Here is a 57,671-nt window from a genome sequence, read left to right on the forward strand (position 1 = left end):
AGCACGTCGAGTCCTCGATCGCCGAGCGCCGGAGCAGCGAGGAGCGGATGCGCTGTTTCCTCGCCGACGCCAGCCACGAACTGCGGACGCCGCTCGCGTCCATCGCCGGATACGCGGAGCTGATGAACCGCGGCACCGACCCGATCGAGCCGGTGGTGGCCTGGCGCCGGGTCTCGGCGGAGTCGGCGAGGATGACGGGCCTGGTGGAGGATCTGCTCCTGCTGGCCCGGCTCGACGAGGGCAGGCCTCTGCAGGTTGCCGAGGTCGACCTCGCGGCGCTGGTCGCCGAGGAGGTGTGGGACGCGCGAGCCGCGGACGACGGCGGCCATGACTGGCGGCTGGAGCTGTCCCTGGACGCGTCCGCGCTGGTCGCCGGTGACGAGGCGCGGCTGCGCCAGGTAGTGGCCAAGCTGTTGGGCAACGCGCGTGTGCACACGGCTGCTGACACGACGGTGGTGACCTCCGTCGAGGCCACGGACGCCCGGTGCGTCATCCGCGTCCGCGACGACGGGCCCGGCATCCCGCCCGCCCTCCTGCCCACCGTCTTCGAACGCTTCACCCGCGCCGACACCTCCCGATCCCGCACGGACGCGCGAGCGGGCGGCTCCGGCCTGGGCCTCGCCATCGCGGCGGCGATCACGACGGCCCACGGCGGCCGGATCGACGTGCACAGCGTCCCGGGACACACCGAGTTCACCCTGTGCCTTCCGGTGGTGGGGGCGGACGACCCGGCCGGAACGCGGGCGGCGGTCCGGAGCAGGCCGGCGTCGGTGTAGGGCGAGTCCGCGTCACCGGCCCACGGCAGGCACCGGTCGGATGCCGCGGCCGCCTCCTCGCGCCCGACCGCGACACCGGCGCCGAGCGGAGGACCACGAACCAGATCGACGATCCCGGGGACCCGGCGGAGAACACGATCTCGAGCCTGCCGCCGGTGAAGGACGCGATCGTGACCGTCGCCGACGACTCGGCCTTCTCCGACGACACGGCCGTTGCCGACAACACGGCCTACTCCCGCGACACGGCCGTCGTCGAGGCTTGGCCCGCCCCGCGGCTGAGGCGGCGTGTCCGGCGCCTCGGCCGTCGCCGATCCCGCACCGTCCCACGACCGACGCGTCACCGACCGCCGACCCGAACTGACCCCGTCGCCGAAACCGCTGCTGCCCAACTCCCGCCCGTTTCCCTACCCTTGCGGCGTGAAGCCCCCCGATCTCCTCCACCGAGCCCTCCACGACCCAGGCCCCGGAGACCCGCCCCTGCGTCCCCTCCCGGACGACGTGGCCCGTCTCCTGCGCGACCTCGACGCCCCGCCCCGACTCGCGGCCCATCTCCGGGCCGTGCACGACGTCGCGCACCGACTCGTCGACCGGGTGGCGCGGCAGCACCCGACCTTGACTCTCGACCGTGCCGCCGTACTCTTCGGCGCGGCCACCCACGACATCGGCAAGACGGCCCACGTCGGTGAACTCTCCGGTCCGGGCTCGGCACACGAGGAGGCGGGGCGCGCGCTGCTGCTGGCCCGGGGCGTCAGCCCCGAACGGGCCCGCTTCGCGGGCACACACGCCACCTGGAACGTGCCGGGACTCACCGTCGAGGACCTGCTCGTGAGCGTGGCCGACAAGATCTGGAAGAACAGACGGGTCCGGGAACTGGAGGACCTGGTCGTGGGACGGCTGGCCATGGTCAGTGGCCGCCCGGTCTGGGAGGAGTTCCTGGCCTTCGACGACCTCCTCACGGCGATCGGCGAGGGAGCCGAGGGGCGGCTGGCCTTCCAGGCGTCGTATCCGACTTGACCCCCTCAGGTCAGAGTCAGCGCCGGCACCTCCTGACGTCCCCGCACCACCACTGAGGCACGGCAGACACCCAGAGCCGCACCCACTCGGGTGCGGCCCTTGTGCGCCATGCGTTTACAAGTCGGCCACTCGGCGCTAGCTTCCCAAACAGGTGGGGTGGGAGCGCTCCCATGCGGGTGGACCGGAACCCGCCCCCGTGGCCGCCCCCACCCCCCGGCTTCCGCACAGACAACGGCACACGCGCACACGCGCATTCACACGCGCATTCACGCACGCATCCGCACACGCACCCACACGGCCCGTACCTCAAGGAACGGACTGATCTGTCATGATCATGACAAAATCAACGACCGAGTTCCCGCACTCCCCACGCCGATCAACGTTCCCCACCCGCGCCAGAGCCCTGTTCCTCGTCCTCGTGGCCCTGTTCGCGACGATCCCGGCGCTCAGCCTGGTCGTCACGGCCGGCGGCGAGGCGGAGGCCCACGGCACTCCGATGAAGCCCGGCAGCCGTACCTTCCTGTGCTGGCAGGACGGCCTCACGGACACCGGCGAGATCAAGCCGGTCAACCCGGCCTGCAAGAACGCCCAACAGGTCAGCGGCACCACGCCGTTCTACAACTGGTTCTCGGTGCTGCGTTCGGACGGCGCCGGCCGCACCCGCGGCTTCGTGCCGGACGGCGAGCTGTGCAGCGGTGGCAACACCAACTTCACGGGCTTCAACGCGGCCCGCGACGACTGGCCGCTCACCCACCTCACCTCGGGTGCGACCGTCGACTTCTCGTACAATGCCTGGGCCGCGCACCCGGGTTGGTTCTACGTCTACGTCACCAAGGACGGCTTCGACCCGAAGCGGACCCTCACCTGGGACGACATGGAGGCCCAGCCCTTCCTCTCCGTCGACCACCCGCCGCTCAACGGCAGCCCGGGCAACGTCGAGGCCAACTACTCCTGGAACGGCAAGCTCCCCGACGGCAAGTCGGGACGGCACATCATCTACATGGTCTGGCAGCGCTCGGACAGCGCCGAGACCTTCTACTCCTGCTCCGACGTCGTCTTCGACGGCGGCAACGGCGAGGTCACCGGTATCCACGAGCCGGGCAACCCGACCGAACCGGTCCCGGGCACCTGCACGGCAACCCGGAAGACCACGGGCAGCTGGAACGGCGGCTACCAGTCCGAGGTGACCGTCACCAACTCCGGCGACGTGCCGATGCTGGGCTGGATGGTCGACTGGACGCTGCCGGGTGGCCAGAAGGTCGAAAGCCTGTGGAGCGGCAACGCGACGTACAACGGCCAGGCGGTGATGGTCCACAACGCCAACTGGAACGGCTCGCTGGATCCGGGGAAGGGTACGACGTTCGGCTACGTCGTCTCCGGCTCCGGCGGTGACCCGGCCACGACCCTTCCCTGCCGAGTGGGCTGAGCTCCGGGCCGGTCCGCGCTCACCTGAATCGCTGTACTGAACCATCTGAACCATCTGAACCATCTGAACCGCCTGAACCCCTCGCCCGGAGCGGGCCCGGTGGCGCTGTGCCGCCGGGCCCGTGAGTCGCCCGGGCGGGGGCACCCGCGCCGGCGGCGGCACCGGCACGGTCGGACTCGCCCTCCGTGCCGGCCTGCTCCCCAGTCCCGTACGGGCACTGAACGGCCCGCCTGATGCCGGCGCCCGGCATCAACGCACGGGACGCCGTCGCTCCGTCGCCCCGAACGTCCGCGCGACGGGGTCGCCGTAGCCCCGTCGCCTCGTACGTCCCCGCGACGAAGCCGTTCACCGCATCGGAGGGACGGAAGGTCCGCTGCGGCTTCCTGCCGTCGTAGACCCGGCGCGACAGGAGCGTCGCGGGCGTGAAGTCGCGCCCGAACCAGGCGGACCTGCACGTGTTCACGCCGGCCCGTGACCGAACGTGCCCGCCAGCCAGGCGAGTTGGCGCCTCACGTGCACGGCGTCGCCGCCTTCGTGGCCGTTGTAGGGATAGGCGTGGATCTCCTTGCCGGGATCCGTGCCGGTCAACTCCCCGTAGCGGTTGAAGGCGGCGTACGCCCCGCTCGGCGGGCACACCGTGTCGCGCAGGCCCACCCCGAAGTGCGCCGGGGCCTGCGCGCGCCGCGCGAAGGAGATCCCCTCCAGGTAGGACAGGGTGCGGTACGCGGCCTGTTCGGCTCCCCGGTGCACGGACAGGTACGCGGTGATCTCGCCGTAGGGGGCGGCGTCGGTGAGGTCGAGGGCGCGCCGGATGCCACACAGGAAGGGGGCGGTGACCAGGGCCGCCGCCAGATCCGGCACCAGCCCCGCGACGGCCAGGGCGAGGCCGCCGCCCTGGCTGTTGCCGACGACCGCGACGCGCCCCCCGTCGACCCCGGGCAGCTCCCGCACCGCGGCGACCGCGCGCACCGCGTCCGTGATCAGGCGTCGGTAGTGGTGGTCCCGCGCGGCGAGCAGGCCGCGTACCGCGGGGCCGGGGCCGCCGGGCGCGCCCGCGTGCGGGTCGGGGGTGTCGCCGCCGCAGCCGTACTGGTCGCCCTGGCCCCGGTTGTCCATGAGCAGGTGGGCGTACCCGGCGTTCACCCAGGTCAGCCGCTCGTGCGGGAGGCCGCGCCCACGGCCGTACCCGGCGTACTCGACGACCGCCGGCAGGGGCTCGCGCACCCCCGCGGGCCTGCTGTACCAGGCGCGGACCGGGTCACCGGCGAAGCCGCGGAAGGTCACGTCCCAGGTCTGCGTCAGCCGCAGGCCGCTGTCCACGGGCCGGGCCGAGACCACCGGGTCGCTCTGTCCGGCCTCCTTGAGGGTGCCGAGCCAGAACTCGTCGAAGTCGGCGGGCTCTTCGGGATACGGCCGGTACTGCTCGAGCTCTCTCCAGGGCAGGTCGAACGCGGGCACGGCTGCACCTCACAGACTCCAACGACGCGGCTCGGTCCGATCGTTGCGGTCCTGCGGCAGAAAGTTCCGACGTGGCCGCGCCGATCCCTTCATCTCTTCCACCCTCACCACGAGGTGAATCCCGTGCGACGCGGTCGCCTCGCGACCCAACATCCCCGTGTGCAGCCCCCATTGACAGCGCTTTCTGCTGCCCCTAAGTTGCCGCGAAGTTACCGGTAAGAGCTCGAAAGTTTCGGTTCCCCGTCCCCTGCCCCGGGAGGCCCGAGCATGAGCACGTCCACCACGTCGGCCCCACCGCCGGGCACCCAGGACCCGCCTCCGGCCAGGGCCGCACCCCGTCGTCGTCCGCGCGGACCCGCGCGCCCCGGATGGCGGCGGTCCCTGCGCCGGGACTGGCAGCTGTACTCGCTGGCGGTCCTGCCGCTGCTGTTCTTCCTGGTCTTCCGCTATCTGCCGATGATCGGCAACGTCATCGCCTTCCGGCGCTTCGAGCCCGGCGGCTCGATCTTCGGCGAGCAGTGGGTGGGGTTGCGCTACGTGCGGATGTTCCTCACCGATCCCACCTTCTGGCAGGTGTTCCGCAACACCCTCTGGCTCGGCGGGCTCACGCTGGTCTTCTGCTTCCCGATCCCGATCGTGCTCGCCCTGCTGCTCAACGAGGTGCGCAGACGGTCGCTGAAGCGGTTCGTGCAGTCGGTGTCGTACCTTCCGCACTTCCTGTCGATCGTGATCGTCGCGGGCATCACGATGCAGATGCTCGCCACGGACGGCCCGGTCAACCACGCGCTCGGCTGGTTCGGGCACGAGCCGATCCGGTTCATCCAGGAACCGGACTGGTTCCGCACGATCTACGTCGGCTCGGAGATCTGGCAGACCGCCGGCTGGGGCACGATCCTCTACCTCGCCGCGCTCACCACGATCGACGAGGAACTGTACGAGGCCGCCCGCATCGACGGCGCCAACCGCTGGCAGCAGATCTGGCACGTCACCCTGCCCGGCATCCGGCCCACGATGATCACGCTGCTGATCCTGAACATCGGCACGTTCATGGCGGTCGGCTTCGAGAAGGTCCTGCTGCTCTACAACCCGCTGACGTATCCGAAGGCCGACGTGATCTCCACGTACCTCTACCGGACCGGTGTCGAGTCCAACAGCTTCAGTTACGCCGCCGCCATCGGCCTGTTCGAGGCGATCATCGGCCTGGTGCTGATCACCTCCGCCAACCAGCTCTCGCGCCGCACGGTGGGGACGAGCCTGTGGTGAGCGTCCATCGGCCCACGCGTGGCTACCGCGTCTTCCAGAGCGTCAACGGAGTGATCCTCACCCTGGTCGTGGTCGTGACCCTGTACCCGTTCGTCAACATCGTCGCCCGGTCCTTCAGCGGGGAACGCCAGATCCGGGCCGGTGAGGTGACGTTGTGGCCCAGGGGCTTCAACCTCACCACGTACAAGATCGTCTTTCAGGACGCGATGTTCTGGCGGAACTACGGCAACACCGTGCTCTACACGGTCGTGTCCACCGTCGTCGCCATGGTCCTGACGACCTGTTACGCCTACGTCCTGTCCAAGAAGCACCTGCGTGGGCGGGGCCTGCTCGTCGGCATCGCCGTCTTCACCATGTTCTTCACCGGCGGACTGATCCCCAACTACGTGCTGATCAGCAGCCTCGGCATGAAGAACACCATCTGGGCGCTGGCGCTCCCGAACGCGATCAGCGTCTTCAACCTCCTGGTGATGAAGGCCTTCTTCGAGAGCCTGCCGACCGACCTGGAGGAGGCCGCGCAGATCGACGGACTGAGCACGTACGGCATCCTGCTGCGCATCGTGCTGCCGCTGTCCAAGGCGGTCGTCGCGACGATGATCCTCTTCTACTCGGTGGCGTTCTGGAACTCCTGGTTCGCGGCGTTCCTGTACATGGACAGCACCGAGCTGATGCCGGCCACCGTCTATCTGCGCAACCTCATCTCGGGCGCCACCGGCGGCGGCAACGCGGGCGCCGCCACCGAGCAGCTCAGCCAGGTCGGGGCGAACATCCAGTCGGTCACCATCGTGCTCACCGCGCTGCCGATCCTGTGCGTGTACCCGTTCGTCCAGCGCTACTTCGTCTCGGGCGTGATGCTCGGGGCGGTCAAGGGCTGACAGCACCTCGACTCACCTACGGAACACATCACCTACGGAACAAAGGAGTATCCGTGACGAACGCAGGCGAGCTGTCCCGGCGTCAGATCCTGTCCGCCGCCGGCTTCATAGGCCTCGCCACCCTCACCGGCTGCGGCAGCGGTGACGACGGTGGGGACTCCAAGGACCTCTCCAAGAAGCAGAACGGCGCGATGAAGGACTACCGCGCCGGCCAGCAGTTCAAGGCCGCAGAGCCGCTGTCGTTCTCGGTCCTGCACAACAACAACCCGGTCTATCCGATGAAGGACAGCTGGCTGTTCTGGAAGGAGGTCACCAAGCGCACCGGTGTCACCCTGAAGCCCGTCGACGTCCCCCTGGCCGACTACGAGAAGAAGCGCAGCGTCCTCATCGGCGCGGGCGACGCCCCGTTCCTGATCCCCAAGACGTACCACCCGGCGGAGGTCGCCTTCGTGTCCTCCGGCGCGATCCTGCCGGTCAGTGACTACGTGCACCTGATGCCCAACTTCCGGGCGAAGGTGAAGAAGTGGCGTCTGGAACCCGAGCTCGACTCCATCCGCCAGTCCGACGGCAAGTACTACCTGCTGCCCGGCCTGCACGAGAAGGCCAAGTCCGGCTACTCGCTGTCCTTCCGCACGGACGTCCTCGACAAGCTCGGTCTGAGCCTGCCCACCAGCTGGGACGAGGTGTACGACGTCTTCAAGGCGCTCAAGGCGGAGTACCCCGACCGCTACCCCTTCACGGACCGCTGGAGCACCAACACGCCGTACCCCGTCGCGGCCCTGCTCAGCTATCTCGGCCAGGCCTACGGCGTCCGGGCCGGCTGGACGTACGACAACATCAGCTTCGACTCCAAGGCACAGAAGTTCGTGTTCACCGGCGCGCAGGACGGCTACCGCCGGATGGTCGAGTTCGTGAGAAAACTGGTCGCCGAGAAGCTGATGGACCCCGAGAGCTTCACCCAGACCGACGACGCCGCCGTGCAGAAACTGCTGGGCGAGAAGTCGTTCGCGATCAGCGCCAACCCGCAGGAGCTGGTGCAGAACTACCGCTACAACCTGGAGAAGCAGGTCAAGGGCGCGAAGATCGAGATGGTGCCGGTGCCGCTCGGCCCGGCGGGGCCGGTCCTCATCGGCGGCAGCCGCCTGGAGAACGGCGTCATGATCGCCGGCAAGGCGCTCAAGAGCGACAGCTTCGTCGCCATGATGCAGTTCGTGGACTGGCTGTGGTACTCGGACGAGGGCCAGAGGTTCTGCAAGTGGGGCGTCCAGGACGTCACTTACACCGCGTCCGGCGACCAGTACGAGCTGAAGCCCGGCATCAGCCTCATGGGCTCCGACCCGGACGCCCCGAAGGACCTGCAGAAGGACTACGGCTTCTTCAACGGCGTCTTCACCTACGGCGGCAGCTGGGCCCTGGTCTCCTCCTCGTTCAGCCCGGACGAGAAGAGGTTCCAGGAAGCCATGGCCCAGCGCACCCAGCTGCCCGTCGACCCGGCGCACCCGCTGCAGTCCGTCGAGCAGGAGCAGGCGACGCTCTGGGACACCCCGCTGCGCGACCACGTCACACAGAACACGCTCAAGTTCGCCCTCGGCAAGCGCCCGCTGTCCGAATGGGACGACTTCGTCAGCGAGTTGAAGGCCAAGAACATGGACCAACTGGTCGACGTGCACAACAAGGCGTACGACCGCTACCAGAAGGAGAACGGGTGATCCGGGTGCCCGCCGAGCCGGCCGGCCGGTTTCCCGAGGTCATGCCCGCCGAGGTGCCGCCCGTCGGGGACGAGGCACCGCCGTGGCCGGACGAGCGGCGGCTGCCCGGAAGGGAGCCGCAGTGAGCACGAGCACGTCCGTCACCTTCGGGCAGGGCTCGCTCTCCCGCGCCGCCGCCCTGATCCACACCCTCGTCACCGTCGAGGCACTGCTGCTCCTCGCCGCCGCGCCCGGGCTGGCCGGACTGCTGCTGGTCGGCCCCGACTCCGCCAACCTCCCCCTGGCCGCCCTGTGCCTCCTGCCGCTGGGCCCGGCCCTGTCCGCCGCCCTGTACGCCCTTCACCACCGCGACCGCGACCTCATCGACCTGCACCCGGCCCGCACCTACTGGCGGGGCTGGCGGCTCAACGCGCTCCCGGCCCTGAAGCTGTGGACGCCGCTGCTCGCCTGGCTGACCGTCGTCGCCTTCACCCTCACCCACTTCGCCGCCACCGGCCTGCCCGGCTGGTGGGCGGTGCTCCTCGCGGCCATCGGCGCCGGCTCCCTCCTGTGGGGCGCGCACGCACTCGTCCTGACCTCGCTCTTCGCGTTCCGGGCCCGCGACACGGCCCGCCTCGCCGCGTACTTCCTGGTCCGGCACGGCCGGGCCACCCTCGGCGCCGCCTCGCTGCTCGTGCTGGCCGCCGGACTGACCGCCCTGCTGACCGAGGCCCTGCCCGCGCTGCTCGCCGCCCCACTCCTGCTGTCCCTGCTGCACAGCGGCCGACCGGTGATCGCCGAGACCCAGGAGGACTTCACCGCATGACCGTGCCCGGTACCCCCAAGATCGCGTACGGCGGCGACTACAACCCCGAGCAGTGGCCGGAGCCGGTCTGGGACGAGGACCACCGGCTGTTCACCCGGGCCGGCATCGACACCCTCACCGTCGGCGTCTTCTCCTGGTCGCTCACCCAACCCGCGGAGGACACCCACGACTTCACGGCCCTCGACCGCATCCTCGACCGGGCCGCCGCCGAGGGCCGCCAGGTCTGCCTCGCCACCGGCACCGCCGCCCTCCCGCCCTGGCTGGCGAAGAAGTACCCCGAGGTCAACCGCACCGACTTCGAGGGCCGCCGGCACCGCTACGGCCAGCGCCACAACTTCTGCCCCAGCTCACCGGCGTACCGCCGTCAGGCCACGGCCATGGCGGCCCGGCTCGCCGAACGGTACGCAGGACACCCGGCGTTGCTCGCCTGGCACATCAACAACGAGTACGGCGGCGTCTGTTACTGCGATTTGTGCGCCGACGCCTTCAGGGACTGGCTGCGCGAGAAGTACGCCACCCTGGACGCCCTCAACGACGCCTGGTGCACGGCCTTCTGGTCGCACCGCTACACCGACTGGGCCGAGATCGAGCCCCCGAACGCCCTCACCGAGCACTGGCGCGGCCCCGACCACACCGCCTTCCAGGGCACCACCCTCGACTACTTCCGCTTCACCACCGACGCTCTCCTCGGCTGCTTCCTCGCCGAGAAGGAGGCGATCCGGCGACACGACCCGGACACACCCGTCACCACCAACTTCATGGGCATGTTCCGCCCTCTCGACTACCACCGCTGGGCGCCCCACCTCGACTTCGCCTCCTGGGACAGCTACCCGCCCCTCGACGCCCCGCCGACCTGGCCCGCCCTCGCCCACGACCTGATGCGCGGCCTCAAGGACGGCGCCCCCTTCTGGCTGATGGAGCAGACCCCGTCCACCACCGCCTGCCGTGACGTCAACCCCCTCAGGCGCCCCGGCGAACTCCGCCTCGCCACCTTCCAGGCCGTCGCCCACGGCGCCGACGCGGCCCTGTACTTCCAGATGCGCGCCTCCCGCGGCGCCTGCGAGAAGTACCACGGCGCGGTCATCGGCCACGCGGGCCGCGACGACACCCGGGTCTTCGGGGAAGTAGCGGACCTGGGACGGGAGTTGGAGCTGCTCGGAGACGTGAGCCTGGGCGCCCGCACCCCCGCCCGCACCGCCCTGCTCTTCGACTGGGACAGCTGGTGGGCCCTGGAGATCTCCGACGGCCCCTCCCGCCTGGTCCGCTACCAGGACACCGTCCACGCCTACTACCGGGCCGCCCGCGAGGCCGGCGCCGACGTGGACGTCATCCCCCAGAGCGCCGACCTCACCCCGTACGACGTGGTCCTCGCCCCCGTCCTGCACATGATCAAGGGAGACCTGGCGGACCGCCTCGAAGCGGTGGCGGCCCGCGGCGGCACGGTCCTGTCCACGTTCCTCTCCGGCCGCGTCGACGAACACGACCGCGCCTTCCTCACCGACGTCCCCGGCCCGCTCGCCCCCCTCATGGGCATCCGCGTCGACGAATGGGACTCCCGCGCACGGGGCTTCGTACAGCCAGTGAGGCTGGGGGAGTTGAAGAGCGAGGCGCGCCTCGTCTTCGAGATCGTGCGGCCACGCGGCGCCGAGCCGGTCGCCACCTACGGCGTCGACTTCTACGCGGGCACCCCGGCCGTGACCCGGAACCGGTTCGGCGAGAACGGGGGCGAGGCCTGGTACGTCGCCACCGCCCTCGACCAGCCGGGCGTCAACGAGGTCGTACGCCGTGTCCTCACCCGCCACGACCTGACCGGCCCGTACGCCGACCAGGCGGGAGTGGAGACCGCGACCCGCGTCGCCCCGGACGGAAACCGCCTCGTCTTCCTCCTCAACCACGCCCACGAAGCGGTCGACCTGACGGCCCACGCCACCGCCACCGACCTGCTGACCGGCAAGCAGGTCGAGCAGGGTGACCCGCTGGCCCTCGACCCGCTCGGCACGGCGATCCTGCGCCTGCGGTAGAGCGGATCAATGGATGCGCCGCCCATGTGCGTCGGGCACACCCGACTTCCGGAAGAAGTAGCTGTTGACCTGATCGCGCCACTCGCGGGCACTGCGGAGCTGTTCCTCGTACCGCTCCGCCACCCGCGCGTGGCGTGCCGGGTCGACGAGGTCCGCGAGTGAGGCCCACACCTCACGGGCCTGCTCCACCTCCGTCACGCCCTCGAAGTGGGTGTCGTAGATATGCTGGATCACCGTCTTGCCGCTGTGCAGTACGTGGTCGTACGACACGTGGTGGAAGAACAGCAGCAGCTCGTCGGGGCAGGTGTCCGGCGACTCGTACACCTGCGCCCAGGGCTTGAGGTACTGCGCCGCGAACCCCGTGCCGGTCGCCGCGCTCCGGTCGACGCCGATGCCGTCCCGGTCGGCGAAGTGGTAGGTGCCCCAGGGGCTGTACTCGTAGCCGTCCACGCTCGGCCCGTAGTGGTGCCCCGGCTGCACCATGAAGCCGACCCCGAGCGGAGCGGTGTACTTCTCGTACGTCCGCCAGGACCCGTCGAGCACGGCGTGCAGCCCGTCCCGCAGTCGTACGGGATCCGAGGTCTGGGCCGGTCCGAAGGTGAGCCGGATCCACTCGTCGAGGACGCTGTCCGGATCCGCGTCCGGCTGCCAGGCCAGCCGCCCGAAGGTGTACAGGTTGGCCTGCGCCAGCGGGTGCCCCGTCCAGAACGGGTCGTCGCCGGCGTTGGACACCGCCACCAGCCCGCCGCGTCCCAACTCCCCGACAGGCGCGCCCTCTTCACCCTCCTGCCGGAACCGCAGCACCTCGCTCCACATCGGTCCGAGCCAGCACACATGCCGCTGCTGACCGGTGTACTCCTGCGTGGCCTGCACCTCCACCGCGAGCCGGGTCCCGGGCATCGCGCCGATCAGCGGTGAGACCGGCTCCCGCACCTGGAAGTCCAGCGGCCCGTGCTTGACCTGGAGCACCGCGTTCGCCGCGAACTCCCCGTCCAGCGGGGTGAAGTGGTCGTACGCGGCACGCGCCCGGTCCGTCGTCCGGTCCCGCCAGTCCTGGCGGTGGTCGTAGACGAACGCCCGCCAGTGCACCGTGCCGCCGTGCGGAGCGAGTGCGCCGGCCAGCATGTTCGCGCCGTCCGCGTGACTGCGGCCGTAGGCGAACGGCCCCGGCTGGCCCTCCGAGTCGGCCTTCACCACGAACCCGCCGAAGTCCTCGATCACCTCGTACACCCGCGCCGACGCCTCGGCCCACCACGCACGCACCGAGGCGTCCAGCGGATCAGCCGTGGCCAGTTTGCCGAGCAGCACCGGTGCGGCGAAGGTGACCGACAGGTGGGTCCGAATGCCGTACGGCCTCAACGCACCCGCGATCTCGGCCACTTCACCGATCCGGTCGGTCAGCAGACGGGCCTCGGTCTCGTGCACGTTGACGTTGTTCACCGCCACGGCGTTGATCCCGCACGCGGCCAGCAGCCTGCCGTACGCCCGCACCCGCTCCATCTCGCCCCGCGCCCGGCCGTCCGCCCAGAACAGCGACCCGCCGGCGTAGCCGCGCTCCACCTGGCCCATGACCGGGTGCACGGCCACGTTGTCCCAGTGGTCCACCATCCGCAGCGCCACCGCGGGACGGTGCGTCTCCCGCACCGGCTCACCGCGGAAGGCGTCCTCTCCTAGCCGCACGACGTGGAAGAGGCCGTGGAGCAGCCCGGCCTGTCCTGACGCGGTGACCGTCGTTCGGCCCCCTTCGCGCTCGTACGTGAATGCCTCGGAGCCGTCGGAGCCGGTCAGTTCCAGTACCAGGTCGTCCCCGGTGTCAGCCGGTCCGGAGCCGCGTACGACACGGCCGCCGAACCGCGCACAGGCCTCGGCCACTTCCTCGTGAACCGTCTCCACCAGCGGCCCCGAACCTCGGATCAGCGTGCGCCGGGTGCCGAGCGCCCGGAAGGCGCCGGGCGGCAGCCAGGCGGGGTCGACGCTAGGCAACGGCCGCGCCGGTTCCGCGCGCCGCGCCGATCAGGTCGGTGCGGCCCGACTCGTCGTACACCGAGATGTCGACCAAGGCGCCGTCCGGGATGTCGAAGTCCTTCACCGTGAGGTCCACGACCTCGGAGGTGCCCGGTGCGGAGAAGGTGCCGAGGTCGTGATAGCTGCCGCCGGACGAGTAGCCGACGGCGACGAAGAAGCCGTCCCCGTCGTTGCGGGTGTCGTAGACCCAGAGCTTCTCGTCGTGGGGATGGAACTCCACCTTGCCGACGAACCAGCCGTCGTCGTTCAGTTCCATCTTGACGGCCAGGCCGCCGGCATCGTTCGCGAAGTACGTGCCGTCGAACGGGTCCGTCAGATTGCCGCCGCTGCACGGGCAGTTGTCGGTGTCGTAGTAGTACTTGGCGACACCGGGATTGGGGCTGTAGGCCTGGGCGGGTGCGGCCGTCGCGCACAGCGCCCCCACCATCAGACCGGTCCCCGCGAGCAGTCCCCAAAGCCGTCTCTTGATGCTCATCCGTGTTTCCTCCCCCTCCGGATGCCGTGCCGCACGGTGCTCACCGGCGACGCACGGCCATTGTGGTGCACGGGCCGCTCGCGAGGTACCTGTCGACTGCTGGGATGTGGTGGATTCCGGCCAGCAACTCCGCCTGCGCCAGGGCAGGTTGAGCGTGAAGAAGCAGCCGATGGTGCCGGAACGCCCCCGGTCCGGGAGTGCCGGCGGTCCAGGCCAGGCCGACGGAGACGTTCGTGGCGTCGTAGTGCGAGAGCCGGGTGGTCCCGGCCCGCCGCCACATCGATGTCGACGACCTTGCGGTACGCGTACGCCCGTCTGCCGTAGCGCAGTGCACGCTTTCCGGTGGAGAACGGGACGTCGGCGAGCTGGGGCGGACCGGGGCCGCCGTCGTTCGCGAAGCGAGCGCGTGCGTCACCGGCTTGACCGGCTTGTCCGACCTGTCCAGAGCGCGCTCCCCCCGGCCGGTGGCGGCGGGTGTCCCGGGCAGGGTCCCCATGCCTGCGCCGCCGCCCGCGACCGCACCCGCGTAACCCTGTGCTGCCGCATACGCGAGCGCGCTCCCCGCAGCCTGGACAACGTTGTCACCCCCTCGATTCAGAGATCAGCCGTGGCTCAAGTGGACGGTGGTGTCAATGATCTTGGCTGTGGCATTCGGGGCCTATGTCAAGGATTTTTCCGGCAAGGCGCCCACAGGCCACTCATATTTCCGGGAGGTCTCAACTCGGGAAAGACCCGCAGCCAACCTTGCATTCGATCTTGCTCCATTGACCTGAAGTGGACTATACCTGTCGACGATTCACACGATCCGCACGTCACGATCCGCACGTCATGATCCGCACGAACCTGCTTGACCTGACCGCGGTGCCCGGGAGGATCCGGTACACCGCCTGAGTCCTGGAGAAGGCGAGGACTTGAGCATGGGATCCACTTCCGCCGAGAACAACGGCACCGGTGGCGTCGGCCGCCGCGATCTGATCAAGCGGTCCGCCGCGCTGGGCCTGATCTCCGTCCCCACGATGAGCTTCCTGTCCGCGTGTGCCAGCAGTGGCGGCGACGACAGCGGGGACAAGGCCAAGGCCGGCAAGAAGACCACGAAGAACCCGCTGGGTGTGAACGAGACCGCGGGGATGGAATTCGTCCTGTTCGACGGTGGATTCGGCAAGGAGTACGCCGAGGACGCCGTGAAGATCTACGAGAAGAACTTCCCCGGGGCCAAGGTGAAGTTCTCCGCCACCCAGAAGATCCAGTCCACCCTCCAGCCCCGCTTCAACCAGGGCACCCCGCCCGACCTCATCGACAACTCCGGCGCCGAGCAGATGGACATGGGCGTCCTGGCCGGCAAGAACCAGCTCACCGACCTCACCCCGCTCCTCGACGCCCCGTCCTACGACGACCCGGGCAAGAAGGTCCGCGACACGCTGCGCCCCGGCATCGTGGAGATGGGCCAGCTGGACGGCGACCCGGTCTGGATCATGTACTACGCCTACACGGTGTACGGCGTGTGGTACTCGCAGAAGGCCCTGGACTCCCTCGACTCCGCCTATCCCGAGACCTGGGACGAGATGCTCGCGGTCTGCGAGAAGGCCAAGAAGCAGGGCATCGCGGGCTGGACGTACGCGGGCAAATACCCGTACTACCTCCCCTTCTCGCTGTACCCGATGATCGGCAAGGTCGGCGGCGTCGAAGTCCTCGACGCGATCGACAACCTGGAGCCGAACGCCTGGAAGCACCCGGCGGTCAAGGCGTGTTTCGAGGCCTACTACGAGCTCTTCAAGAAGGGCTACATCCTCAAGGGCACACCCGGTCTGGACCACATCCAGTCGCAGACCGCGTGGGCCAAGGGCAAGGCGCTGTTCATCCCGAACGGTTCCTGGGTGGAGAACGAGTCGGCGAACGTCATCCCGGCCGACTTCAACCTCGCCGTCTCGGCGCCCACCGGCATCGACTCCTCCGACAAGATGCCCTTCGGCACCATCTGGGCCTCCGGCGGCGAGCCCTTCATCGTCCCGGCCAAGGCGAAGAACGGCACGGGCGGCATGGAGCAGCTGCGCATCATGCTCAGCGAGGCGTCCTCGAAGAACTTCACCAGCAAGGTCAAGTCGCTGACGGCGTACAACGGCGGCACCGACGGCATCACCCTCACCCCCGGCCTCAAGTCCGGTGTCGCGGCGCTGGAGAAGGCCGGCGACAACGTGGTCAACCCGCGTCTGCAGGACTGGTACGTGCAGTTGCAGAAGGAGAAGATCGGAGTCTCCGGACTCGGCGAGATGATGGCCGGCCGTCTCACTCCGGCCGAGGCGATCAAGAAGATCCAGGCTTATGCCGACGAGACCGCCAAGGACACGTCGATCAAGCACTACAAGCACCAGTAACGGACCGGAGAAGCGATGCAGCACGGCAAGTACCGGTTCATCGTGGGGTTTCTGGCAGTGCCCCTCGGTCTGTACGCGCTATTCGTGATCTGGCCGTTCATCCAGTCCATCTACTACTCGTTCACGGACTGGACCGGCCTGAGCCCCGAATTCAAGATGGTCGGCCTGGACAATTACCGGAGGATGCTGGACGACGAGATCTTCTGGAAGTCCTTGCAGCACAGCTTGATGTTCGCGGTCGTGCTGCCGCTGTTGACGATCAGTCTGGCGCTGTTCTTCGCCTTCATGATCAATGTCGGCGGGCGGCGAAGGAAGGGTGGCCCGGTGATCTCCGGAGTCCGGGGCTCTTCCTTCTACAAGATCGTCTACTTCTTCCCGCAGGTGCTCTCGATCGCCATCGTGGCCCTGCTGTTCGCCTTCGCGTACAACCCGGACAGCGGCGCCATCAACTCGCTGCTGCGCGGGGTCGGGCTCGACAGCGTCCAGCCCCTGTGGCTGGGCGACCCGAGCCTGGCCCTGTGGTGCGTGATGGCGGTGCTCGTGTGGTCCACGGTCGGCTTCTTCGTGGTCCTCTTCTCCGCCGGCATGGCCTCCATCCCGGCGGACCTGTACGAGGCGGCGCTGCTCGACGGTGCGGGCCGCGCCACCACGTTCTTCCGGATCACCCTGCCGCTGCTGTGGGACACCGTGCAGTCCGGCTGGGTCTACATGGGCATCCTCGCCCTCGGCGCCGAGTCGTTCGCGGTCGTACAGATCATGACGACCGGGCCGGGCGGTCCCGACTACTCGACCACCGTCCTGGTGCTGTACGTGTACCAGAAGGCGTTCCGCGACGGGCAGGCCGCCTACGCCACCACCATCGGCGTCGCCCTTCTCGTCGTCACGCTGGCCTTCGCCGCCCTCGTGATGCGGCTGGGCCGACGCGAGCGGCTGGAGTACTGAACAGTTGACTTCCTCCCCCTCGTGAACGAGGGGATTCCTACGGCTCGCGCCGTGGGGTTTTCTGCTTCGTCGCCGACTGCCCGCCCGGAGAACTCCGTTGAGGTCTTACACCGGCTCCACAGACTGTCACCGCCAGCCCGGCGGCCAGAAGGTTCTTCGCCGCGTTCACGTCCCGGTCATGGGTCGTACCGCAGTCGCACGTCCACGTACGGACGCTGAGGGGCATCTTCGCCTGCAAGGTGCCGCACACGGAGCACAGCCTGGAGGAGGGGAAGAAGCGGTCCACCGCGATCACTTCCCGCCCGTACCAGGCGGCCTTGTACTCCAGCAGAAAGCGAAACTCGCTCCAGCTCGCGTCCGAGATGGCCCGGGCGAGCGTGTGGTTCCTGACCATGTTGCGCACGGTCAGGTCCTCGATCACGAGCGTTTGGTTTTCACGCACGAGACGGGTGGTCAGCTTGTGGAGCATGTCGCGGCGCCGGTCGGCGATCCTCGCATGAATCCTGGCGACCTTGCGCCGGGCCTTGGCCCGGTTGGCGCCGTCACCCTTCGCCTTACGGGACAGCTCCCGCTGGGCCTTGGCGAGTCGGGTGCGGTCGCGGCGTTCATGCCTGGGGTTGGCGATCTTCTCCCCGGTGGAGAGGGTCAGCAGGTGGTCCAGGCCGACATCGATGCCGACCGCGCTGTCGGCGGCGGGGAAGGGCTGGATGGACGGGTCGTCACACAGCATCGAGACGAACCAGCGTCCGGCCGCGTCCTGCGAGACGGTCACCGTGGAGGGCGTCGCCCCTTCGGGCAGCGGCCGGGACCACACGATGTCCAGTGGGTCCGCCATCTTCGCCAGGGTCAGCCGGCCGTCGCGGAAGCGGAACCCGCTGGTGGTGTACTCCGCCGACTTCCGCGACCTCTTGCGCGATTTGAAGCGCGGGTACTTCGCGCGCTTGGCGAAGAAGTGGGTGAACGCGGTCTGCAAGTGCCGCAGCGTCTGCTGGAGCGGCACCGACGACACGTCGCCCAGGAAAGCCAGCTCCTCGGTCTTCTTCCATGCCGTCAGCATCGTGGAGGTGGCGTTGTAGTTGACCCGCTCCTGCCGCGCCCACGCCTGCGTGCGGGCGGCGAGCGCCAGGTTGTAGACCTTCCGCACGCAGCCGAACGTGCGCGACAGCTCTACTGCCTGCGCATCACTCGGATAGAAGCGGTACTTGAACGCCCGCTTCACATGGGTCACGGCCATGCTCACAAACTAGCCAGGCTCTAGGTGAAGTTCAATCTGCCGGTCAGGGCACCGTGATCCGCCCTGGCGGCGAATCCCAGCTCCTTGCCCAGCTCCGCAGGGGTTTCGTTTCCTCCCCCGGCTGAAGCCGGGGGTATCCACGAAAGGCCTCCGATGAAGACGACCGAGACCCCCGCCCCCCTCCCGGCAGAGCCCGGCATTCCCGTCGCCAAGGTCGATGTCCCGGCCGGCCCGCCCCGCAAGGAGAAGAAGCAGGGCACCGCCCTCAACGTCTTCTCGCACGGGATCCTGGTCATCTGGGCGATCATGGTCGTACTGCCACTGCTGTGGGCGGTGATGACGTCCTTCAAGGACGACAGCTCCATCTTCGGCTCGCCCTGGTCGCTGCCGGACACGCTGCACTTCGACAACTGGTCGCGGGCCTGGACCGAGGCCAACATGAGCGACTACTTCCTCAACACCATTCTGGTGGTGGGAGGTTCGCTCATCGGCACCCTGGTGCTCGGCTCGATGGCGGCCTACGTCCTGGCCCGCTTCGACTTCCCAGGCAACCGGTTCATCTACTTCCTGTTCATCGGCGGGATGAGTTTCCCGATCATGCTGGCGCTGGTCCCGCTGTTCTACGTCGTGAACAACATGGGCCTGCTGAACACGATCCACGGCCTGATCCTGGTCTACATCGCGTACTCGCTCCCGTTCACGGTGTTCTTCCTCACCGCGTTCTTCCGCACCCTGCCCACCTCGGTGGCGGAGGCGGCCTTCGTGGACGGGGCCTCGCACACCCGGACGTTCTTCCAGATCATGCTGCCGATGGCCAAGCCCGGCCTGATCAGCGTGGGGATCTTCAACTTCCTCGGGCAGTGGAACCAGTACATGCTGCCCACGGTGCTGAACACCGACCCGGACAAGCGCGTCCTCACCCAGGGACTGGTGCAGTTGGCGGTCAGCCAGGGGTACAAGGGCGACTGGTCCGGACTGTTCGCGGGCCTGGTCATGGCGATGCTGCCGGTGCTCGCGGCGTACATCATCTTCCAGCGGCAGGTGGTGCAGGGACTGACCGCGGGGGCGCTGAAGTAGCGGCCCCCTCACCCGTACGGCGACCGCTTCCGGATCTTCCGGAAGCGGCGGCCGTGTTTGTGTACATGAACGCGGATGCGGTTCAACCTCTTGACGGGAGGCAACCCGAACAGCTCAGCTTAGAGTTCACTAGTTGGACATAGACGGGGCCTCATTGAAGCGGTCCCGCGCGCAGGAGGTCGTCGTGGAGACTCCGGGGTCGCAGTCATCACTGCACCGAGCCAACCTGGAGCGGGTCGTACGGGCCGTACGGTTGGCCGGGTCGCTCACGCAAGCCGAGATCGCGCGGTCGACGGGCCTGTCGGCGGCGACGGTCTCCAACATCGTGCGCGAGCTCAAGGACGGTGGAACCGTAGAGGTCACGCCCACCTCCGCGGGCGGCCGCCGGGCCCGCAGCGTCTCGTTGAGCGGGGACGCCGGAATCGTCATAGGGGTCGACTTCGGGCACACGCATTTGCGCGTCGCGGTCGGGAACCTCGCCCACCAGGTGCTGGCCGAGGAGTCCGAGCCGCTCGACGTGGACGCCTCCTCGACGCAGGGCTTCGACCGTGCGGAACACCTGGTCAATCGCCTGATTGCAGCAACCGGTGTCGACCGGTCGAAGATCGCCGGCGTGGGCCTCGGCGTACCCGGCCCCATCGACCTGGAGTCCGGCACGCTCGGCTCCTCCGCCATCCTGCCGGGCTGGATCGGCACCAAGCCCGCCGAGGAGCTGCGCGGGCGCCTCGGCGTGCCCGTTCACGTGGACAACGACGCCAACCTCGGCGCCCTCGGTGAGCTGGTGTGGGGCAGCGGGCGGGGGGTGCGCGACCTGGCGTACATCAAGGTCGCCAGCGGTGTCGGAGCCGGCCTGGTGATCAACGGGACCATTTACCGCGGCCCCGGTGGCACAGCGGGCGAAATCGGACATATTACACTTGACGAGTCCGGCCCCGTCTGCCGCTGTGGAAACCGGGGCTGCCTGGAGACCTTCGCGGCCGCGCGCTATGTGCTGCCGCTCCTCCAGTCCAGCCACGGGACCGACCTGACGATGGAAGGCGTCGTGCGGCTGGCGCGGGACGGAGACCCAGGCTGCCGTCGGGTGATCGCCGACGTCGGCCGACACATCGGCAGTGGAGTCGCCAATCTCTGCAATCTGTTGAACCCGAGCCGGGTGGTCCTGGGCGGTGATCTCGCCGAGGCCGGTGAGCTGGTGCTCGGGCCCATCAGGGAGTCCGTCGGCCGCTATGCGATCCCCAGTGCGGCGCGCCAACTGTCCGTGCTTCCAGGGGCACTTGGAGGCCGTGCGGAGGTGCTCGGAGCACTCGCCCTCGCACTGAGCGAGATGGGTGATTCGACCCTTTTGGACAGTACGCTGCATGCTGCGACGCCTGCCTTCACTTAGAGAACGCAGGACGCCGTTGCCATCTCGTTAAGTATTTACTTCTTGACGTCGCACGCGTGGCCGAGTTGACTTCCAGCCACCTCGGCCGCAACGACGCGGCCTCGTCAGGGAGGTTACAAAGTGAACACGCGAATGCGTCGTACCGCCGTTGCTGTAGCGATCGGGGCGCTCGCCGTCTCGGTGGCGGCTTGTGGCAAGGCCGGCGACGACGACTCGGACAGCGGCAGCGGCTCGGGCAGCAAGTCGATCGGCCTGCTTCTTCCCGACAACGTCACCGCTCGTTACGAGAAGTTCGACAAGCCGTACTTCGAGGACAAGGTCGCCGAGCTCTGCTCTGACTGCAAGGTCGAGTACGCGAACGCCGCGGCCGACTCGGCCAAGCAGGCGCAGCAGGTCAGCAGCATGATCACCAAGGGCGTCAAGGTCATCGTGATCAGCGCCCAGGACTCCGCCGCGATCAAGTCCTCGATCCAGAGCGCGGTCGACAAGGGCGTCAAGGTCATCGCGTACGACCGTCTGGCCCAGGGCCCGGTCTCCGCGTACGTCTCCTTCGACAACGTCAAGGTCGGCGAGCTCCAGGGTCAGGCCCTGATCGACGCCCTCGGCTCCAAGGCGACCCCCAAGTCCAAGGTCGTCATGATCAACGGTGACGACGCCGACCCGAACGCCGCGCAGTTCAAGGAAGGCGCCCACAAGGCCCTCGACGGCAAGGTGGACATCGCCTACGAGCAGTCGGGTCTGTGGAAGGACACGGTCGCCGCACAGAAGATGTCGGCCGCGATCACCCAGCTCGGCGCCAAGAACATCGCGGGCGTCTACTCCGCCAACGACGGCATGGCCGGTGGTATCGCGACCGCCCTCAAGGGCGCCGGCATCAGCGGCATCCCGCTGACCGGTCAGGACGCGGAGCTCGCCGGTATCCAGCGCATCGTCGCCGGCACCCAGTCCAGCACCGTCTACAAGGCATTCAAGCCGGAGGCCGACGCCGCCGCCCAGCTCGCGGTCAACCTGCTCGACGGCAAGAGCATCGACGACCTGGCCACCGAGACGCTGACCAGCGGCTCCGGCGACAAGGTGCCCTCGCAGCTGCTGACCCCGGTCTCGGTCACCGTCGACAACATCAACGACACGGTGATCAAGGACAAGCTCTACACCGTCGCCGACATCTGCACCGCGGACTACGCCGCCAAGTGCAAGGCGGCCGGTCTGGAGTAAAGCCGCACCGCGGCATGCAGAGCCTGTCCGGCGCTCGCCCCACCTTCACCCCGCTGCGGGGCGGGCGCCGGACGGAAGCATGACGTGAGCGGCCCCGGGAAAGTCCAGGCACACCCCCACGCCGCCCGGCGGGCACTCTCCCGAGAGCACGCACGGCCAGCGGCGCAGGCCGCCACCGCGGCGGGCGCGGAAACGTACCCGCACTTTCCCCGAGTCGCTCGCCCGTTGCCAAGAGGCGACGGCCCGCGCATGTTCATCTTGTAAACCAGTGCCTCGAGCACAACACTCCGCGCCTTTTGACAAGCGCGGCATCCCCGCCGGTCAGGCGGCGAAGGAGATGGTTCACGTGTCCGCTACGCCCGTGCTGGCGTTGCGCGGAGTCTCCAAGCGATTCGGTGCGGTGCAGGCCCTCACCGATGTCGAGCTGGAGGTCCACGCCGGAGAAGTAGTCGCCCTGGTCGGCGACAACGGCGCAGGTAAGTCCACCTTGGTCAAGACGATCGCCGGCGTGCACCCCATCGATGAGGGCGTCATCGAGTGGGACGGCAAGCCGGTCAGCATCAACAAGCCGCACGACGCCCAGGGCCTCGGCGTCGCGACCGTCTACCAGGACCTCGCCCTGTGCGACAACCTCGACGTCGTCGGCAACCTCTACCTCGGCCGTGAGCTGCTGCACCGCGGTGTCATCGACGAGGTCACGATGGAGAAGAACGCCCGCGAGCTGCTGAGCACCCTCTCCATCCGCATCCCGAGCGTGCGCATCCCGATCGCCAGCCTCTCCGGTGGTCAGCGTCAGGTCGTCGCCATCGCCCGCGCGCTGATCGGCGACCCCAAGATCGTCATCCTCGACGAGCCCACCGCCGCTCTCGGCGTCGAGCAGACCGCGCAGGTCCTCGACCTGGTCGAGCGGCTGCGCGAGCGCGACCTCGGCGTCATCCTCATCAGCCACAACATGGCCGACGTCAAGGCGGTCGCGGACACCGTCGCCGTGCTGCGCCTGGGCAGGAACAACGGGTCCTTCCCGGTGAAGGACACCACCCACGAAGAGATCATCGCCGCGATCACCGGTGCCACGGAGAACGCCGTGACCCGTCGTGCCGGGCGACGCACCACGGAGGCGGCAAAGTGAGTGACACGTCCAAGACCGTGAAGCAGGATCCGGAGGCCTCGCAGGCCACCGTCGCGCCGGCCGACGACCCCACGGCCGCGCCGGTCACCGTCGTCGACCCGCGTCTGCTGATCCGCGAAGAGGGCCTCAAGGGCTACCTGACCGAGTTCAAGCGGAAGATGAAGGGCGGTGAGCTCGGCTCCCTGCCGGTCGTCATCGGTCTGATCGTCATCTGGACGATCTTCCAGCTGCAGAACGACCGGTTCCTCAGCGCCGACAACCTGTCCAACATCAGCTACTACCTCTCGGCCACCGGCATGCTCGCCATCGGCCTGGTGTTCGTGCTGCTGCTGGGCGAGATCGACCTGTCCGTCGGCTCCGTCAGCGGCCTGGCGTCCACGGTGTTCGCCGTCTTCGTGGTCGACCACGGGGTGAACTCGTGGCTGGCCCTGGTGCTGACCGTGATCACCGGCGTCGGCATCGGCGCGCTGCACGGCTGGTTCTTCGCCAGGATCGGCGTTCCGGCCTTCGTGGTGACCCTGGCGGGCTTCCTCGGCTGGAACGGTCTGATGCTGTGGCTGCTCGGTGAGAGCGGCACCATCAACATCCCGGACGAGGGTCCGGTCCACCTCTTCGGCCAGAGCTCGTTCTTCATGGACCAGGCCGTCATCGGCGCCTACCTGCTGGCCGGCCTCGGTGTCGCCTCCATGCTCTACGGCTCGCTCGTCGACCAGCGCCGCCGTCGTGCTGCCGGGGTGCCCTTCCGGCCCACCAGCGAGATCGCGCTGCGGGTCGGTGCCCTCGCGGTGGCCGCGTTCGTCGCCGCGTACGTGCTGAACTCCTCCGCCGGTGTGTCCAACGCGCTGGTGATCTTCCTCGCGTCGCTGGTGATCGTGGACTTCGTGCTGCGGCGCACCCCGTACGGCCGCAAGGTCTTCGCGGTCGGCGGTGGCATCGAGGCCGCCCGCCGTGCCGGTATCAACGTGTCCATGATCCGTATCACCGTGTTCGCCATCGCCGGTGGCTTCGCGGCGGTCGGCGGCATGTTCTTCGCCGGGCAGACGCAGAGCGCCACGCTGAACGCCGGTGGCGGCAACACGCTGATGCTGGCGATCGCCGCGGCGGTCATCGGCGGTACCAGCCTCTTCGGCGGGCGGGGCACCGTGTGGTCCGCGCTGCTGGGCATGCTGGTCATCCAGTCCATCCAGACCGGTCTGGACCTGCTGAACATGAACACCTCGATCCAGTACATGATCACCGGTGCGGTGCTGCTGGGTGCGGTGGTCATCGACTCCGTCTCGCGCAGGAGTCAGAAGGCCGCGGGTCGCGCGTAGCGCGGAAGCGCCGAGGGGGTGCGGTGTTCTGACGGCTGACCGGCCGTGCGTGGCTGGTCGCGCAGTTCCCCGCACCCCTGGGGGACCACTGTTGCCCGGCACCGAAAGGTGCCGGGCAACAGTCATGTCGTAGGAGCGTCGCATCTTGGGTACAGCCGATCGCGTGACGTATCACGCACCGCCCGGGCGCGGGCCACGAAGGCGGAACATTAGACTCGACAAGCCCGGCAACAGCTCTACTGCAAGGAGGCACGGGTGCCGCTGCTGACCCGCATCAGGGGACCGCGCGATCTGGACCGGCTCAGCCTGGAGCAGCTGGACCAGCTGGCCGAGGAGATCCGGACCTTCCTCGTCGACGCCGTCTCCAAGACCGGCGGCCACCTCGGCCCCAACCTCGGTGTGGTCGAGCTCACCATCGCCATGCACCGGGTGTTCGACTCGCCCAGGGACAAGGTGCTCTGGGACACCGGCCACCAGTCCTACGTGCACAAGCTGCTCACCGGCCGTCAGGACTTCTCGAAGCTGAAGATGAAGGGCGGCCTGTCCGGCTACCCCTCGCAGGCCGAGTCCGAGCACGACGTCATCGAGAACAGCCACGCCTCCACGGTCCTCGGCTGGGCCGACGGCATCGCCAAGGCCAACCAGATCCTCAAACGCGACGACCACGTGGTCGCCGTGATCGGTGACGGCGCCCTGACCGGCGGTATGGCCTGGGAGGCGCTCAACAACATCGCCGACGCCAAGGACCGCCCGCTGGTCATCGTCGTCAACGACAACGAGCGGTCGTACGCGCCGACCATCGGCGGCCTCGCCAACCACCTCGCGACGCTGCGCACCACCGACGGCTACGAGCGCTTCCTCGCCCGTACCAAGGAGGTGCTGGAGCGGACGCCCGTCGTCGGCAGGCCGCTGTACGAGACCCTCCACGGGGCCAAGAAGGGCCTCAAGGACTTCATCGCGCCGCAGGGCATGTTCGAGGACCTCGGCCTGAAGTACGTCGGTCCGATCGACGGCCACGACATCGAGGCCCTGGAGTCCGCGCTGGCGCGTGCCAAGCGCTTCGGCGGGCCCGTCATCGTGCACTGCCTCACCGAGAAGGGCCGCGGCTACCAGCCCGCCCTCCAGGACGAGGCGGACCGCTTCCACGCCGTCGGCAAGATCCACCCCGACACCGGCCTGCCGATCTCCACCTCCGGCGCCGACTGGACCTCCGTGTTCGGTGAGGAGATGGTCGAGCTCGGCAAGGAGCGCGAGGACATCGTCGCGATCACGGCCGCCATGCTGCAGCCGGTCGGCCTCGACAAGTTCGCCAAGGCCTTCCCGGAGCGGGTCTACGACGTCGGCATCGCCGAGCAGCACGCCGCCGTCTCCGCGGCGGGCCTCGCCACGGGCGGTGTGCATCCGGTGTTCGCGGTGTACGCCACCTTCCTCAACCGCGCCTTCGACCAGGTCCTCATGGACGTCGCCCTGCACAAGTGCGGGGTGACGTTCGTGCTGGACCGGGCCGGTGTCACCGGCACCGACGGTGCCTCCCACAACGGCATGTGGGACATGTCGATCCTCCAGGTCGTCCCCGGCCTCAGGCTCGCCGCCCCGCGCGACGCCGACCAGGTCCGCGCCCAGCTGCGCGAGGCCGTCACCGTCGACGACGCGCCGACCGTGGTCCGCTTCTCCAAGGGCGCCGTCGGCCCCGCCGTACCCGCCGTGGGCCGGGTCGGCGGCATGGACGTGCTGCGCGAGCCCGGCACCGACACGCCGGACGTGCTCCTCGTCTCCGTGGGCGCGCTGGCGCCCATGTGCCTGGAGATCGCGAACCTCCTCGACAAGCAGGGCATCTCCACCACCGTCGTCGACCCGCGCTGGGTCAAGCCCGTCGACGAGGCCATGGCCCCGCTCGCCGAGCGGCACCGCGTGGTCGTCACCGTCGAGGACAACTCCCGCGTCGGCGGCGTCGGTTCGACGATCGCGCAGGCCCTGCGGGACGCGGGCGTCGACGTCCCGCTGCGGGACTTCGGCATCCCGCCGCGCTTCCTCGACCACGCCTCCCGCGCCGAGGTGATGGCGGAGATCGGGCTCACCGCCCCCGACATCGCCCGCCAGGTCACCGGACTGGTGTCCAAGCTGGACGGCCGGTACGGCAGCACGGCGGCCGAGGTCGACGCGGTGGAACCCGCGCGCGACTAGGGCCTGTTCGGCGGATCAGGTCGCAGGAAATGCGCGGCGCCTCGTCGACGCAGGTGAGCGGGGCCTGGTGCGTCGAGCTGCAAGGCGGAGGAGGGCGTCGACGCGATGGGGGCCCCGCTCGAGCGAGGTCGAGAGTGGGGGAGTCGGCAATCGACGACAACGCGGCAGATCGGCGTGCCAGGCCCCGCGTCTGCGGCATGATCCGCCGGACAGGACCTAGCCGCAGCAGATAGGCCGGATGGGCCGGTTCCGCCACCGTGAGGGGTGGTGGAACCGGCCCATTGGCGTGAATCCGCCCGCGCCGGGGCATACGCAGTACGCCCCCTCTCGATCATGTCGAGGACGACAAGCGTGGGAGGTATCCCGTGAGCAGCACCCTCTTCCGGACGAAGAAGGTCGAGCAGTCCATCCTCGATACCGAGGAACCAGAGCACGCGCTCAAGAAGTCCTTGTCCGCGCTGGACCTGACCGTCTTCGGCGTCGGCGTCATCATCGGCACCGGCATCTTCGTCCTGACCGGCACCGTCGCCAAGAACAACGCCGGTCCCGCCGTCGCCCTGGCCTTCGCGGTGGCCGGGGTCGTCTGCGCGCTCGCCGCGCTGTGTTACGCCGAGTTCGCCTCGACGGTCCCGGTGGCCGGATCGGCGTACACCTTCTCGTACGCCTCACTCGGCGAACTGCCCGCCTGGATCATCGGCTGGGACCTGGTCCTGGAGTTCGCGCTCGGCACCGCGGTGGTCGCCGTCGGCTGGTCCGGCTACGTCGCCTCGCTGCTGGACAACGCCGGCTGGCACCTGCCGGCGGCGCTCGGCGTCAGAGACGGCGCCGAGGGTTTCGGCTTCGACATCCTCGCCGCCGCGCTCGTTCTGGTGCTCACCGGCATCCTCGTGCTCGGCACCAAGCTTTCCGCGCGCGTCACCTCGCTGGTCGTCGCCATCAAGGTGACGGTCGTCCTGACGGTGATCGTCGCCGGCGCCTTCTTCATCAAGGGCGACAACTACGACCCGTTCATCCCGAAGGCGCAGGAGGTGCCGGCGGGGGACAGTCTCCAGTCCCCGCTCATCCAGCTGATGTTCGGCTGGGCGCCGTCCAACTTCGGTGTGATGGGCATCTTCACGGCCGCGTCGGTCGTCTTCTTCGCCTTCATCGGTTTCGACGTCGTGGCCACGGCCGCCGAGGAGACCAAGAACCCGCAGCGGGACATGCCCCGCGGCATCCTGGGCTCCCTCATCATCTGCACCACGCTGTACGTCCTGGTGTCGATCGTGGTGACCGGCATGCAGCACTACACCGACCTGTCCGTGACCGCCCCGCTCGCCGACGCCTTCAAGGCCACCGGACACCCCTGGTTCGCGGGCTTCATCAGTTTCGGCGCCGCCGTCGGCCTCACCACCGTCTGCATGATCCTGCTGCTGGGCCAGACCCGCGTCTTCTTCGCGATGAGCCGCGACGGACTGCTGCCGCGCTTCTTCTCCCAGGTCCACCCGCGGTTCAAGACCCCGCACCGGCCGACCATCCTGCTGGGCGTGCTCATCGCGATCCTCGCCGGCTTCACGCCCCTGAGCGAACTCGCCGAGCTGGTGAACATCGGCACGCTGTTCGCCTTCGTGGTCGTCGCGATCGGCGTGATCATCCTCCGCAAGTCCCGCCCCGACCTGCACCGGGCCTTCCGCACCCCGTGGGTGCCGTTCATCCCGATCCTGTCGGTGTGCGCGTCGCTGTGGCTGATGCTCAACCTGCCCGCCGAGACCTGGCTGCGGTTCGCCGTCTGGATGGCGATCGGCTTCGTCGTGTACTTCGTCTACGGCCGCTCCCACAGCCGTCTCGGGCGGCAGGAGCAGACCACGGCCGGCCAGGCGGCCAAGCCGCCGAACGGCGGCACGGCGTAGTCGGCCGCGGTGCCCCCACCGGCCCCGTAGGTCCCGCTCGGCGGCGCCTACGGGGCCGGATCACGTGCCACCCGCGCCGTCTGACCGGAATTGACCGGCACCGTACGAAAGCTGGCTCGTAAGCTACCTTTGCCACCCTTGTCACTGAGCGGAAACGGCCCCGATGATGGGTGAAGCGGTGACGACGTGCCCCTCTCGACCGCTCAGTGCGATTCCACTCGGTGGGGATCCGTTCGACACGCGATTCCACGAACCGGAGAAGGAGACCGCGATGACGAACGCCGGAGAGGTTTCGGATGCGGTTCTGGACGGGTTACCGGCAGGGCACCCGCAGCCGCCGCAGTGCACCACCCGCATCCCCGATTGCGGCGTCATCCCGCTGGACGGTCTGGGCGAGGTCGACCACCGGACCCTGAGCAGACTGCTGCCCTCGGGGCGGCGGCCGGGCCCCGGCTTCAACTCCGGCATCTGACCGACCGGACACCATGCGCCGATGACCGCCGGGACAAGAGCGTTCCGCCAGTTCGTCCTCAAGGTGCACAGCAGATGCGACCTGGCCTGCGATCACTGCTACGTCTACCGGCACGCCGACCAGAGCTGGCGGCGCCGGCCGCAGGTGATGTCGGACGAGGTGGCGACGGCCGTGGTGTCACGGATCGCCGAACACGCCGGGGCCCACCCCGAACTTGGGCGCGTGCACGTCATCCTGCACGGCGGCGAGCCCCTGCTCGCCGGACGCGAGCGACTGGCCCGGCTCGCCCAGCAGCTGCGTTCCGCGCTGGCCGGCGTGTGCGAACTCGACCTGCGCATGCAGACCAACGGCCTGCGCCTGGACGAGGACCTGTGCCGCATGCTGGTGCAGGAACGGATCAGCACCGGGATCTCCCTCGACGGCGACCGAGCCGCCAACGACCGTCACCGTAAGCGGGCGAACGGCACCGGCTCCTACGAAGCCGTCGTCACAGCCGTACGGCTCATCGGCTCCCCTCCCTACCGCAGCGCCTTCGCCGGCCTGCTGTGCACCGTCGACGTGCGCAACGACCCGGCCGCCGTCTACGACGCCCTGGCCGCGCTCGACCCGCCGCGGGTGGACTTCCTGCTGCCGCACGCCACATGGGACCGGCCGCCCCCGCGGGACGCCGCCGCCCCCGCCGCCCACGCGCGCTGGCTGATCACCGTCCACGACCGCTGGAGTGCCGCCGGCAGACCCTTCCCGGTCCGTCTCTTCGACTCGATCGAGGCCGGGCAGGACGGGCAGGAGTCCTTCACCGAGTCGCTCGGCCTCGGCAGCCCCGACCTGGTCGTCGTCGAGACCGACGGGGAGATCGAGCAGGCCGACTGGCTCAAGACGGCCGGACACGGCGCGCCTCGCACCGGATTCCACGTCCTGCGGCACACGTTCGACGAGGCGGCCGCCCACCCCGGCTTCCTGGCGCGGAGCGGGGGAGCGGACGCCCTGAGCCGGCAGTGCCGGGACTGTTCCGTGGTGCGGATCTGCGGGGGCGGCCTGTACGGCCACCGCCACCGGTCGGACAACGGCTTCGACAACCCCTCGGTCTACTGCGAGGACCTCTTCCGGCTGATCGGACACGTGCTGCGGTCCCCGCGCCCACGGCCGGTTCGCCGCCCGCACACGCTGACCGCGCACGGCTTCGACTCCCTCGCCGCGGGCGACGGGAGCGGCGACGCGCTGCGCGCCCTCGTCGCCGCCGAGGCCAGCGTGCGCCGGATGCTGCTCGGCGCGGTGTGCGCCCGCCACCCGGGCCCCGAGGCGAGTGCCCTGACCCGGCTGGACCGGCACCGGCCCCGTGAGACCGCCGAGACCCTGCGCCATCCGCACCTCGGCACCTGGGCGGTGCGGAGCCTGGAAGAACGGGTGCCACCGGATGCGGTCCGGCAGCGACTCGGCGAGATCGCCGTGGCGGTGGCGCTTCGGGCAGGCACCGGGTTCCGGTTCGAACTGCCGGAGCAGGCGCTCCAGGCCCACCTGCCGGGATTCGGGCGGCTGACCCTGGCGCCCGGCCACGGGCCCGTCGCGCTGGTCGCGCACGAAGGCGGGCTGCTGACCGCCGTCCCGGGCGGGAAGCCCCTCCCCGTCAGCGAGAGCGCGCCCCTCGGCATCGGCTGGGAACCCGCACGCCACGTTCCCGCGTGGGGGACCACCATCCTGCTGGAGGACGGCGACCCCTACCGCGACGGCTTCCCGGCCGAGCCCGAACCCCGAATGGACGAGGCGGCCCACATCCGGTGGATCCGGCTGTTCGCCGACGCCACCGCGCACCTGCGCGCCCGGCACGCCCACCGTGCGCCGGGAGTCCGCGCCCTGCTCACCGCGTGCACCCCGGTGCGCGGGGCAGCCGGACAAGGAGCCGTAGCAGTCGATCCGCACGCCTTCGGCGCCCTGGGGCTGGCCCTGCCGGACACCGCCCAGGCGCTGGCCGGGCTGATCGTGGAAGGAGTGCAACAGGTGAAGTTCAACGCCCTGTTGGACCTGTTCGATCTCGCCGGCAGCGACGTGTCCACAGAAGGCCTCCGGTCCGCGTACCTGGACCGCGTCCCGGCCACAGCGATCCCCGACGACGGCCTCACCGCGTACGGGCGCCGGATGGCCGCCAGGCTACGAGGCTGACGGAGGATGCCCACGGAGGCCTGCCTCACCGCGGACCTGCGGGCACTCGGCGTGGAGAAGGCCATGACACTGCTGGTGCACGCGTCCCTGCGGTCCGTCGGCCCCGTACCCGGCGGCGGCCGCGCGGTACTGCGCGCGCTGCGGGCGGCGCTCGGTCCCGACGGCACCCTGGTGGTGCCCACGTTCACCGAGGGGAATTCGCTGACATCACGGACGTATGTCCGCATGACCCGAGGCCTGACATGGAGTCAACTCCTGTCCTACCGTAGGAACATGGAGCCCTTCAGCGCGGCTTCCACACCCTCCGACGGCATGGGACGGCTGGCGGAGGAGGTGCGGACCACCCCGGGAGCCGTGCGCAGCACGCACCCGCAGACGTCCTTCGCCGCGCTCGGACCCAGGGCCCGCCGGATCACCGCCGGGCACGCCCTGGACTGTCTGCTGGGCGAGCGGTCCCCCCTCGGCCGTCTGTACGACGAGGAGGCGTACGTCCTGCTGCTGGGCGTCGGGTTCGAGGCCTGCTCGGCGTTCCACCTGGCCGAGTACCGGCAGCCCGGCGCGGTCCGCCGACGCTACGACTGCCGGCTGCTGACCGAGGACGGTCCGCGCTGGACGGACTTCGTCGACGTCGACCTCGACGACAGTGACTTCGCGGAGCTCGGCAGACGGCTGGAGCTGTCCCTGCCTGCCGGCCGTGGCCCGGTCGTCCGGGGCCGGATCGGCGCGGCCGACAGCCGGCTGTTCCCGCTGCGCTGGGCCGTCGACGCCGCCGCCGACCGGATGGCCGCGGGCCGTCCCGCGCCCCGAGGCCTCTCCGCGGAGGCCGACCGTGCATGAGAGCCGCACCCGCGACGAGCCGCGCAGCAGCGTCCAGCAGCCCTACGGGTTCCTCAGCTACGGCCGCACTCCGCACGTGCCGGAGAGCGACAGACCGCCGGACGAACGACTGCTGCGCTTCCACGCCAAGCTGACCGGCGACCTGATGGAGCTCACCGACCTGGACGCCAAGATCCCCGCGGTCTACCTCGACCGTCGCATTCCGCTGGGCAGCGCCTGGCAGGACGAACTGAAGGGCCGCCTCGCACGGTGCCAGGTCCTCGTTCCGGTCCTGTCCCGTCGCCTGTTCACCAGCGAGTGGTGCGCCCTGGAATGGGAGTGCTTCCAGCGGCGGCAGGAACTCCACCGCGAACGGGGCACCTTCACCCGCAACGCCATCGTCCCCGTCCTGTGGAACCCGCTGCGACCCGACGAGATCCCCCCGCCCTACTCCGAACTGCAGTACACCCACCAGGACTTCGGCGACGAGTACGCGCAGGCGGGGCTGCTCGGCCTGCAGGCCCACGGACGTCGTGGGGCCTTCTCCAAGGTGGTCTTCCAACTCGCCCAGAAAATCGTCGAGGTCGCGGTGAGCGCTCGCCTGGAACCGTGCGATCCGGGCGTCTTCGACGACCTCTTCGACTCCCTGACCGGTTCCGCGGGGGAGGAGCGCTGATGCTCGGCAGCCGTTTCACACAAGGCGTGCGCGACTGGGCGCCCCACTTCTTTCTCAGCTACGCCCCCGTGCCCCCGCCGGGCGGAGGCGGGGACACCGACCGCCCGGCGGCCGACAAGAACGTGAAGGAGTTCTACAACGACCTGACCAGGGCGGTCCTCACGATGAGCGGATCCTCGGCGGCCGGCTGCGTCGGCTATCTGGACGCAGCCGACCGCGGCGGGCCCGACACGGCGCGCGCCCTGCACCGTTGCCACAGCTTCGTTCCCCTGATCACGCGCCGCTACTTCACCGACGTGTACTGCGGCCGGCAGTGGTACGCCTTCACCCACCGCTCTCCTCGCGGCAGACTCATTCCGGCGTTGTGGACGCCGGTGCCGACCACCGCGCGCCCCGTGGTCGTCGACCTGGACCTGCCCGTGCCCGAGCGGCCGGCGGCACCGCTGCGGGTGGACGACGAAGCGCTGAACCTCTACGCGGAGGGCGGCCTGTACGGGTTGCGAAAGGACGTCGACCACCCGGAGTACTACGACCAGTGCGTCCGCAGGATCGCCCAGTGCGTCGTACAGGCGGCCGGCCGCGCACCCGAACCCCTGCCGGAGAAGGGCGCCTTCGCCGATCTGGACGCCGTACCGGACGCGTTCGCCGCCTCGTCCTGGCACCCGCTGGGCATCGCCGTGCTCGCGCCGGACATCCACCACCTGCCGCCCGACCGCAGGGACACCAAGTACGGCCGCGAGCCACGGGACTGGCAGCCCTTCAGCGACGGCGTCAGCATCCCGCTGGCCGAACGCACCGCTGAACTGGCCCGCAACCTCGGGTTCTCCCCCGAGATCCGCACGTACGACGAGGCCGAGTCGGTGTTCTTCGGGGAGCGTGAGACCAGGAGCCCCTGGGTGCTGATCCTCGACCCCTGGATCCTGCTCGACCCCGCCGCCATGGACCGGCTGCGCGCCTTCGACGCCCGCGACCTGCCCTGGGTGACCGTGCTGACCCCGCTGGCCGACGACCCGCAGACCAGGCACGCGCGCGGGGAACTCGGCGCGCTGCTGAGGTCCGCGCTGCCCAGGCGGCTGAGCACGGGCCGGGCCATCCAGCGGGCCGCCGTGGCCGGCATCGACAACTCGGAGGCGTTCAACTCCCGTTTCATGGAGCTCGCCGACAGCGCGGCCCAGCAATACCTCAACCGCGTTCCGCTACGATCCTCGACCAGGCCCTCGGCGTCGACGGAGCGGCCCCAGGCCGCGTCCGGCGGACCGGTCGCCCCCGCCTTGGACCAGGCCGATTCCCAGGGTGACCAGGAGGCCCAACCGTGACCGGCGTACTCCCCAGCCCCGACGGCGGCAAGATCGTCACGTTCTACAGCTACAAGGGCGGCACCGGTCGCACCATGACGCTGGCCAACACCGCCTGGATCACGGCCTCGCAGGGCAAGCGGGTCCTGGTGGTCGACTGGGACCTGGAGGCGCCGGGACTGGACCGCTTCCTGAGCCCGTTCCTGGAACCGAACGCGTTGCGCGACCGCCCCGGAGTGCTGGACCTCATCAACGACTACATGCTGAAGGTCGAGTCCCTGCACGGTGCCCAGGTCGACGAGGGATGGATCACCGAGCAGGCCGACATCGCCAAGGCGGTCTCCCCGCTGCAGTGGAACTTCCCCGGCGAGGGCCGGCTGGACTACGTCTCGGCGGGCCGCCAGGACCGCAACTACTCTTCCATCTTCTCCCAGTTCAACTGGAACCGCTTCTACGAGGAGCAGTACGGCGGACAGTTCCTGGACGCCCTGTGCGTCCAGTTCCGGCGCGGCTACGACTACGTCCTCGTCGACAGCCGTACCGGCCTGAGCGACATCTCCGACATCTGCACCATCCACTTCCCCGACGTGCTGGTGAACTGCTTCACCCACAACGACCAGAGCATCGAAGGCGCCGCGGCCGTCGCCCGCAGGGTGGAGGACACCTACCGCGACCGGCGCATCCGGATCCTGCCGGTGCCCATGCGGGTGGAGGACTCCGAGGCGGACCGGCTGGAGGCCGCGCGGGCCAAGGTCCGGCGCACCTTCGACCAGCTGCTCGCGCGGACCCCGCACGTCGATCCGCGCGGCTACTGGGGCAAGGTGGAGGTGCCGTACAAGCCCACGTACGCCTACGAGGAGATCCTGGCGACCTTCCGCGACGAGCCGGAGACCCCCGCTTCCCTGCTCGCGGCCTGTGAACGGCTGACCTCGGTCATCACGGAGGGCGAAGTGAGCCGGCTCGCCCCGATGACCGACGAGGAGCGGCAGAGCTACCTCAAGGCCGTCGTGCGCCGCCGGCCGCCGGACCCCACCCATGTGTTCCTGAGCCATGTGCCCGAGGACCGGATGTGGGCGGACTGGATCGGGCGGTTATCAGCGACGCGGGCTTCACCGTCGGCGACGCCCGTTCCGAGGACGGATCGGCCGCCGGTGCCCTGCTCCGCGACGACACCGACAGCAACGTGCGCGGTGCCTCCCGCACGGTGGCCGTGCTGTCCGCCGCCTACCAGAAATCCCCCCAGGCCAGGGCGGTGTGGGAGGCGGTGGCCGCGGCCGACCCGATGGGATCGCGGCGCACCCTGGTGCCGATCCAGGTCAGCGACGTGCGGCTGGGGCACCCGTTCTCGGACCGCAAGCCGATCCATCTGGCCAACATGACCGAGGCGCAGGCCAGGAGCGTCCTCTTGCGGGCCCTGGACGCCCAGGTGGTCCAGGGCGAGCATCCCGCGGACGCCTCCGCCGGCGGCCCGCGCTTCCCGGGAGCGGAGCCGCCCGTATGGTCCGTTCCCGTGCGCAACGCGGCCTTCACCGGACGCGCCGAGGTTCTGGAGAACCTGCGGCTGCGGCTCGAGGACTCCGGCACCGCCACCCTCCTGCACGGCATGGGAGGCGTCGGCAAGACCCAGCTGGCCACCGAGTACGCGCACCGCTACCGCGGCAACTACGACGTGGTCTGGTGGATCGAGGCGGAGTTCGGCGACCTCGCGCTGCGCCAGTACTCCGAACTCGCCCCCCATCTCGGCATCGAGGAACGGGACAGCATCAGTGCCACGGCCGACGCGGTGCGCAACGCGCTGCGCAGAGGCACGACGTACGACCGCTGGCTGCTGGTCTTCGACAACGCGACGACTCCCGAGTCCATCGAGCGCCTGCTGGTCAACAGCCCCGTCGGCCACGTACTGATCACCACGCGCAACGAGGGCTGGGCGCAGATCGGCGAGCGGGTCGAGGTCGACGTCTTCTCCCGCGCCGAGAGCATCGAGCACCTCCTGCACCGGGTGTCCGCCATCAGCGCGGAGGACGCGGACCGGGTCGCGGAGGCGTTGGGCGACCTGCCGCTGGCCGTCGACCAGGCGGCCGCCTGGCTGAACGAGACCGGACAGGACGCCGCCGAGTACCTCGAACTGCTCCAGCCGCAGCTGGCGACGCTGGAGGCGGCCGCCGACGTCCGGACCTACCCGCTGCAGGTGGGCGCGACCTGGAACATCTCCATCCAGCAGCTCAACTCGCCGGTCGCCCGGCGGCTGTTGCAGCTGTGCGCCCATTTCGGTGCGGACCCCATCTCCTTCGACCTGGTGCACGGCAAGGAGATGGCCGAATCCCTCAGCGAGGTCCAGCCGGGCAGCGACGGCACGGCGCTGGTGTCGCGGGCCATCCGGCAGCTGCACCGCTACGCCCTGGCCAAGGTCGACCGCAAGAGCCGCAGCATCCAGGTGCACCGGCTCGTGCAGGCCGCGGTGCGTTCGTCGATGTCCGACGAGGAACAGGAGTCGGCGCTGCGCTGCGTGCGCAACGTGCTCAGTGGCGCGCGCCCTTCCGAGGGCGACGTGGAACGCCCGGGGAACTGGTCCCGCTACAACATGATCTGGCCCCACCTCAAGACACCGTGGACCAAGTACTCGCTCGACGACCGGATCCGGCGTCTGATGACCGAGTGGCTGCGGTATCTGCGGGCCCGCGGCGAGTACGCGGAGGCCATGTCGCTCGCGGAGGAGCTGCTGGTCATCTGGCAGAAGGAGGCGGGACCGAACGACCGCTGGACCCTCCATTTGCGCTTCGAGATCGCCAACGTGCTGCGCTTCCAGGGCTGGTACAGCAGGGCGCTCGACATCGACCAGGACGTCTACGAGCGACAGCGCGAGGCCCTGGGCGACGACGACGCGCACACCCTGATGACGGCGGGCGGCCTCACGGCGGACCTGCGGGCCGTGGGCCGGGTCGGCAGGGCACTGGAGATCGACCGCGAGACCTACGAGCGGTCCGTCGACCTCCTGGGCGACGACCACCCCCGGACTCTGTTCGCGGCGAACAACCTGGCCGTGTCGATGCGCATGGCCGGGGACTGCTTCGAGGCGCAGACCGTCGACAAGGACAACTGCGACCTGCGCGCCCTGACGCTGGGCGCGAAGCACCCCTACACCCTGTTCTCCCTGATCAACCTCGGTCGCGACCTGCGTTCCTGTGGTGAGTACGAGGCCTCGGCCGAGGTCCTGCGCAGCGTCCATGAGACGGCCGTGGAACTCGGTCCGGAGTCACCCCCCGCGCTGGAGGCGGCGAAGGCCCTCGCCATCACCCTGCGCCGGCTCGACAGGCTGGACGAGGCCGTCGACCTCAGCCAGGCCGTGCTGGACATCTGCCGGCGGCGCCTGAGCGAGGCCTCACCGGAGACGCTGGTGGTCCGGCTCGGGCTCGCGGGCCATCTCGCGGCGGCGGAACGCCACGAGGAGGCCTGCACGGAGACCGCCGACCTGCTCGAACGGTTCCGCGCCGCGCTCGGGGAGACCCACCCCAACACGCTGGCGTGCGCGGTCAACCACAGCATCAACCTGCTGTCGACCGGCAGGCTCGCCGCGGCCCGTGAAGTGTGCGAGCAGGCCCGTGCCGCGCTGCAGACCACACTCGGTCCCGAGCACCCCTTCAGCATGAACTGCCAGATGAACCTGGCGAACACCGAGGCAGCCCTCGGTGACGCCGGCAAGGCCGAACGCAACTACCGCCAGGCGCACCGCGAGTTGCGCGACCGTCTCGGCGCGGACCATCCCACGGCCCTCACCTGCCTGGGCAACCTCTCGGTCCTGCTCCGGGAGACCGGCCGTACCGCCGAGGCCGAGCAACTGGCCCGGGAGACCCTCGAGGTCCTGAGCGCCAAGCTCGGCGGGCAGCATTCGAAGGTGGTGCGGCTGCGCAGTGGTCAGAGGGTGGGTCTGGAGCTCGATCCGCACCCGATCTGAGGCAGTGGGCTCACGCCGTCGTGATGGCGGCGGCGTCGGCCTTCGCCTGTTCCCGGAGCCAGCCGAGCACCTTGGGCAGCACCGGAACGGCCGCGAAGTGCGCCGCAGACGGCTGCAGGACGACGGTGGCGTGCTCGATCCTGCCGGCCAGCCAGGTGAAGTGGTTGACGGGGGAGAACACGTCGTTCTCGCCGTGCCACAACAAGGTCGGCACGGTGATCTCCTTCGGATCGAAGCCCCACGACATGCTGAAGGCGACGGCGTCGTCGATCCAGCCGTCCGCGCTCTGTTTGATCCCGGCCTGGAAGTTCTTGTGCAGCATCCGTCGGATGCCCGCGTCCGCCACGACGTGCCGGTCGACGTCGGGCAGCTCCTCGTCCAGGTCCTTCAGCACGGCCATCGGGTCGGACCGCATGGCGTCCGCGTTCTGTACCAGGGTGCTCCGCAGCAGCGTGAGGTTCTCGCGGGCGTTGCGGTACTCGCGGACGTTGGACTCCGTCATCCCCTCGAACCAGTCCAGCTCCTCGGCGTCCGGCGGTGCGAGGCTCACCAGCACGGCGGCGCTGCGCACCTTGTGGGGCAGTCGCGCGGCGCAGGCGAGAGCGTGCGGGCCGCCTCCGGACCGGCCGACGACGGAGAAGTCGTCCAGCTTCAGGAACGCGGCGATGTCCTCGACGTCCTCGGCGGCGTCGACCACTTGGCGGCCGGGCCTGCGGGTGGAGCCGCCGTAGCCGGGGCGGTCGTAGGCGATGAGATGGATGCCGAGCTGGTAGAGCACCATCGACCGCGGGCGCGGTCCCATACGGCTGCCCGGGGTTCCATGCAGCAAAAAGACGGGGTGTCCTCGAGGATCACCCCAGGAGTCGAAAACGAGCTCGCGCCCGTCTCTGCTGCGAGCGGCACGCGCCACTCCTGCCTCCCGTCCACCGGCCGTCCTGAGTGCCGGAATCCTCTCAGAACGACGGGCCCCGTCGACTCAGCTTCTCGCGACGGCTTCATCCCGTCACTGGAAAGTGACCAGAATGTCGAAATTCTGACCGAACGAGGCCAGCTTATGCTTATTCTGGCGGGTCGGCCCGTGGACAGAAGGCCCCCTTCCGGGGCCGGACGGGGCACGGCACGGAGGGCCTAGCCGCGCACGGTACGCGGCCCGGTGACCTCCGCCCCCAGTTCCGTCACCCGGCGACGCAGCTCCCGGTCGGCCGTCACGACCAGGCACGGACGCCCGTCGGCGCCCGCGACCAGCTCGACCATCCGGTCGTCCCCGCTCCCCGGCGCGGCCTCGACCCGCACCCCCGGTACCGACTCCACTCCACGGGCGGCGCCCTCGACCACCAGGACGATCTCCACCGCCCCGAAGTGCCCCGGCAGCCCGTCCGCCGCCAGCTGGTCCCGCAGCCGCTCCGCGGCCCCCCGCCGGTCCCGCCACCACCCGTCGGGCACCGACCCGACGACGTTCGCGGCGTCCACGATCACGAGCAGCGGCGCGTTCTCGTCCATACCGGCCAGGGTCCCACGGCCGATGGGGGAGCAGGACGCCGGTTCAGTCCTCCCGCTTCTCGTCGAAGCTGGCGAAGTACGCCGCCACCATGTCCTCGTCGGCGTGCCCCTGCGCGGCGGCCCGCTCCAGCCGCTCAGCGCTCGCGAGCGCCACGTCCAGCCGTACGCCGTTGCGCTCGCCCGCCTCGACGATGAGACGGGCGTCTTTGGCGGCGGTGGCCACCGCGAACTGGGGCGGGGTCAGCCGGCCGTCGAGGACGAGCGCGGCCTTGGCGTGCAGGTAGCCCATGTCGAGCGGGCCGCCCGCGATGAGGCCGAGGAAGCTGTGCGGATCGACGCCGAGGGCCTGGGAGAGGGCCAGTACCTCGCCGGCCGCCGCCGTGGCGGCGATGACCCAGCTGTTGGCGACCAGCTTCAGGCGCGTGGCGGAGCCGGCCGCGCCATCCTCGCCGGTCCACACCGTCCGCGCGCCGACCGCGTCGAACACCGGCGCCACCGCGGCGCGGCCCTCGACCGGTCCTGCGGCCAGCACGGTCAGCTGTCCGGCCTCCGCCGGCTGACGGGTGCCCAGCACCGGCGCGTCGAAGAAGACGAGCTCGTGCTCGCGGGCGAAGCCGGCCAGCTCGCCGACCGCCTCGATGCCCGCGGTCGTCGACTGCGCCCAGACGACGCCGGGACGCAGCCCGGGCACCGCCTCGCGCATCACGTCCAGGGCGGCGGGACCGTCGTACAGCATCGTCAGGACCACGTCGGCGCCCCGCACGGCCTCGGCGGGCGTGTCGGCCACGAACGCGCCGTCGGCGGCGAGGGGTTCGGCCTTGTCGCGGGTGCGGTTCCAGGCCCGGACGGTGTGCCCGGCCCGGGCGAGGTTGCGGGCCATCGCGGCCCCCATGATCCCGGTGCCGAGAACGCTCACGGTGCGGGTGTCGGTCATGGCGTCGACTTCCTGTCCTCGTACGTGCCTGTCGCTGTGAACCAGCCTGCCTGATGAGTGCGGGGCGACGACGAGACGGTCCCCGGCGACGGCCGAGGGCCAGACCCGCCGCTCGCCGCGCTGACGTCCCCCGAGGGCGGCGGTGCCGCGGGGGCCCCGTCCACCACGCCGCTCCCGTGCGCCTGACGGGCCCGTGAGAGCCGCTGTGGACCCATGTCTCCCCCGGCCCGGGGGGCCGGAGACGTCGGGTGATGCCATCCGCTTAGAGTGAACCGGTGAACGGCGACTGGCTCATACGCGGCCGCGACGGCCGGCTCAGTGTGTATCTGCCCGCGGGTGACGTCGTCCGGTGCCGGGCCGAGCGCGGGCCCGGCGGCCCGTGGGAACCCGCCCGCAAGGTGGGCGGCGACCAGAAGCTGCACCCCGTGCTCGCGATCGGGCAGGGCGGCGACGGATACGCCCATCTGGTCTCCTGGCGGCCCACCGCGTCCGGCGAGGCCGGCCTCGTGCACTCCACGCACTTCCGGCCCCGGCTCGCGGCCCTCGACTGGGTGCCGATCGGGCACCCGGACAAGAAGGGCGCCCGCACCGGCACGCCCGCCGTCGCGGTCGACGCCCAGGGCCGCGCCCACGTCTTCGTACGGAACAAGGGCGGTGGCGTGAGCATGACCGCACAGAAGGAGAAGGGCGGCTGGAACCCCTGGAGCGACCTCAAGGGGAGTGACGTGCAGGGGGAGTTGGCGGCCGTGACGGGGGAGTCCGGGCGCGTCGAGCTGTACGCGGCCACCCCCGGCGGTCTCCTGCACTGGCATCAGGAGGAGCCCGATGCCCAGCCGGTCCTGGAGGAGGCGATCGAGGTGCCGGTCCGTCCGGGTACCCTGCGTGCCCTCGCCACCTCCCCCGAGAGCACCACCCTCTTCTTCGCCGACACCTCCGGCGACCTGTGCGCCTGGCGTCCGGGCGCCAAGCCGGTCACGCTCCTCGCCTCCGCCGGCCCCGGCGCGGTCTCCGCCGTCCGCTGTGAGCTCGACGGTCACGACTGCACCCTGCTCGCCCAGCGTTCCGCGAGCGGCCGGGTGGCCTTCGCCGCGTACCCCACCGAGCAGGAGTCGGCGGGCGCCTGGTGGACCGAGTCGGGGCCCCAACTCCCCGCGGACGCCGAGGTGTCGATGGCCGTCGACGAGGACGACCGGGTCGTCGCGGCCACCCTCTCCCCGGCCGACGGCCAGCTGCTTCTCACTCGCCGCAAGGACGAGCCGGGACTCGCGCTGGAGGCCTGGCGACAGGTCTGACGGCCAGTCCGACGGCCGGTGGTCCCGTGAAGCATGACGCAACCAGGGACCAGGGACACCTGAAGCGCGCAGAGGGTTGTATGGATGCGCGCGTGACGAGGGGCACGTTAAGAACCTGTGGTTAAGAAGTGAAAATACTTGCTAGCCTCACTGCGTTTGTTCGAATTTATCGGGAGACCGACGTAGCACCGGCACCCGGCCCGAGCGGTCGGTAAAACGGGGTTGGGAATGTTGTCGTGAGCAGATCCTCCACGGTGGATCTTGTCGTTGTCGGACTCGGTTACGTGGGGCTGCCGCTGGCCCGTTCCGCCGCCGGCGCGGGCTTGAAGGTGGTGGGTCTCGATCGCAGCCGACGGGTCGTCGACGGGCTGAACGCCGGTCGTTCCCACGTGGACGACATCACCGACGCCGAGGTCGGCGCCATGCTCGGCCAGGGCTTCGAGGCGGTCGACCGGGCCGAGGTCATCGCCGACGCCGCCGCGGTCGTCGTCTGTGTCCCGACCCCGCTCACCGACCACGGCGCCCCCGACCTCGGCGCGGTGCACGCCGCCGTGGACGACATCGCCGCGCACCTGCGACCCGGCACGCTCGTGGTGCTGGAGTCGACGACGTACCCCGGCACCACCGACGAGGTCGTCCGCCCGCGCCTGGAGGCCGGCGGACTGCGCGTCGGCACGGACTTCCACCTCGCCTTCTCCCCGGAGCGCATCGACCCGGGCAACCCCGAGTTCGGCCTGGAGAACACGCCCAAGGTCGTCGGCGGCATCACCGCGGACTGCACCAAGGCCGCCCGCGCCCTCTACGAGCGTTTCGTGCACCGTGTCGTCGAGGCCAAGGGCACCCGCGAGGCCGAGATGGCCAAGCTCCTGGAGAACACCTACCGGCACGTCAACATCGCGCTCGTCAACGAGATGTCGATGTTCTGCCGTGAGATCGGCGTCGACCTCTGGGACGCGATCCGCTGCGCCTCCACCAAGCCGTTCGGCTTCGCGCCCTTCTACCCGGGCCCGGGCGTCGGCGGTCACTGCATCCCGATCGACCCCAACTACCTGTCGTACAAGGTGCGTTCGCTCGGCATCCCGTTCCGCTTCGTGGAGCTGGCGCAGGAGATCAACCAGCGCATGCCGGTGCACGTCGTCAACCGCGCGGCCGACATGCTGAACGACCAGGGCAAGGCGGTCCGCGGCTCGCGCGTCCTGCTCCTCGGCGTGACCTACAAGCCGGACATCTCCGACCAGCGCGAGAGCCCGGCGCTGGCCGTCGCGGAGAACCTTCTCGCCCGCGGCGCCGAACTCGTCTACTTCGACCCGCGCGTCGACGACTGGAAGGCCGGCGGCGCGAGCGTCGAGCGGACGGACGACTACCTCGCCGCGGCCGAGTCCGCCGACCTCACCATCCTGCTCCAGCCGCACCGCGAGATCGACCTGGCCGAGCTCGCCGACCGCGCCCGCGCGCTCTTCGACACCCGGGGCAAGTCCGCCGACCACCCGCGGGTGGTCAAGCTGTGACTTCCGAAGATACGTACATAGCCGGAGCCGTCGACTCCGACGGCCATCGGGGCCACCGAAAACGCCGGCACCTGAAGGTCTCGTACTTCGTCTTCCTGGCCCTTGCCGCACTGATCGCGACGAGGCTCGACGCCGGCTCCCTGCACCTGTACTCGATGGGCGCCATGGGCCTGCTGGCCCTGAAGATGTTCGGCGCCCTCTTCTACCGCCCGGCCAAGGCCGGGCGGGAGGAACTGGAGTACCTGGAAAACGCCTGGGTCACCGCGGTCATCCCGATCTACAACGAGGACCCGGTGATGTTCGAGCAGGGCATGCGCAGCCTCCTCGCGCAGAGCCGCCTGCCCAACGAGATCCACATCATCGACGACGCCAGCGCCAGCGACTCCGGCATCCGGACGGCGAAGAAGATCCGCCGCGAGTTCGAGGCCAGGGGCGTCAAGTACACGGTCAGCGTGCAGCCCGAGAACAAGGGCAAGCGCGAGGCCCTCGCCCTCGGCTTCGAGGCCGCCCCGTACTCCGACATCTTCCTGTGCGTCGACTCGGACACCGTCCTGTCCCGGGACACCGTCCGCGAGCTGCTGCTGCCGCTGGCCGACGAGAAGATCATGGCCTCCACCGGCATGGTCCTGGCGCTCAACCACGACAGCAACATCTTCACGCGCCTGCAGGACCTGCGCTACGGCAACTCGTTCCTCTTCGAGCGGGCCGCGTACTCGCGTCTGAAGTCGGTCCTGTGCTGCTGCGGCGCGCTCTCCGCCTACCGCGGCACGCTGGTGCGCAAGTACCTCCCCGACTTCCTCAACCAGCAGTTCCTGGGCAAGCCGGCCGTCTTCGGCGACGACCGCCGCATGACCAACTACTGCCTGATGGAAGGCCAGGTCGTCTTCCAGGAGACCGCCGTCGGCTACACGGCCGTCCCCGAGAAGCTGCCGCACTTCCTGCGCCAGCAGGTCCGCTGGAACAAGTCCTTCTTCCGCGAGTCCCTGTGGGCCTTCCGGCACCAGAAGAAGTACCGGCCCGCCTTCTGGCTGACCTGCATGGAACTGGCGCTGTGGCTGGTCTTCGGCTCGGCGATGTTCTACTCGATGGTCATCCTGCCGATCATCAAGCCCGACCAGTTCGTCAACCACATCGGCGACTACCTGATCTTCATGGTCCTCATGGGGTACCTCCGCAACGTGCGGTACCTCGACTTCCCGCGCCGCGGCATGGGCTTCATCAAGCGGTTCGGCATGTTCCTGCTCGCGCCGATCTACGGCGTGATCCAGCTGACCCTGCTCACCCCGCTGCGCTTCTACGCCCTGTTCACCCTGCACAAGGGCAGTTGGGGCACCCGCCAGGGAGGCGTCGAGGTGTCCGTGGCCGGCGACCACGAGGCCGACGTGACGGAGATCTTCGAGGAAGAGGACCCGTACTCCGACAAGAAGGTCACCGAGACGCTCCAGCTGATGCGTCTGGAAGGCGTCGCTCTGCGCACCCGGCCCCGCCCCTCCGGTCCCATCCCCACCCAGCCGCAGCCGCTGCCCGGCTACGACGAGCAGCACGCGCACGTGCCGCAGCAGGCCGTCACCTGGGGGACGCCGGCCCCGGCGGGACAGCAGCAGTGGCAGGGCGGGCACCAGGATCCGTACCAGCAGCAGGGCTACGACCCCCACCAGCACCAGGGCGGCTATGTGGACCCCTCCTGGCAGCACGGCAACGGCCAGGGGAACGGACAGGGCTGGTAGGCCCCACGCACGCAAGCAGAAGGAGGGGCGGCCTCGGGGCCGCCCCTCCTTCTCGTTCACGCGTCGGCGTGCCTCACGTGTAGGAGGCCATCGCCTCCTCGACCGTGAGCACCGGGATGCCCCGGTCGTCGATCGCCTTCATCAGCGCGCCGAGGCCGGCCTTGCCGATCTCCGTGCTGGTCGCCGGAGCGCCCTCGACGACCTTGTGCAGGCACAGGATGAGCCAGTCGGCGCTGTTCACACAGCGGTCGAGCCGGCCGCCCGCGCCCGTCACCTTCGTGAGCGCCGTACCGCCGATGCCGGTGCCGTCGTTGATGCCGGTCAGCGCCTTGAGGCGGTACGGCATCGCCGGGGCGAAGGACTCGATGGTCTCGGAGATGATCGACCGGGCCGTGGTGAAGTGACGGCTCGCGATCTGGTCCACCGGAACGCCGTCCGTCGTCTTCTGGAACGCCCCGTGCGGGTAGGCGAAATGCTCGCTGGTGAAGCCGTTGCCCACCATCCACTCGCGCAGCTTGCGGAAGTCGTCGTCCGCCTGTTCCGCGGTCAGCTTGGGATAGCTGGCGGTGTGGGTGGCGTTCGCGTAGGAGTGCCCGGCCATCTCCCAGCCCGAGAAGTTCTGCATCGAGCGCATCTGGTCGATCGTCAGGAAGCTGCCCGTGCCGATCGCGTCGGCGATGTTGTAGACCGTGCCCGAGTAGCCGAACTGGTCCATCACCGGCCGGGCCAGGTCGTGGATCGACTTGTGGGAGTCGTCGAAGGTGATGGAGACGACGCCCTTCGGGAAGACCGAGACGGTGTCCGGTATCAGCTCGACGGCCTGCAGCCGGTAGGTCACCGGCCCGCCCGCGTTGTCGTACACGGCGAACGACATGTCGGTGAAGCCGGTCTTGGTGGACGGTGTGCCGGAGGCGGAGATCGAGTACGTGCCGGCCGCGCCGGTGACGTCGGCCCACTGCAGATGGACCGTCACCCACTCCCCGGACTGGACGTAGTTGGCCGCCGTCGTCGAATGGGAGTGCAGGGTCCAGGAGAAGTGGTTCGCGAGGGAGCCGCTGCCCAGGTAGAAGACCAGCTTGGACAGGTTGGTCACGTCCTCGACCCGCAGGACGAGCCTGATCATCTTGCCGGTCAGGTTCTGCGCCGTCATGCCGGTCTTGCGGACGTAGGACTGCTTGCCGGTGCCGTTGGTGGTGACCCGCACCGACTGTGTCCCGCGCACGAAGACGGACGTGTCGTTCGCCTCGGCCGACGCGGTGCCCGTGCCCCCCGGGGTCCAGCCGTGTGCGGCCTGGAACTGCTGGGACCAGGTGGCCCGGCGGTACTTGGGCCGGCGTCCCGAGGGGGCGTAGGACGGGGGCGTGGTGAGGCCGCCGATGGCCGCCTCGGCCGGGGCGGCCGCGGGCTGGGCCGCCACCCTGCCCACCCACGCACCGGCGCCTGCCATCGCGACGCCTCCCGTGCCGCCCATGAGCAGCGCGGAGCGTCGGCTCAGCGGACGGGACCAGACACGGGGTTGCTCTCTGCTCAACGCGTCTCCTGGACGGTGTCGAAGTAGTTCATGCCGTTGTCGCTGTATTCCTTGACGGCGGCATTGACGTCCTTGTCGGACAGGACGTCGTTGGCGTTGTAGTACAGCCAGTCCACCTGCATGTCCCAGGCGCGGTCACCCTTGAACGGCAGGTCGACGAACCAGTGGTTGAAGTTGATGGACATACCCGCGCGCGGGGCGTACTTGCCGCTGCTGCTGAACAGCTTCTTGCCGTCCATGCGGTAGGTCACCACGTCGTCCTTGACCGTGATCATCATGGTGTGCCAGCCGGCCAGGCTCTTGTTCGTCGTGGTGTAGACGCGGTCGTTGGTCTCGTGGTCGTACCAGCTCACCGTGTCGAGCTTGGGGCCGAGCCGGCCCCAACCGCCGTTCGGCAGGTACTCGTTGTCCAGTTCGCTGTACGTCTTCCCGCTGCCGCCGATGGTGTAGAAGGTCTGGTTGACGTGGTCGCCGCCCTCGCCGTCGGTGGGGTCGTCGGAGAAGTGGATGCGGGCGGCGTAGGTGCCCTCGCGGAACTCGCGGCGCGCGGTGCCGAGGCTCGCCTGCTCGGTGCCGGACTTGGTGCCGTCCGTGGCGGCGCGCAGGTTGAGCACCTGGCCGTCGCCGAGGGCGTCCTTCCCGGCGGGGAAGGTGACCCCGTCGGCCGTCCAGGTGTCGTCGATGCCCGGTCCGCCCTTGCTGGAGCGCACCAGCCAGCCGTGCTTGAACAGCGCGGGGTCCTTGGCGCCGACGTAGTGGAAGTTGTCGAACAGCACGCCCGCGGGGGCGGCCGGCACCGGAGCGGGCGCGGCCTCCGCCTTCGCCGAGGCCTGCTTCTCGTCGCCGCCGTCCGGCTCGTCGCCCCAGGCGAGGACGCCCCGCTTGTACGCGGTGACCGTCTTCGACTCCTTGTAGGTCGACTTCTCGGCGTCGAAGGAGCGGTCGTTGGCCTGCGCCAGCTTCTCGTGGTCGGTGCGGTACAGCTGGACGTCGATGCCCTTGCTGTTCACGCCGGGCTTCAGCGTGCCCGCGTCCTTCGTGAACCGCAGTTCCAGGTAGTGGTCGGCCTTCTCGGCGGACTTGTCGAGCTTCGTCACCGTCCCGGCGATGTTCGAGCAGCCGACGGCGGCCTGGACGCAGTTGTAGGCGTACGAGGAGGTGGTGTCCGCGGTGAAGTAGTACCGGAGCGTCACGTCGCTCAGCGGAAGCGGCTTCTTCGACTCGTTGAGGATCTCGAGGGACGGCTCGGCCGCGGCCGCGGTGGCCGGCGTCTCGGTCCGGTACCGGACCACGAGTTCCGGCGGCTCGGGATTCGCGGCCTTCCAGACGGGATACAGTGCCGTGGCACCGGCGGCGACCACACATACCAGGAGGAGGAGCCTGATCTTGGGCCAAACCCGACGTCGGGGTGTACGGCGGCGGGTTGACGCCACGGGAGGCTCCTTCGCGCTACACCGGTCGGCTCGTGGGTCAGAACCGTCAGTGCAATGTAAACAAGTGGTCGGATTGTGTGAGGATCCTATCCGCAGAGGCATGCGAAAGGGGGCGGAGCGCACGGATCGTTACCGTGCACCCCACCCCCCTCAGGGGTAACGCGTTACGCCGGGACGCTCGCCACGCCGGGAGCCAGGAACGGCCTCCCGTTCACCCGCTGGGAGACGCCCTCGCGGTCCAGGTACGGCGTGATGCCGCCCAGGTGGAAGGGCCAGCCGGCACCCGTGATCAGGCAGAGGTCGATGTCCTGGGCCTCGGCGACGACGCCCTCGTCGAGCATGAGCCCGATCTCCTGCGCCACCGCGTCCAGGACGCGGTCCCGGACCTGCTCCTCGGTCAGGACGCTGTCGCCCTGCTTGAGCAGCGCGGCGACCTCGGGGTCCAGCTCCGGCTTGAACCCGTTCTCTGCGGAGTAGACGTAGAAGCCGCGCTTGCCCGCCTTGACGACGGCCGCGAGGTTCGGGGAGACCGTGAAGCGGTCCGGGAAGGCCCGGTTGAGGGTCTCGGACACGTGCAGACCGATCGCGGGACCGACCAGCTCCAGGAGCACGAGCGGGGACATCGGCAGACCGAGCGGCTCGACGGCCTTCTCGGCGACCTCGACCGGCGTGCCCTCGTCGATGACGTTCTGGATCTCGCCCATGAAGCGGGTGAGGATGCGGTTCACGACGAACGCCGGGGCGTCCTTCACCAGAACCGCCGTCTTCTTCAGCTTCTTGGCGACGCCGAACGCGGTGGCGAGGGAGGCGTCGTCGGTCTGCTCGCCGCGGACGATCTCCAGCAGCGGGAGGATCGCGACCGGGTTGAAGAAGTGGAAGCCGACGACCCGCTCCGGGTTCTTCAGCTTCGACGCCATCTCGGTGACCGACAGCGAGGAGGTGTTGGTGGCGAGGATCGCGTGCGCCGGGGCGACCGCCTCGACCTCCGCGAACACCTGCTGCTTGACACCGATCTCCTCGAACACGGCCTCGATGATGAAGTCCGCGTCCGAGAAGCCCTCGGCCTTGTCCAGCACACCCGAGACCAGCGCCTTGAGGCGGTTGGCCTTGTCCTGGTTGACACGGCCCTTGCCGAGCAGCTTGTCGATCTCGGCGTGGACGTAGCCCACACCCTTGTCGACCCGCTCCTGGTCGATGTCGGTCAGCACGACCGGCACCTCCAGGCGGCGCAGGAACAGCAGCGCGAGCTGCGAGGCCATCAGACCGGCGCCGACGACACCGACCTTGGTGACCGGGCGTGCCAGCGACTTGTCCGGCGCGCCGGCCGGGCGCTTGGCGCGCTTCTGGACCAGGTTGAACGCGTAGATGCCGGAGCGCAGCTCGCCACCCATGATCAGGTCGGCGAGGGCCTTGTCCTCGGCGTCGAAGCCCTGCTGGAGGTCGCCGTTCTTGGCGGCGGCGATGATGTCGAGGGCGCGGTAGGCGGCCGGAGCGGCCCCGTGCACCTTGCTGTCCGCGATGAAGCGGCCCTTGGCGACGGCCTGGTCCCAGGCCTCGCCGCGGTCGATCACCGGGCGGTCGATGACGATCTCGCCCTTGAGGACGGACGCCGTCCACAGCAGCGACTGCTCCAGGAAGTCCGCGCCCTCGAACAGGGCGTCGGCGATGCCCAGCTCGTAGACCTGCGCGCCCTTGAGCTGCTTGTTCTGGTTGAGCGAGTTCTCGATGATCACCGAGACGGCCTTGTCGGCGCCGATCAGGTTCGGCAGGATCGTGCAGCCGCCCCAGCCCGGTACCAGACCGAGGAAGACCTCGGGGAGCGAGAAGGCGGGCAGGGCCGCGGACACCGTGCGGTACGCGCAGTGCAGGCCGACCTCGACGCCGCCGCCCATGGCCGCGCCGTTGTAGTACGCGAAGGTCGGGACCCCGAGACCGGACAGCCGCTTGAAGACCTCGTGGCCGCCCTTGCCGATGGCGAGCGCGTCCTTGTGCTCCTTCAGCAGCTCGACGCCCTTGAGGTCGGCGCCGACCGCGAAGATGAACGGCTTGCCGGTGATGCCGACACCGACGATCTCGCCGGCCGCGGCCTCCTTCTCGACCTGGTCGATCGCGGTGCTCAGGTTCGCGAGTGACTGCGGGCCGAAGGTGGTCGGCTTGGTGTGGTCGAAGCCGTTGTCGAGGGTGATCAGGGCGAACCGGCCCGCACCGAACGGCAGGTCGAGGTGGCGTACGTGCGCGGACGTCACGACCTCGTCGGGGAACAGCTCGGCCGCTCCCTTGAGGAGTTCAGCGGTGCTCACTTGTCGCCTCCGGCGTCCTTGTGGTGCGGGTTCTCCCAGATCACCGTGGCGCCCATGCCGAAGCCGACGCACATGGTGGTGAGGCCGTAACGGACCTCCGGCTGCTCCTCGAACTGGCGGGCCAGCTGCGTCATCAGACGGACGCCGGAGGAGGCGAGCGGGTGACCGTAGGCGATCGCGCCGCCGTACTGGTTGACGCGCGCGTCGTCGTCCGCGATGCCGTAGTGCTCCAGGAAGGCGAGCACCTGGACCGCGAAGGCCTCGTTGATCTCGAAGAGGTTGATGTCCTCGATCGACAGGCCCGCCTTGGCGAGGGCCTTCTCGGTGGCCGGGATCGGGCCGTAGCCCATGACCTCCGGCTCGACGCCCGCGAAGGCGTACGAGACCAGGCGCATCTTGACCGGCAGGCCGTGCTCGCGGGCGAAGTCCTCGCTCGCGATGATCGACGCGGTGGCGCCGTCGTTGAGACCGGCCGCGTTGCCGGCGGTGACCCGGCCGTGCACACGGAACGGGGTCTTCAGACCGGAGAGGTTCTCCAGGGTGGTGCCCGGGCGCATCGGCTCGTCGGCGGTGACCAGGCCCCAGCCCGTCTCACCGGCCTCGGCGTTGGTGCGGCGCACCGAGATCGGCACCAGGTCGGCCTGGATCTTGCCGTTGGCGTACGCCTTGGCGGCCTTCTCCTGCGAACGCACCGCGTACTCGTCGGCGCGCTGCTTGGTGATCGTGGGGTAGCGGTCGTGCAGGTTCTCGGCGGTCATCCCCATGAACAGGGCGGACTCGTCGACCAGCTTCTCGCTGACGAACCGCGGGTTCGGGTCCACGCCCTCGCCCATGGGGTGGCGGCCCATGTGCTCGACACCACCGGCGATGACGGCGTCGTACGCGCCGAAGGCGATGGAGCCCGCGGTGGTGGTGACGGCCGTGAGGGCACCGGCGCACATGCGGTCGATCGAGTAGCCGGGGACGGACTGCGGCAGCCCGGCCAGGATTCCGGCCGTGCGGCCCAGCGTCAGACCCTGGTCGCCGATCTGCGTGGTCGCCGCGATGGCGACCTCGTCGATCTTCTTCGGGTCGAGACCGGGGTTGCGGCGCAGCAGCTCCCGGATCGCCTTCACGACAAGGTCGTCGGCACGGGTCTCGTGGTAGATGCCCTTCGGGCCCGCCTTGCCGAACGGGGTACGGACGCCGTCTACGAAGACGACGTCCCTGACGGTACGAGGCACGATGGCTCTCCTCCAGGGTGCGGGACGGCTCTACTGCTGCGATGCGCTGAGCGCGCGCTCAGAACCCATGCTACTTGTGGGTAACCAGGCTGCCCAGTCCCCCCGCCCCAAGCGGCGAACGTCACACCTTCGGAGGAGCCGTCGAGCCCCGCGGAGTCAGCACCGGAGTCGGCACCGGATGCGAGCCCGGACCCTCTCCCGTGATCTCCCCGAACAGCGTCCGAGCCGCCTCGGCCCCGAATCCGTGCACGTCATGGCTCATCGCCGAGAGGGGCGGATGCGTGATCCGGCACAGCTGGGAGTCGTCCCAGGCGAGCAGGGAGACGTCGTCCGGCACGCTCAGACCCATCTCCGCCGCCACCGACAGCCCCGCCACCGCCATGATGTCGTTGTCGTACACGATGGCCGTCGGCCGGTCGGGGGCCGCCGCCGTCAGCAGCGAGCGCGTCGCACGGGCCCCCGCCTCCCCGGAGTAGTCCGTGGCCACCTGCCAGGCCCCGGCCAGCTCCAGGGCGCGGGCCGCCTGGTCGAAGGCGGCGGTCCGCATGGCGGTGTGTCCGAGGGCCGCCGCGCCCCCCACCCGGGCGATCCGCCGGTGCCCGAGCGCGGCGAGGTAGCGCACCGCCTCCGTCACGGCGGTGGCGTCCTCGGTCCACACCGAGGTGAGACTGCCGGTCAGCGACGGGTGCCCGACCGCGACCACCGGCATCCCGAGCCGCTCGACCGCCGCCACCCGCGGGTCGTCCGCGCGGAAGTCCACGAGGATCGACCCGCCGATCTGTCGCCCCCGCCACCAGGACTCCTGCAGTCCGACCTCCTCCTCCAGACTCCGGACGAGCCGCAGCAGCAGCGAGCAGGAATGCTCGGTCAGGACGCTCTCCACCCCCGACACGAACTCCATGTAGAAGGGTTCGAGCCCGAGCAGCCGGGCCGGCCGGCAGATCGCCAGCCCCACCACGTCCACCCGCGAGCCGGCCAGCGTCCGCGCGGTCGGACTCGGCGCCCACCCCAGCTCCCGCGCGGCCCGGAAGATCCGGTCCCGGGTCGCCTCCGCCAGCCCCGGCTTGTGGTTGAAGGCGAGGGACACGGCACCCTTGGACACGCCGGCGCGCGCGGCGACGTCCTTGATGGTGACGCGGGGGGGCGGCGTTGCCGTCATCGGCCGGGCTCCATGCAGTACAGGGCTGAACGCGCCTTCTCGGCATCCGGAGTCTGCCAGCCGCGCACCCCGATGGTGACCCGTTCGCCGGGCAGCAGCGTGACCAGCCCCCGGTCGGCCCGCGCCGCCGGATCCAGCCGGTCGGCCTGGAGCAGCAGGTCCCGTACGAGGGTGTGGGCCGTCACCTCGATCCCGCCCGGCACGAGCGCGACCTCGAACTCGGGCTGCGGATACGGCACTTCGCGATCCGGCACCGGGAAGTACCCGGCGCGCAACCCGTCCGCGTCCGCGACCAGGAACTCCTTGGGCCCGACGGGCTCCAGCTCGCGCGGAACCGCGACATCGGCGACGGACCGCCGCCCGGCGCCGAACTCCACCCGGGCCGAGCCGGTCACGCCACCCTCGACGGACATCCGGCGCAGCACCAGCGTGCCCGTCCACTCCTCGGCCGACTGGTTCACGGCGGCCGCCACCAGTCCCCGCTCCCGGACCTGGAGGGTGAGCAGCCGGTCCGCGTACACCCGCCGCAGCTCGTGGTACAGCGGCTTCTCGCGCCCGTCCCCGTCGATCGCCGCCCACGAGGTGACCGGCCAGCAGTCGTTGAGCTGCCAGACCACCGTGCCCGCGCACACCGGCCAGTGCGAGCGCCAGTGCTCGATCCCGGCGGCGACCGCACGCGCCTGGTTGACCTGCATGAGGTAGTGCCAGCGGTCGAAGTCCCCTTCGGGCACAACGAAGTGACGTGCCAGGCCCCTCTCCAGCTTGCCGTTGCCGTCGTCCGCCTTCTGGTGGTGCAGCATGCCGGGGGAGTCGGACGCCAGTTCCTCGCCCGGCAGCGCCCGCCGCAGCGTGGCGTGGGCGGGCGGCGCCTGCCAGCCGAACTCCGCGACGAAACGCGGCACGTTCGCGCGGTACTCCGCGTAGTCCTCCCGGTTCCACACCTCCCACGAGTGGTGGGTGCCGTGGTCCGGGTCGTTCGGGTGCTGCTCCCACGACCCGGACCACGGGCTGCCCGCCGTGTACGGCCGTGTCGGGTCCAGCTCGGCCACCACCCGCGGCAGGACGCCGAGGTAGTACCCCTCGCCCCAGGAGTCCCCGGCCAGCCGTTCCTCCCAGCCCCAGTCCCGGAACCCCCACAGGTTCTCGTTGTTGCCGTTCCACAGCACCAGCGAGGGATGCGGCATCAGCCGTACGACGTTCTCGCGCGTCTCCGCCTCGACCTCGCCCCGCAGCGGCTGCTCCTCCGGGTAGGCCGCGCACGCGAAGGGGAAGTCCTGCCAGACCAGCAGCCCGAATTCGTCACAGGCGTCGTAGAAGTCCTCGCTCTCGTAGATCCCGCCGCCCCACACCCGCACGAGGTCCACGCCGGCGTCGGCCGCCTGCCGCAGCCGCTCCCGGTACCGGTCCCGGCCGATCCGGGACGGGAACACGTCGTCCGGGATCCAGTTCACGCCCCGCGCGAAGAGCCGCTCGCCGTTGACGACGAAGGTGAACCCGCTGCCGTGCGCGTCGGGCTCGCGGTCCAGCTCGATGGTTCGGAAGCCGATCCGGCGCCGCCACACGTCCAGCGTGCGGTCCTCGTGCACGAGCGCCAACTCGACGTCGTACAGGGGCTGTTCGCCGTACCCGTGCGGCCACCACAACCGCACGTCCGGCACCTGAAGCCGTACGACTGACTGCGTCCCGTCGATCCGGGCGCGCGCCCGGACCCCGCCGACCGTCGCCTCCACCCAGAGCTCGGCCTCGACCCGGGACCGCTCGACGTCCACCCGCAACTCGACCCGTCCCAGGCCGTCCTCGACGGTCACCAGGGGCCGTACGCGCGCGACTCTGGCCGTCGACCACCGCTCCACCCGGACCGGCCGCCAGATCCCGGCCGTCACCAGGGTCGGACCCCAGTCCCAGCCGAAGGAGCAGGCCATCTTGCGGAGGTACTGGTAGGGCTCGGCGTAGGCGGCGGGCCGCTCGCCCAGCTTCCCGCGCACGGCCTCCGCCTCGGCGTAGGCGGAGGCGAACCGCACCGACAGCCGCCCGCCGAGCCCGGTCACGTCGAAGCGGTACGAGCGGTGCATGTTCCTCGTCCGGCCCAGGAGCCGGCCGTCGAGCCGGATCTCGGCCGCGGTGTCCAGACCGTCGAAGACGAGGTCGGTCTGCTCGTGGCCGTTCGCCGCCGCGAGCTCCGTCTCGTACGTCCACTCCCGCCGCCCCACCCACGCGACCTCGGTCTCGCCCAGCCCGAGCAGGGGATCCGGGATCACCCCGGCGGCCAGCAGATCGGTGTGCACGCAGCCCGGCACCGAGGCCGGGAGGGCATTCCCCTCGTGCTTCAGGGTCCAGCCCTCGGTGAGCGGTGTGGCCTCCAGCATCCGCACTCCTAAACCGTTTCAGTCGAGCAGGCGTTCACATCGTCGCAGCCTTGGCGAAATAGAGACTTTACCGGTTAAGAAAGCGCTGACAGAGTGCCGAATCAGCCAACCCAGCAACCCGCACGTGCTCTTCCGTCCCTGGAACGTCCCTAGAACGGAGCTGATGCACATGAACCGCCGTCACATCCTCGCCATGGTCGTGGGAGCCGCCCTGCTGGTCCCCGGTTGCACGGGCACCGGAGGCGCCTCGAAGGGCGCCGACGCCAAAGCGCCCGACGACCCGTCGAAGGTCACCGGAACCATCAAGGTCCTCACCCAGCGCACCGATCTCGTCACCGACGGCACGATGAAGAAGTACGCCGCCGAGTTCAACAAGACGTATCCGAAGGTCAAGGTCGAGTTCGAGGCCCTCACGAACTACGAGACCGAAGTCAAGATCCGTATGAACACGGAGAACTACGGCGATGTGCTGATGATCCCCGCGGTCATCAAGAAGGACGACTACCCGAGGTTCTTCGCCTCGCTCGGCACCGAGGCGGAGCGCGGCAAGAAGTACCTGTTCACCGACTACACCACCGTCGACGGCAAGGTCTACGGCCAGAGCCCGATCGGCGTGATCCCCGGCTTCCTCTACAACAAGAAGGTCTGGCAGGAGGCCGGCGTCACCGAATGGCCCACCACCCCGGCCGAGTTCCTCACCGCCCTCAAGGCGATCAAGTCCAAGACGGAGGCGGTGCCGTACTACACCAACTTCGCCGCCCAGTGGCCGCTGTCGCAGTGGACGTCCGTCAACGGATCGGTCAGCTGCGACCCCCAGGCGTCGACGAAGCTCGCCGAGGGCGACCCGTGGGCCGAGGGCGCCGACCTGCGCGTCGGCGACAAGCTCCTGTACGACACCGTGCGCGAGGGCCTGATCGAGAAGGACCCGACCACCACCAACTGGGAGGAGTCCAAGCCCCGGCTGGCGAAGGGCGACCTCGCCACGCAGTGGCTCGGCACCTGGGCCATCATCCAGTTCCAGGACGCCGCCCGGCAGGCCGGGGCCGACCCCGACGACATCGGGTTCATGCCCTTCCCGTCCCAGGTCGACGGCAAGTTCTGCGCGGTGGTCGCGCCCGACTACAACCAGGCCGTCAACGTCCACTCCAAGAACAAGCCGGCCGCCCGCGCCTGGATCGACTGGTTCACCGACAAGTCCGGCTACGACAAGGACAACCTGGCCATCTCGCCCCTCAAGGACGCACCGCTGCCCGAGGTGCTGAAGCCGTACGAGGACGAGGGCGTGAAGCTCATCGAGCTGGACGACAGCGCGGGAGCCAAGGTCAAGCAGATCGACAACCAGTCCGAGGTCGGCATCTACGCCCCCGAGTACCGCCAGAACCTCGTCGACCTCGCCCGCGGCGCCAAGAAGGGCAGCCTGGACGACTTCTTCGCCGACCTCAGCAAGCGCTGGACCGAGACGCAGCAGACGCTGGGGTCCTGATGACGGACACCACCCAGAAGGCGACCGTGAAGGCCGTCACGGGGGCGGCGGCCGCCGCCCCCGCCCCGGCCCCCGCACCACGCAGGACGCGCATGTGGCGCGGAGTGACGCCCTGGCTCTTCCTGATCGCCCCGCTCGCCCTGCTGGTCACCTTCACCTACGCGCCGATCGCCAACATGCTCGCGTACAGCTTCACCGACTGGGACGGCGTGAGCCCCGAACTGCAGTACACGGGCGCCGAGAACTACACGGAGATCTTCACCAGGGAGGACCTCTTCCAGGTCTTCTTCGTCAGCGGCTACTACCTCGTCGCCTCCGCCGTCCAGATCGTCGCCGCGCTCTACTTCGCGACGGTCCTCAGCTTCAACGTCCGCTTCCGGAACTTCTTCAAGGGCGTGCTCTTCTTCCCGTACCTGATCAACGGGGTCGCGATCGGCTTCGTCTTCCTCTACTTCTTCCAGGACGGCGGCACCCTCGACTCGGTCCTGTCCCTCTTCGGTTACCACACGGACCACGCCTGGCTCGGCACGCCGGTCTCCGCGAACACCTCCCTGGCCGGCGTCTCCATCTGGCGCTACATGGGCCTGAACTTCGTGCTGTTCCTCGGCGCGATCCAGTCCATCCCCGGCGAGCTCTACGAGGCGGCCGAACTGGACGGCGCGAACCGCTGGCACCAGTTCCGCTACATCATCGCGCCCGGCATCAAGCCGGTCCTCACCCTGACGGTGATCCTGTCCATCTCCGGCTCGCTGTCCGCCTTCGAGATCCCGTACATCATGACCGGCGGGGCGACCGGCACCGAGACCTTCGTGATCCAGACGCTGAACCTGGCCTTCCGCTTCAACAAGACGGGGCTCGCCTCGGCCGCCGCGGTCGTGCTGCTGCTGATCATCCTGCTGGTGACCTGGGTGCAGCGCCGCCTCGTCCCCGACGACAAGGTGGACCTCGCATGACGCGCCGCAGTGTGGCCCGCACGCTCGTGTACCTCTCGCTGATCGCCGCGACAGCCCTCGTCCTGCTCCCGCTCGGCGTGGTTCTGCTGACCTCCCTCAAGTCCTCGAAGGAGATGGCGAACGGCAGCGGCGCGCTCTCGCTCCCGGACAGCCTGTTCAACGTCGACAACTACGTGACGGCGTTCCAGGACGGCCGCATGCTCTCGGCGTTCGCCAACACCGCGATCATCCTGATCGTCGCCATCGGGGGCACGGTCCTCATCGGCTCGATGACCGCCTACGCCATCGACCGCTTCACCTTCCGCTTC

43 protein-coding genes and 1 pseudogene (2 of these 44 cut by a window edge) are annotated in these 57,671 nt (G+C 69.6%); 31 read left to right on the forward strand and 13 right to left on the reverse strand.

All coding sequences use genetic code 11. The annotated features are described in order from the left end of the window. From KUM49_RS08630 to KUM49_RS08640, 3 genes are all read left to right on the forward strand, one after another. A protein-coding gene (locus tag KUM49_RS08630; RefSeq protein ID WP_217236128.1) for a cell wall metabolism sensor histidine kinase WalK crosses the window boundary here: on the forward strand, nt 1–776 show its 3' portion. 727 nt of this gene lie to the left of the window's left edge; the window shows 776 of its 1,503 coding nt (coding positions 728–1,503); the start codon falls outside the window, past its left edge; its stop codon occupies nt 774–776. Nucleotides 777–1,193: 417 nt separating this feature from the next. Further along, nucleotides 1,194–1,790 carry an HD domain-containing protein gene (locus tag KUM49_RS08635; RefSeq protein ID WP_217236129.1) on the forward strand — a complete coding sequence of 199 codons (597 nt, stop codon included), beginning with the start codon at nt 1,194–1,196 and terminating at the stop codon, nt 1,788–1,790. 334 nt (nt 1,791–2,124) lie between these two features. Continuing rightward, nucleotides 2,125–3,216, forward strand: a complete 1,092-nt coding sequence (locus KUM49_RS08640) for a lytic polysaccharide monooxygenase (RefSeq protein ID WP_217236130.1) — start codon at nt 2,125–2,127, stop codon at nt 3,214–3,216. Nucleotides 3,217–3,675: 459 nt separating this feature from the next. Here KUM49_RS08640 and KUM49_RS08645 read toward each other — a convergent pair whose 3' ends face one another. Further along, nucleotides 3,676–4,674, reverse strand: coding sequence for an acetylxylan esterase (locus KUM49_RS08645; protein ID WP_217236131.1), 999 nt, complete (start codon nt 4,672–4,674; stop codon nt 3,676–3,678). Between the two features lie 267 nt (nt 4,675–4,941). On the opposite strand from KUM49_RS08645, the gene KUM49_RS08650 reads away from it, so the two are divergent. From KUM49_RS08650 to KUM49_RS08670, 6 genes are read left to right on the forward strand one after another with little or no spacing between them, the layout of a single operon-like run. Continuing rightward, nucleotides 4,942–5,937 carry a sugar ABC transporter permease gene (locus KUM49_RS08650; protein ID WP_217236132.1) on the forward strand — a complete coding sequence of 332 codons (996 nt, stop codon included), beginning with the start codon at nt 4,942–4,944 and terminating at the stop codon, nt 5,935–5,937. After that, nucleotides 5,931–6,812, forward strand: coding sequence for a carbohydrate ABC transporter permease (locus tag KUM49_RS08655; RefSeq protein ID WP_217236133.1), 882 nt, complete (start codon nt 5,931–5,933; stop codon nt 6,810–6,812). Before KUM49_RS08650 ends, KUM49_RS08655 begins: the two co-directional genes overlap by 7 nt. Before the next feature lie 53 nt (nt 6,813–6,865). After that, complete coding sequence (locus KUM49_RS08660; RefSeq protein ID WP_217236134.1) at nt 6,866–8,521, forward strand: extracellular solute-binding protein; 1,656 nt, start codon at nt 6,866–6,868, stop codon at nt 8,519–8,521. Continuing rightward, the gene (locus KUM49_RS49755; protein ID WP_302185416.1) at nt 8,518–8,646 is read left to right on the forward strand and encodes a hypothetical protein; all 129 of its coding nucleotides are present in this window, start codon (nt 8,518–8,520) and stop codon (nt 8,644–8,646) included. The genes KUM49_RS08660 and KUM49_RS49755 overlap by 4 nt, the downstream gene beginning before the upstream one ends. After that, a complete protein-coding gene (locus tag KUM49_RS08665; protein ID WP_217236135.1) occupies nt 8,643–9,326 on the forward strand; it encodes a hypothetical protein in 684 nt (227 codons plus the stop codon). The genes KUM49_RS49755 and KUM49_RS08665 overlap by 4 nt, the downstream gene beginning before the upstream one ends. Then, complete coding sequence (locus KUM49_RS08670; RefSeq protein WP_217236136.1) at nt 9,323–11,347, forward strand: beta-galactosidase; 2,025 nt, start codon at nt 9,323–9,325, stop codon at nt 11,345–11,347. The genes KUM49_RS08665 and KUM49_RS08670 overlap by 4 nt, the downstream gene beginning before the upstream one ends. Before the next feature lie 6 nt (nt 11,348–11,353). Here KUM49_RS08670 and KUM49_RS08675 read toward each other — a convergent pair whose 3' ends face one another. Next, nucleotides 11,354–13,330: an alpha-glucuronidase gene (locus tag KUM49_RS08675; protein WP_217236137.1), complete on the reverse strand. Its 1,977-nt coding sequence runs from the start codon at nt 13,328–13,330 to the stop codon at nt 11,354–11,356. Next, nucleotides 13,323–13,847, reverse strand: a complete 525-nt coding sequence (locus KUM49_RS08680; RefSeq protein WP_217236138.1) for a hypothetical protein — start codon at nt 13,845–13,847, stop codon at nt 13,323–13,325. Before KUM49_RS08680 ends, KUM49_RS08675 begins: the two co-directional genes overlap by 8 nt. 917 nt (nt 13,848–14,764) lie before the next feature. Here KUM49_RS08680 and ngcE point away from each other — a divergent pair. Both ngcE and KUM49_RS08690 read left to right on the forward strand, forming a co-directional pair. Beyond that, nucleotides 14,765–16,219: an N-acetylglucosamine/diacetylchitobiose ABC transporter substrate-binding protein gene (gene ngcE / locus KUM49_RS08685; protein WP_217236139.1), complete on the forward strand. Its 1,455-nt coding sequence runs from the start codon at nt 14,765–14,767 to the stop codon at nt 16,217–16,219. A 15-nt stretch (nt 16,220–16,234) separates the two neighbouring features. After that, entirely contained in the window at nt 16,235–17,161 is a 927-nt protein-coding gene (locus tag KUM49_RS08690) for a carbohydrate ABC transporter permease (protein WP_217236140.1), read from the forward strand. Between the two features lie 37 nt (nt 17,162–17,198). On the opposite strand, the gene KUM49_RS08695 is transcribed toward KUM49_RS08690, so the two are convergent. Beyond that, nucleotides 17,199–18,395 carry an RNA-guided endonuclease TnpB family protein gene (locus tag KUM49_RS08695; RefSeq protein ID WP_217236141.1) on the reverse strand — a complete coding sequence of 399 codons (1,197 nt, stop codon included), beginning with the start codon at nt 18,393–18,395 and terminating at the stop codon, nt 17,199–17,201. A 153-nt stretch (nt 18,396–18,548) separates the two neighbouring features. On the opposite strand from KUM49_RS08695, the gene KUM49_RS08700 reads away from it, so the two are divergent. The 14 genes and pseudogenes from KUM49_RS08700 (at nt 18,549) to fxsT (ending at nt 37,954) form a co-directional block, all read left to right on the forward strand. Then, nucleotides 18,549–19,472, forward strand: coding sequence for a carbohydrate ABC transporter permease (locus tag KUM49_RS08700; protein WP_217236142.1), 924 nt, complete (start codon nt 18,549–18,551; stop codon nt 19,470–19,472). 184 nt (nt 19,473–19,656) lie between these two features. After that, nucleotides 19,657–20,856, forward strand: coding sequence for an ROK family transcriptional regulator (locus KUM49_RS08705; RefSeq protein ID WP_217236143.1), 1,200 nt, complete (start codon nt 19,657–19,659; stop codon nt 20,854–20,856). Between the two features lie 132 nt (nt 20,857–20,988). Next, the gene (locus KUM49_RS08710; RefSeq protein ID WP_217236204.1) at nt 20,989–22,071 is read left to right on the forward strand and encodes a sugar ABC transporter substrate-binding protein; all 1,083 of its coding nucleotides are present in this window, start codon (nt 20,989–20,991) and stop codon (nt 22,069–22,071) included. A gap of 337 nt (nt 22,072–22,408) precedes the next feature. After that, nucleotides 22,409–23,200: an ATP-binding cassette domain-containing protein gene (locus tag KUM49_RS08715; protein WP_217236144.1), complete on the forward strand. Its 792-nt coding sequence runs from the start codon at nt 22,409–22,411 to the stop codon at nt 23,198–23,200. Beyond that, nucleotides 23,197–24,513 (forward strand): sugar ABC transporter permease, encoded by a 1,317-nt coding sequence (locus KUM49_RS08720; RefSeq protein ID WP_217236145.1) that lies wholly within the window; start codon nt 23,197–23,199, stop codon nt 24,511–24,513. The genes KUM49_RS08715 and KUM49_RS08720 overlap by 4 nt, the downstream gene beginning before the upstream one ends. A gap of 255 nt (nt 24,514–24,768) precedes the next feature. After that, nucleotides 24,769–26,697, forward strand: a complete 1,929-nt coding sequence (gene dxs / locus KUM49_RS08725; RefSeq protein WP_217236146.1) for a 1-deoxy-D-xylulose-5-phosphate synthase — start codon at nt 24,769–24,771, stop codon at nt 26,695–26,697. A 365-nt stretch (nt 26,698–27,062) separates the two neighbouring features. Continuing rightward, on the forward strand, nt 27,063–28,586 hold the full coding sequence (locus KUM49_RS08730) for an amino acid permease (RefSeq protein ID WP_217236147.1): 1,524 nt from the start codon (nt 27,063–27,065) through the stop codon (nt 28,584–28,586). Nucleotides 28,587–28,857: 271 nt separating this feature from the next. Beyond that, on the forward strand, nt 28,858–29,058 hold the full coding sequence (locus KUM49_RS08735; protein WP_217236148.1) for a hypothetical protein: 201 nt from the start codon (nt 28,858–28,860) through the stop codon (nt 29,056–29,058). A gap of 21 nt (nt 29,059–29,079) precedes the next feature. After that, complete coding sequence (locus KUM49_RS08740) at nt 29,080–31,215, forward strand: FxsB family cyclophane-forming radical SAM/SPASM peptide maturase (protein ID WP_217236149.1); 2,136 nt, start codon at nt 29,080–29,082, stop codon at nt 31,213–31,215. A gap of 6 nt (nt 31,216–31,221) precedes the next feature. Then, nucleotides 31,222–32,052: an aminoglycoside N(3)-acetyltransferase gene (locus tag KUM49_RS08745; protein WP_217236150.1), complete on the forward strand. Its 831-nt coding sequence runs from the start codon at nt 31,222–31,224 to the stop codon at nt 32,050–32,052. Next, the gene (locus tag KUM49_RS08750; protein ID WP_217236151.1) at nt 32,045–32,707 is read left to right on the forward strand and encodes a TIR-like protein FxsC; all 663 of its coding nucleotides are present in this window, start codon (nt 32,045–32,047) and stop codon (nt 32,705–32,707) included. Before KUM49_RS08745 ends, KUM49_RS08750 begins: the two co-directional genes overlap by 8 nt. Further along, nucleotides 32,707–34,023, forward strand: coding sequence for an FxsC protein (gene fsxC, locus KUM49_RS08755; RefSeq protein ID WP_217236152.1), 1,317 nt, complete (start codon nt 32,707–32,709; stop codon nt 34,021–34,023). The genes KUM49_RS08750 and fsxC overlap by 1 nt, the downstream gene beginning before the upstream one ends. After that, nucleotides 34,020–34,646, forward strand: a pseudogene (locus KUM49_RS50630) (tyrosine-protein kinase family protein); the annotation flags it as partial. The gene fsxC and the pseudogene KUM49_RS50630, both read left to right, overlap by 4 nt. Before the next feature lie 425 nt (nt 34,647–35,071). Beyond that, on the forward strand, nt 35,072–37,954 hold the full coding sequence (fxsT, locus tag KUM49_RS08760; protein ID WP_217236153.1) for an FxSxx-COOH system tetratricopeptide repeat protein: 2,883 nt from the start codon (nt 35,072–35,074) through the stop codon (nt 37,952–37,954). Between the two features lie 10 nt (nt 37,955–37,964). On the opposite strand, the gene KUM49_RS08765 is transcribed toward fxsT, so the two are convergent. The 3 genes from KUM49_RS08765 to KUM49_RS08775 all read right to left on the reverse strand — a co-directional run bounded on the left by KUM49_RS08765 (nt 37,965) and on the right by KUM49_RS08775 (nt 40,388). After that, nucleotides 37,965–38,864 (reverse strand): alpha/beta fold hydrolase, encoded by a 900-nt coding sequence (locus tag KUM49_RS08765; protein ID WP_217236154.1) that lies wholly within the window; start codon nt 38,862–38,864, stop codon nt 37,965–37,967. A gap of 218 nt (nt 38,865–39,082) precedes the next feature. Next, on the reverse strand, nt 39,083–39,454 hold the full coding sequence (locus KUM49_RS08770; protein WP_217236155.1) for an NTP pyrophosphohydrolase: 372 nt from the start codon (nt 39,452–39,454) through the stop codon (nt 39,083–39,085). Nucleotides 39,455–39,497: 43 nt separating this feature from the next. Beyond that, nucleotides 39,498–40,388 carry an NAD(P)-dependent oxidoreductase gene (locus KUM49_RS08775; protein ID WP_217236156.1) on the reverse strand — a complete coding sequence of 297 codons (891 nt, stop codon included), beginning with the start codon at nt 40,386–40,388 and terminating at the stop codon, nt 39,498–39,500. 275 nt (nt 40,389–40,663) lie between these two features. Between KUM49_RS08775 and KUM49_RS08780 the strand changes: the two genes are divergently transcribed. From KUM49_RS08780 to KUM49_RS08790, 3 genes are all read left to right on the forward strand, one after another. After that, nucleotides 40,664–41,680 carry a hypothetical protein gene (locus KUM49_RS08780; RefSeq protein ID WP_217236157.1) on the forward strand — a complete coding sequence of 339 codons (1,017 nt, stop codon included), beginning with the start codon at nt 40,664–40,666 and terminating at the stop codon, nt 41,678–41,680. Nucleotides 41,681–41,916: 236 nt separating this feature from the next. Then, a complete protein-coding gene (locus KUM49_RS08785) occupies nt 41,917–43,188 on the forward strand; it encodes a nucleotide sugar dehydrogenase (RefSeq protein WP_217236158.1) in 1,272 nt (423 codons plus the stop codon). Then, nucleotides 43,185–44,915, forward strand: coding sequence for a glycosyltransferase (locus KUM49_RS08790; protein ID WP_217236159.1), 1,731 nt, complete (start codon nt 43,185–43,187; stop codon nt 44,913–44,915). The genes KUM49_RS08785 and KUM49_RS08790 overlap by 4 nt, the downstream gene beginning before the upstream one ends. A gap of 73 nt (nt 44,916–44,988) precedes the next feature. On the opposite strand, the gene KUM49_RS08795 is transcribed toward KUM49_RS08790, so the two are convergent. The 6 genes from KUM49_RS08795 to KUM49_RS08820 form a co-directional block, all read right to left on the reverse strand. Then, complete coding sequence (locus tag KUM49_RS08795) at nt 44,989–46,446, reverse strand: polysaccharide deacetylase family protein (protein WP_254400932.1); 1,458 nt, start codon at nt 46,444–46,446, stop codon at nt 44,989–44,991. Next, nucleotides 46,443–47,879: a cellulose binding domain-containing protein gene (locus tag KUM49_RS08800; RefSeq protein WP_217236160.1), complete on the reverse strand. Its 1,437-nt coding sequence runs from the start codon at nt 47,877–47,879 to the stop codon at nt 46,443–46,445. The genes KUM49_RS08795 and KUM49_RS08800 overlap by 4 nt, the downstream gene beginning before the upstream one ends. A 164-nt stretch (nt 47,880–48,043) precedes the next feature. After that, nucleotides 48,044–50,179 carry a 3-hydroxyacyl-CoA dehydrogenase NAD-binding domain-containing protein gene (locus KUM49_RS08805; RefSeq protein WP_217236161.1) on the reverse strand — a complete coding sequence of 712 codons (2,136 nt, stop codon included), beginning with the start codon at nt 50,177–50,179 and terminating at the stop codon, nt 48,044–48,046. Continuing rightward, the gene (locus KUM49_RS08810) at nt 50,176–51,402 is read right to left on the reverse strand and encodes an acetyl-CoA C-acyltransferase (RefSeq protein WP_217236162.1); all 1,227 of its coding nucleotides are present in this window, start codon (nt 51,400–51,402) and stop codon (nt 50,176–50,178) included. The genes KUM49_RS08805 and KUM49_RS08810 overlap by 4 nt, the downstream gene beginning before the upstream one ends. Before the next feature lie 121 nt (nt 51,403–51,523). Beyond that, the gene (locus KUM49_RS08815; protein WP_217236163.1) at nt 51,524–52,561 is read right to left on the reverse strand and encodes a LacI family DNA-binding transcriptional regulator; all 1,038 of its coding nucleotides are present in this window, start codon (nt 52,559–52,561) and stop codon (nt 51,524–51,526) included. Next, complete coding sequence (locus KUM49_RS08820; protein WP_217236164.1) at nt 52,558–54,927, reverse strand: glycoside hydrolase family 2 protein; 2,370 nt, start codon at nt 54,925–54,927, stop codon at nt 52,558–52,560. The genes KUM49_RS08815 and KUM49_RS08820 overlap by 4 nt, the downstream gene beginning before the upstream one ends. Nucleotides 54,928–55,096: 169 nt before the next feature. On the opposite strand from KUM49_RS08820, the gene KUM49_RS08825 reads away from it, so the two are divergent. The 3 genes in view from KUM49_RS08825 to KUM49_RS08835 are tightly spaced (each overlapping or abutting the next) and all read left to right on the forward strand, a layout consistent with a single transcriptional unit that may run on beyond the window. Continuing rightward, on the forward strand, nt 55,097–56,410 hold the full coding sequence (locus KUM49_RS08825; RefSeq protein ID WP_217236165.1) for an ABC transporter substrate-binding protein: 1,314 nt from the start codon (nt 55,097–55,099) through the stop codon (nt 56,408–56,410). Then, a complete protein-coding gene (locus KUM49_RS08830; RefSeq protein ID WP_217236166.1) occupies nt 56,410–57,363 on the forward strand; it encodes a carbohydrate ABC transporter permease in 954 nt (317 codons plus the stop codon). Before KUM49_RS08825 ends, KUM49_RS08830 begins: the two co-directional genes overlap by 1 nt. Next, on the forward strand, nt 57,360–57,671 hold the beginning of the coding sequence (locus tag KUM49_RS08835) for a carbohydrate ABC transporter permease (protein ID WP_217236167.1). The gene runs 519 nt beyond the window's last position; 312 of the gene's 831 nt are visible here — the first part of the coding sequence; the start codon lies at nt 57,360–57,362; its stop codon lies beyond the right edge, outside the window. The genes KUM49_RS08830 and KUM49_RS08835 overlap by 4 nt, the downstream gene beginning before the upstream one ends.

The sequence above is a fragment of the Streptomyces sp. AC555_RSS877 genome (assembly GCF_019049245.1).
Taxonomy (GTDB): Bacteria; Actinomycetota; Actinomycetes; order Streptomycetales; family Streptomycetaceae; genus Streptomyces.

Coding starts and splice junctions, on each gene's coding strand:
- KUM49_RS08640 (WP_217236130.1), top strand. CDS start 2,125: ATGACAAAATCAACGACCGAGTTCCCGCACTCCCCACGCCGATCAACG.
- KUM49_RS08650 (WP_217236132.1), top strand. CDS start 4,942: ATGAGCACGTCCACCACGTCGGCCCCACCGCCGGGCACCCAGGACCCG.
- KUM49_RS08670 (WP_217236136.1), top strand. CDS start 9,323: ATGACCGTGCCCGGTACCCCCAAGATCGCGTACGGCGGCGACTACAAC.
- KUM49_RS08680 (WP_217236138.1), bottom strand. CDS start 13,847: ATGAGCATCAAGAGACGGCTTTGGGGACTGCTCGCGGGGACCGGTCTG.
- ngcE (WP_217236139.1), top strand. CDS start 14,765: ATGGGATCCACTTCCGCCGAGAACAACGGCACCGGTGGCGTCGGCCGC.
- KUM49_RS08690 (WP_217236140.1), top strand. CDS start 16,235: ATGCAGCACGGCAAGTACCGGTTCATCGTGGGGTTTCTGGCAGTGCCC.
- KUM49_RS08695 (WP_217236141.1), bottom strand. CDS start 18,395: ATGGCCGTGACCCATGTGAAGCGGGCGTTCAAGTACCGCTTCTATCCG.
- KUM49_RS08700 (WP_217236142.1), top strand. CDS start 18,549: ATGAAGACGACCGAGACCCCCGCCCCCCTCCCGGCAGAGCCCGGCATT.
- KUM49_RS08710 (WP_217236204.1), top strand. CDS start 20,989: ATGCGTCGTACCGCCGTTGCTGTAGCGATCGGGGCGCTCGCCGTCTCG.
- KUM49_RS08715 (WP_217236144.1), top strand. CDS start 22,409: ATGGTTCACGTGTCCGCTACGCCCGTGCTGGCGTTGCGCGGAGTCTCC.
- KUM49_RS08735 (WP_217236148.1), top strand. CDS start 28,858: ATGACGAACGCCGGAGAGGTTTCGGATGCGGTTCTGGACGGGTTACCG.
- KUM49_RS08740 (WP_217236149.1), top strand. CDS start 29,080: ATGACCGCCGGGACAAGAGCGTTCCGCCAGTTCGTCCTCAAGGTGCAC.
- KUM49_RS08745 (WP_217236150.1), top strand. CDS start 31,222: ATGCCCACGGAGGCCTGCCTCACCGCGGACCTGCGGGCACTCGGCGTG.
- fsxC (WP_217236152.1), top strand. CDS start 32,707: ATGCTCGGCAGCCGTTTCACACAAGGCGTGCGCGACTGGGCGCCCCAC.
- KUM49_RS08770 (WP_217236155.1), bottom strand. CDS start 39,454: ATGGACGAGAACGCGCCGCTGCTCGTGATCGTGGACGCCGCGAACGTC.
- KUM49_RS08775 (WP_217236156.1), bottom strand. CDS start 40,388: ATGACCGACACCCGCACCGTGAGCGTTCTCGGCACCGGGATCATGGGG.
- KUM49_RS08815 (WP_217236163.1), bottom strand. CDS start 52,561: ATGACGGCAACGCCGCCCCCCCGCGTCACCATCAAGGACGTCGCCGCG.
- KUM49_RS08820 (WP_217236164.1), bottom strand. CDS start 54,927: ATGCTGGAGGCCACACCGCTCACCGAGGGCTGGACCCTGAAGCACGAG.
- KUM49_RS08825 (WP_217236165.1), top strand. CDS start 55,097: ATGAACCGCCGTCACATCCTCGCCATGGTCGTGGGAGCCGCCCTGCTG.
- KUM49_RS08830 (WP_217236166.1), top strand. CDS start 56,410: ATGACGGACACCACCCAGAAGGCGACCGTGAAGGCCGTCACGGGGGCG.